The 55,475-nt window shown below is 58.2% G+C and carries 55 protein-coding genes, 1 tRNA gene and 2 pseudogenes (1 of these 58 only partly in view); 33 read left to right on the top strand and 25 right to left on the bottom strand.

Annotated elements, in window-relative coordinates:
- The 4 genes from AC1RAC_RS17815 to AC1RAC_RS17800 form a co-directional block, all read left to right on the top strand.
- A protein-coding gene (locus AC1RAC_RS17815) for a DsbA family protein (RefSeq protein ID WP_170949794.1) crosses the window boundary here: on the top strand, positions 1 to 84 show its end. 519 nt of this gene lie to the left of the window's left edge; 84 of the gene's 603 nt are visible here — the last part of the coding sequence; its start codon lies beyond the left edge, outside the window; the stop codon is at positions 82 to 84.
- Positions 77 to 1,879, top strand: coding sequence for an ABC transporter ATP-binding protein (locus AC1RAC_RS17810; protein WP_492616855.1), 1,803 nt, complete (start codon positions 77 to 79; stop codon positions 1,877 to 1,879). The genes AC1RAC_RS17815 and AC1RAC_RS17810 overlap by 8 nt, the downstream gene beginning before the upstream one ends.
- Before the next feature lie 71 nt (positions 1,880 to 1,950).
- A complete protein-coding gene (locus AC1RAC_RS17805) occupies positions 1,951 to 4,413 on the top strand; it encodes an EAL domain-containing protein (protein WP_034126162.1) in 2,463 nt (820 codons plus the stop codon).
- 78 nt (positions 4,414 to 4,491) lie between these two features.
- The gene (locus tag AC1RAC_RS17800; RefSeq protein WP_153474739.1) at positions 4,492 to 5,265 is read left to right on the top strand and encodes an iron-containing redox enzyme family protein; all 774 of its coding nucleotides are present in this window, start codon (positions 4,492 to 4,494) and stop codon (positions 5,263 to 5,265) included.
- Between the two features lie 134 nt (positions 5,266 to 5,399).
- Here AC1RAC_RS17800 and AC1RAC_RS17795 read toward each other — a convergent pair whose 3' ends face one another.
- Together AC1RAC_RS17795 and lldD are read right to left on the bottom strand one after the other, a co-directional pair.
- Complete coding sequence (locus AC1RAC_RS17795; RefSeq protein WP_014719251.1) at positions 5,400 to 6,326, bottom strand: GGDEF domain-containing protein; 927 nt, start codon at positions 6,324 to 6,326, stop codon at positions 5,400 to 5,402.
- A 412-nt stretch (positions 6,327 to 6,738) separates the two neighbouring features.
- On the bottom strand, positions 6,739 to 7,869 hold the full coding sequence (gene lldD / locus AC1RAC_RS17790; RefSeq protein ID WP_492616854.1) for an FMN-dependent L-lactate dehydrogenase LldD: 1,131 nt from the start codon (positions 7,867 to 7,869) through the stop codon (positions 6,739 to 6,741).
- Positions 7,870 to 7,968: 99 nt separating this feature from the next.
- On the opposite strand from lldD, the gene AC1RAC_RS17785 reads away from it, so the two are divergent.
- From AC1RAC_RS17785 to AC1RAC_RS17775, 3 genes and pseudogenes are all read left to right on the top strand, one after another.
- Complete coding sequence (locus AC1RAC_RS17785; RefSeq protein WP_236455116.1) at positions 7,969 to 8,883, top strand: LysR family transcriptional regulator; 915 nt, start codon at positions 7,969 to 7,971, stop codon at positions 8,881 to 8,883.
- Positions 8,884 to 8,926: 43 nt separating this feature from the next.
- A tRNA-Asn gene (locus AC1RAC_RS17780) sits at positions 8,927 to 9,002 on the top strand.
- Between the two features lie 121 nt (positions 9,003 to 9,123).
- Positions 9,124 to 9,320: pseudogene (locus tag AC1RAC_RS17775) on the top strand (ParA family protein); the annotation flags it as partial.
- A gap of 134 nt (positions 9,321 to 9,454) precedes the next feature.
- On the opposite strand, the gene AC1RAC_RS17770 reads toward AC1RAC_RS17775, so the two are convergent.
- Together AC1RAC_RS17770 and AC1RAC_RS17765 are read right to left on the bottom strand one after the other, a co-directional pair.
- A complete protein-coding gene (locus tag AC1RAC_RS17770) occupies positions 9,455 to 10,129 on the bottom strand; it encodes a MarC family NAAT transporter (RefSeq protein ID WP_259038186.1) in 675 nt (224 codons plus the stop codon).
- Positions 10,130 to 10,222: 93 nt separating this feature from the next.
- On the bottom strand, positions 10,223 to 11,128 hold the full coding sequence (locus tag AC1RAC_RS17765; protein WP_200583718.1) for a LysR family transcriptional regulator: 906 nt from the start codon (positions 11,126 to 11,128) through the stop codon (positions 10,223 to 10,225).
- 92 nt (positions 11,129 to 11,220) lie between these two features.
- Here AC1RAC_RS17765 and AC1RAC_RS17760 point away from each other — a divergent pair, with 92 nt between their 5' ends.
- From AC1RAC_RS17760 to AC1RAC_RS17750, 3 genes are read left to right on the top strand one after another with little or no spacing between them, the layout of a single operon-like run.
- Positions 11,221 to 13,557 (top strand): membrane-bound PQQ-dependent dehydrogenase, glucose/quinate/shikimate family, encoded by a 2,337-nt coding sequence (locus AC1RAC_RS17760; RefSeq protein ID WP_089041985.1) that lies wholly within the window; start codon positions 11,221 to 11,223, stop codon positions 13,555 to 13,557.
- Between the two features lie 39 nt (positions 13,558 to 13,596).
- Complete coding sequence (locus tag AC1RAC_RS17755) at positions 13,597 to 15,234, top strand: hypothetical protein (RefSeq protein WP_054896307.1); 1,638 nt, start codon at positions 13,597 to 13,599, stop codon at positions 15,232 to 15,234.
- The gene (locus tag AC1RAC_RS17750) at positions 15,227 to 16,321 is read left to right on the top strand and encodes an HlyD family secretion protein (protein ID WP_054922572.1); all 1,095 of its coding nucleotides are present in this window, start codon (positions 15,227 to 15,229) and stop codon (positions 16,319 to 16,321) included. Before AC1RAC_RS17755 ends, AC1RAC_RS17750 begins: the two co-directional genes overlap by 8 nt.
- A gap of 295 nt (positions 16,322 to 16,616) precedes the next feature.
- On the opposite strand, the gene AC1RAC_RS17745 is transcribed toward AC1RAC_RS17750, so the two are convergent.
- The 4 genes from AC1RAC_RS17745 to AC1RAC_RS17730 all read right to left on the bottom strand — a co-directional run bounded on the left by AC1RAC_RS17745 (position 16,617) and on the right by AC1RAC_RS17730 (position 18,002).
- Positions 16,617 to 17,186 carry a type 1 glutamine amidotransferase family protein gene (locus tag AC1RAC_RS17745; RefSeq protein ID WP_057977043.1) on the bottom strand — a complete coding sequence of 190 codons (570 nt, stop codon included), beginning with the start codon at positions 17,184 to 17,186 and terminating at the stop codon, positions 16,617 to 16,619.
- 155 nt (positions 17,187 to 17,341) lie between these two features.
- Positions 17,342 to 17,500: a hypothetical protein gene (locus AC1RAC_RS17740; protein WP_172415488.1), complete on the bottom strand. Its 159-nt coding sequence runs from the start codon at positions 17,498 to 17,500 to the stop codon at positions 17,342 to 17,344.
- The gene (locus AC1RAC_RS17735) at positions 17,501 to 17,848 is read right to left on the bottom strand and encodes a hypothetical protein (protein WP_089041989.1); all 348 of its coding nucleotides are present in this window, start codon (positions 17,846 to 17,848) and stop codon (positions 17,501 to 17,503) included. It lies immediately after the preceding gene.
- Positions 17,829 to 18,002 carry a hypothetical protein gene (locus AC1RAC_RS17730; protein ID WP_014719228.1) on the bottom strand — a complete coding sequence of 58 codons (174 nt, stop codon included), beginning with the start codon at positions 18,000 to 18,002 and terminating at the stop codon, positions 17,829 to 17,831. The genes AC1RAC_RS17735 and AC1RAC_RS17730 overlap by 20 nt, the downstream gene beginning before the upstream one ends.
- A 135-nt stretch (positions 18,003 to 18,137) precedes the next feature.
- Between AC1RAC_RS17730 and AC1RAC_RS17725 the strand changes: the two genes are divergently transcribed.
- A complete protein-coding gene (locus tag AC1RAC_RS17725) occupies positions 18,138 to 18,812 on the top strand; it encodes a response regulator transcription factor (RefSeq protein ID WP_034126172.1) in 675 nt (224 codons plus the stop codon).
- A complete protein-coding gene (locus AC1RAC_RS17720; protein WP_057977047.1) occupies positions 18,805 to 20,133 on the top strand; it encodes a sensor histidine kinase in 1,329 nt (442 codons plus the stop codon). The genes AC1RAC_RS17725 and AC1RAC_RS17720 overlap by 8 nt, the downstream gene beginning before the upstream one ends.
- A gap of 10 nt (positions 20,134 to 20,143) precedes the next feature.
- Here AC1RAC_RS17720 and AC1RAC_RS17715 read toward each other — a convergent pair whose 3' ends face one another.
- Positions 20,144 to 20,584, bottom strand: a complete 441-nt coding sequence (locus AC1RAC_RS17715; RefSeq protein WP_003192702.1) for a hotdog fold domain-containing protein — start codon at positions 20,582 to 20,584, stop codon at positions 20,144 to 20,146.
- A 134-nt stretch (positions 20,585 to 20,718) separates the two neighbouring features.
- On the opposite strand from AC1RAC_RS17715, the gene AC1RAC_RS17710 reads away from it, so the two are divergent.
- From AC1RAC_RS17710 to AC1RAC_RS17690, 5 genes are all read left to right on the top strand, one after another.
- A complete protein-coding gene (locus AC1RAC_RS17710) occupies positions 20,719 to 21,336 on the top strand; it encodes a TetR/AcrR family transcriptional regulator (RefSeq protein ID WP_034126174.1) in 618 nt (205 codons plus the stop codon).
- Positions 21,337 to 21,492: 156 nt separating this feature from the next.
- The gene (locus AC1RAC_RS17705) at positions 21,493 to 22,704 is read left to right on the top strand and encodes a YeeE/YedE family protein (protein ID WP_034126175.1); all 1,212 of its coding nucleotides are present in this window, start codon (positions 21,493 to 21,495) and stop codon (positions 22,702 to 22,704) included.
- Complete coding sequence (locus AC1RAC_RS17700) at positions 22,694 to 23,227, top strand: GNAT family N-acetyltransferase (protein ID WP_089041991.1); 534 nt, start codon at positions 22,694 to 22,696, stop codon at positions 23,225 to 23,227. Before AC1RAC_RS17705 ends, AC1RAC_RS17700 begins: the two co-directional genes overlap by 11 nt.
- Positions 23,228 to 23,318: 91 nt before the next feature.
- Positions 23,319 to 23,861, top strand: coding sequence for a cysteine hydrolase family protein (locus AC1RAC_RS17695; RefSeq protein WP_034126177.1), 543 nt, complete (start codon positions 23,319 to 23,321; stop codon positions 23,859 to 23,861).
- A gap of 4 nt (positions 23,862 to 23,865) precedes the next feature.
- The gene (locus tag AC1RAC_RS17690) at positions 23,866 to 24,861 is read left to right on the top strand and encodes a GlxA family transcriptional regulator (RefSeq protein WP_096143255.1); all 996 of its coding nucleotides are present in this window, start codon (positions 23,866 to 23,868) and stop codon (positions 24,859 to 24,861) included.
- Here the strand turns inward: AC1RAC_RS17690 and AC1RAC_RS17685 are convergent.
- The 3 genes from AC1RAC_RS17685 to AC1RAC_RS17675 all read right to left on the bottom strand — a co-directional run bounded on the left by AC1RAC_RS17685 (position 24,833) and on the right by AC1RAC_RS17675 (position 27,151).
- Positions 24,833 to 25,003 carry a DUF2986 domain-containing protein gene (locus tag AC1RAC_RS17685; RefSeq protein WP_069558568.1) on the bottom strand — a complete coding sequence of 57 codons (171 nt, stop codon included), beginning with the start codon at positions 25,001 to 25,003 and terminating at the stop codon, positions 24,833 to 24,835. The genes AC1RAC_RS17690 and AC1RAC_RS17685 overlap by 29 nt on opposite strands.
- Before the next feature lie 197 nt (positions 25,004 to 25,200).
- On the bottom strand, positions 25,201 to 26,226 hold the full coding sequence (locus AC1RAC_RS17680) for an alpha/beta hydrolase family protein (RefSeq protein WP_127881975.1): 1,026 nt from the start codon (positions 26,224 to 26,226) through the stop codon (positions 25,201 to 25,203).
- A gap of 94 nt (positions 26,227 to 26,320) precedes the next feature.
- Complete coding sequence (locus AC1RAC_RS17675; protein ID WP_032896079.1) at positions 26,321 to 27,151, bottom strand: alpha/beta fold hydrolase; 831 nt, start codon at positions 27,149 to 27,151, stop codon at positions 26,321 to 26,323.
- Between the two features lie 177 nt (positions 27,152 to 27,328).
- Between AC1RAC_RS17675 and AC1RAC_RS17670 the strand changes: the two genes are divergently transcribed.
- Positions 27,329 to 27,787: a MerR family transcriptional regulator gene (locus AC1RAC_RS17670; RefSeq protein ID WP_034126375.1), complete on the top strand. Its 459-nt coding sequence runs from the start codon at positions 27,329 to 27,331 to the stop codon at positions 27,785 to 27,787.
- 14 nt (positions 27,788 to 27,801) lie between these two features.
- Here the strand turns inward: AC1RAC_RS17670 and AC1RAC_RS17665 are convergent, their stop codons facing one another.
- The 3 genes from AC1RAC_RS17665 to AC1RAC_RS17655 all read right to left on the bottom strand — a co-directional run bounded on the left by AC1RAC_RS17665 (position 27,802) and on the right by AC1RAC_RS17655 (position 30,100).
- The gene (locus AC1RAC_RS17665; RefSeq protein WP_034126376.1) at positions 27,802 to 28,728 is read right to left on the bottom strand and encodes an acetoacetate decarboxylase family protein; all 927 of its coding nucleotides are present in this window, start codon (positions 28,726 to 28,728) and stop codon (positions 27,802 to 27,804) included.
- 106 nt (positions 28,729 to 28,834) lie between these two features.
- A complete protein-coding gene (locus tag AC1RAC_RS17660; RefSeq protein WP_034126180.1) occupies positions 28,835 to 29,575 on the bottom strand; it encodes a type 1 glutamine amidotransferase domain-containing protein in 741 nt (246 codons plus the stop codon).
- 189 nt (positions 29,576 to 29,764) lie between these two features.
- Positions 29,765 to 30,100, bottom strand: coding sequence for a DUF6124 family protein (locus AC1RAC_RS17655; RefSeq protein ID WP_032902107.1), 336 nt, complete (start codon positions 30,098 to 30,100; stop codon positions 29,765 to 29,767).
- Positions 30,101 to 30,727: 627 nt separating this feature from the next.
- Between AC1RAC_RS17655 and AC1RAC_RS17650 the strand changes: the two genes are divergently transcribed.
- The 4 genes and pseudogenes from AC1RAC_RS17650 to AC1RAC_RS17635 form a co-directional block, all read left to right on the top strand.
- Positions 30,728 to 31,030 (top strand): type II toxin-antitoxin system RelE/ParE family toxin, encoded by a 303-nt coding sequence (locus tag AC1RAC_RS17650; protein ID WP_054896297.1) that lies wholly within the window; start codon positions 30,728 to 30,730, stop codon positions 31,028 to 31,030.
- A 1-nt stretch (position 31,031) separates the two neighbouring features.
- A complete protein-coding gene (locus AC1RAC_RS17645; RefSeq protein ID WP_054896296.1) occupies positions 31,032 to 31,406 on the top strand; it encodes an addiction module antidote protein in 375 nt (124 codons plus the stop codon).
- 319 nt (positions 31,407 to 31,725) lie between these two features.
- Positions 31,726 to 32,361 (top strand): lytic polysaccharide monooxygenase auxiliary activity family 9 protein, encoded by a 636-nt coding sequence (locus AC1RAC_RS17640; RefSeq protein ID WP_054921583.1) that lies wholly within the window; start codon positions 31,726 to 31,728, stop codon positions 32,359 to 32,361.
- A gap of 40 nt (positions 32,362 to 32,401) precedes the next feature.
- Positions 32,402 to 33,403: pseudogene (locus tag AC1RAC_RS17635) on the top strand (chitinase); the annotation flags it as partial.
- Between the two features lie 197 nt (positions 33,404 to 33,600).
- Here AC1RAC_RS17635 and gudD read toward each other — a convergent pair.
- Positions 33,601 to 34,926 carry a glucarate dehydratase gene (gudD, locus tag AC1RAC_RS17630; protein ID WP_072447976.1) on the bottom strand — a complete coding sequence of 442 codons (1,326 nt, stop codon included), beginning with the start codon at positions 34,924 to 34,926 and terminating at the stop codon, positions 33,601 to 33,603.
- A gap of 19 nt (positions 34,927 to 34,945) precedes the next feature.
- On the bottom strand, positions 34,946 to 36,295 hold the full coding sequence (locus AC1RAC_RS17625) for an MFS transporter (RefSeq protein ID WP_492616853.1): 1,350 nt from the start codon (positions 36,293 to 36,295) through the stop codon (positions 34,946 to 34,948).
- 336 nt (positions 36,296 to 36,631) lie between these two features.
- Between AC1RAC_RS17625 and AC1RAC_RS17620 the strand changes: the two genes are divergently transcribed.
- The 7 genes from AC1RAC_RS17620 (at position 36,632) to gbdR (ending at position 44,184) form a co-directional block, all read left to right on the top strand.
- Positions 36,632 to 37,345 carry a FadR/GntR family transcriptional regulator gene (locus AC1RAC_RS17620; RefSeq protein ID WP_034126185.1) on the top strand — a complete coding sequence of 238 codons (714 nt, stop codon included), beginning with the start codon at positions 36,632 to 36,634 and terminating at the stop codon, positions 37,343 to 37,345.
- A gap of 10 nt (positions 37,346 to 37,355) precedes the next feature.
- Positions 37,356 to 38,051: a tRNA (adenine(22)-N(1))-methyltransferase TrmK gene (locus AC1RAC_RS17615; protein WP_259284554.1), complete on the top strand. Its 696-nt coding sequence runs from the start codon at positions 37,356 to 37,358 to the stop codon at positions 38,049 to 38,051.
- Positions 38,052 to 38,118: 67 nt separating this feature from the next.
- A complete protein-coding gene (locus tag AC1RAC_RS17610; RefSeq protein ID WP_034126187.1) occupies positions 38,119 to 38,745 on the top strand; it encodes a glutathione S-transferase family protein in 627 nt (208 codons plus the stop codon).
- A gap of 204 nt (positions 38,746 to 38,949) precedes the next feature.
- Positions 38,950 to 40,680, top strand: a complete 1,731-nt coding sequence (locus AC1RAC_RS17605) for an OPT family oligopeptide transporter (protein ID WP_492616852.1) — start codon at positions 38,950 to 38,952, stop codon at positions 40,678 to 40,680.
- Positions 40,681 to 40,790: 110 nt separating this feature from the next.
- Entirely contained in the window at positions 40,791 to 41,531 is a 741-nt protein-coding gene (locus AC1RAC_RS17600; protein ID WP_200584307.1) for a BPL-N domain-containing protein, read from the top strand.
- A 138-nt stretch (positions 41,532 to 41,669) separates the two neighbouring features.
- Entirely contained in the window at positions 41,670 to 43,076 is a 1,407-nt protein-coding gene (locus AC1RAC_RS17595) for an amino acid permease (protein ID WP_034126190.1), read from the top strand.
- 22 nt (positions 43,077 to 43,098) lie between these two features.
- Positions 43,099 to 44,184 (top strand): choline metabolism transcriptional regulator GbdR, encoded by a 1,086-nt coding sequence (gene gbdR / locus AC1RAC_RS17590; protein ID WP_057977549.1) that lies wholly within the window; start codon positions 43,099 to 43,101, stop codon positions 44,182 to 44,184.
- A 144-nt stretch (positions 44,185 to 44,328) separates the two neighbouring features.
- Here the strand turns inward: gbdR and AC1RAC_RS17585 are convergent, their stop codons facing one another.
- Positions 44,329 to 44,709, bottom strand: coding sequence for a cupin domain-containing protein (locus AC1RAC_RS17585; protein ID WP_313042175.1), 381 nt, complete (start codon positions 44,707 to 44,709; stop codon positions 44,329 to 44,331).
- Between the two features lie 185 nt (positions 44,710 to 44,894).
- Between AC1RAC_RS17585 and AC1RAC_RS17580 the strand changes: the two genes are divergently transcribed.
- Positions 44,895 to 45,611, top strand: coding sequence for a class I SAM-dependent methyltransferase (locus AC1RAC_RS17580; RefSeq protein ID WP_313042178.1), 717 nt, complete (start codon positions 44,895 to 44,897; stop codon positions 45,609 to 45,611).
- A 36-nt stretch (positions 45,612 to 45,647) separates the two neighbouring features.
- On the opposite strand, the gene AC1RAC_RS17575 is transcribed toward AC1RAC_RS17580, so the two are convergent.
- Both AC1RAC_RS17575 and AC1RAC_RS17570 read right to left on the bottom strand, forming a co-directional pair.
- Positions 45,648 to 46,013, bottom strand: a complete 366-nt coding sequence (locus tag AC1RAC_RS17575) for a hypothetical protein (RefSeq protein WP_096143266.1) — start codon at positions 46,011 to 46,013, stop codon at positions 45,648 to 45,650.
- A 314-nt stretch (positions 46,014 to 46,327) separates the two neighbouring features.
- Positions 46,328 to 46,882 carry a cytochrome b gene (locus AC1RAC_RS17570; RefSeq protein WP_057977552.1) on the bottom strand — a complete coding sequence of 185 codons (555 nt, stop codon included), beginning with the start codon at positions 46,880 to 46,882 and terminating at the stop codon, positions 46,328 to 46,330.
- Positions 46,883 to 47,310: 428 nt separating this feature from the next.
- Between AC1RAC_RS17570 and AC1RAC_RS17565 the strand changes: the two genes are divergently transcribed.
- Positions 47,311 to 48,039 (top strand): hypothetical protein, encoded by a 729-nt coding sequence (locus tag AC1RAC_RS17565; RefSeq protein ID WP_492616851.1) that lies wholly within the window; start codon positions 47,311 to 47,313, stop codon positions 48,037 to 48,039.
- 88 nt (positions 48,040 to 48,127) lie between these two features.
- Here the strand turns inward: AC1RAC_RS17565 and AC1RAC_RS17560 are convergent, their stop codons facing one another.
- Complete coding sequence (locus tag AC1RAC_RS17560) at positions 48,128 to 48,670, bottom strand: GNAT family N-acetyltransferase (protein WP_492616850.1); 543 nt, start codon at positions 48,668 to 48,670, stop codon at positions 48,128 to 48,130.
- Positions 48,671 to 48,830: 160 nt separating this feature from the next.
- Between AC1RAC_RS17560 and AC1RAC_RS17555 the strand changes: the two genes are divergently transcribed.
- On the top strand, positions 48,831 to 49,064 hold the full coding sequence (locus tag AC1RAC_RS17555) for a hypothetical protein (RefSeq protein WP_072447955.1): 234 nt from the start codon (positions 48,831 to 48,833) through the stop codon (positions 49,062 to 49,064).
- 6 nt (positions 49,065 to 49,070) lie between these two features.
- Here AC1RAC_RS17555 and AC1RAC_RS17550 read toward each other — a convergent pair whose 3' ends face one another.
- Positions 49,071 to 49,565: a GNAT family N-acetyltransferase gene (locus tag AC1RAC_RS17550; RefSeq protein WP_072447953.1), complete on the bottom strand. Its 495-nt coding sequence runs from the start codon at positions 49,563 to 49,565 to the stop codon at positions 49,071 to 49,073.
- 119 nt (positions 49,566 to 49,684) lie between these two features.
- Between AC1RAC_RS17550 and AC1RAC_RS17545 the strand changes: the two genes are divergently transcribed.
- Positions 49,685 to 50,200 carry a GNAT family N-acetyltransferase gene (locus AC1RAC_RS17545; protein ID WP_492616849.1) on the top strand — a complete coding sequence of 172 codons (516 nt, stop codon included), beginning with the start codon at positions 49,685 to 49,687 and terminating at the stop codon, positions 50,198 to 50,200.
- Positions 50,201 to 50,417: 217 nt separating this feature from the next.
- Here the strand turns inward: AC1RAC_RS17545 and AC1RAC_RS17540 are convergent, their stop codons facing one another.
- The 3 genes from AC1RAC_RS17540 to AC1RAC_RS17530 form a co-directional block, all read right to left on the bottom strand.
- A complete protein-coding gene (locus AC1RAC_RS17540) occupies positions 50,418 to 51,341 on the bottom strand; it encodes a carbon-nitrogen hydrolase family protein (protein WP_057977565.1) in 924 nt (307 codons plus the stop codon).
- 5 nt (positions 51,342 to 51,346) lie between these two features.
- Positions 51,347 to 53,287: an RNA-directed DNA polymerase gene (locus AC1RAC_RS17535; RefSeq protein WP_492616848.1), complete on the bottom strand. Its 1,941-nt coding sequence runs from the start codon at positions 53,285 to 53,287 to the stop codon at positions 51,347 to 51,349.
- 296 nt (positions 53,288 to 53,583) lie between these two features.
- Entirely contained in the window at positions 53,584 to 54,846 is a 1,263-nt protein-coding gene (locus AC1RAC_RS17530) for a reverse transcriptase domain-containing protein (protein WP_057977569.1), read from the bottom strand.
- Positions 54,847 to 55,475: the final 629 nt, after the last annotated feature.

Raw genomic sequence — 55,475 nt, 5'->3', positions numbered from 1 at the left:
GCCTTGCTGACCAATGGTTACCAGCCGCTGTCCGAGCTGTCGCCGTTACTGGGTCGATGGCTGGAGCGAGCTGCCTGTGTATGAACAGCCTCCACGCACCGACCGCCTGACCTGGGCAGAAATCCGCCGCCTGGCCCTGCGCCACAAGAAATCCCTGTGGGTTGCCAACGGCGTCGCCGTGCTCGCCACCCTGTGCAGCGTGCCTATCCCGCTGTTGTTGCCGTTGCTGGTGGACGAAGTGCTGCTGGGCCATGGCGATGCCGCCCTCAAGGTGATGAACCACGCGCTGCCCCTGGGTTGGCAAAAAGCCGCTGGCTATATCGGCCTGATGCTCTTGGTCACCCTGGCCCTGCGCTGCGGCGCGCTGGTGTTCAACGTGGTGCAGGCGCGGCTGTTTGCGCGCTTGGCCAAGGACATGGTGTACCGCATCCGCGTGCGCCTGATCGAGCGTCTCAAGCGTATCTCTCTGGGTGAGTACGAAAGCCTGGGCAGCGGTACGGTCACCACTCATCTGGTGACCGACCTGGACACGCTGGACAAATTCGTGGGTGAAACCCTCAGTCGCTTCCTGGTGGCGATGCTGACCCTGGTCGGCACCTCGGCGATCCTGGTGTGGATGCATTGGCAACTGGCGTTGTTGATCCTGTTGTTCAATCCGTTGGTGATCTACGCCACGGTGCAATTGGGCAAGCGCGTCAAGCACCTCAAGAAGCTGGAAAACGACAGTACTTCACGCTTTACCCAGGCGCTGACTGAAACCCTCGATGCCATCCAGGAAGTACGTGCCGGCAACCGCGAAGGCTTTTTCCTCGGGCGGCTGGGCCAGCGTGCTCAGGAAGTGCGTGACTACGCCATTCATTCCCAGTGGAAAACCGACGCGTCGAGCCGCGCCAGTGGCTTGCTGTTCCAGTTCGGTATCGACATCTTCCGCGCCGCGGCCATGCTCACCGTGCTGTTTTCCGACCTGTCCATCGGCCAGATGCTCGCGGTGTTCAGTTACCTGTGGTTCATGATTGGCCCGGTGGAACAACTGCTGAACCTGCAATACGCCTATTACGCGGCGGGCGGCGCGCTGTCGCGCATCAACGAGCTGCTGGCGCGTGCCGATGAGCCGCAATACCCAGGCGGCGCAGACCCGTTCAGCGGGCGCGAGACGGTCGGCATCGAAGTGCGTGGCCTCGACTTTGGCTACGGCGAAGACTTGGTACTCAACCAGTTGAACCTGGCCATCGCACCGGGTGAAAAGGTGGCAATTGTCGGCGCCAGCGGCGGCGGCAAAAGCACCCTGGTGCAACTGTTGCTGGGGCTCTACACGCCGCAGGCCGGCAGCATTCGCTTTGGCACTGCCACCCAGCAGGAGATCGGCCTGGAGACCATCCGCGAGAACGTCGCGGTGGTGCTGCAACACCCTGCGCTGTTCAACGATACCGTGCGCGCCAACTTGACCATGGGCCGCACCCGCACCGATCAAGCCTGCTGGCAGGCGCTGGAAATCGCCCAACTGGATGCTACTGTCAAGGCATTGCCCTTGGGCCTGGACAGCGTGGTCGGGCGTTCGGGCGTGCGCTTTTCCGGTGGCCAGCGGCAACGCCTGGCGATTGCCCGCATGGTGCTCGCCGAGCCTAAAGTGGTGATTCTGGACGAGGCCACGTCTGCATTGGATGCGGCGACCGAGTACAACCTGCACCAGGCACTGGCGCGGTTTCTCAGCGGGCGTACTACACTGATCATCGCTCACCGGCTGTCTGCGGTGAAGCAGGCTGACCGAGTGTTGGTGTTCGATGGCGGGCACATCGCCGAGGATGGCGACCATCAGCAGTTGATTGCCGATGGTGGGTTGTACGCCAAACTGTACGGACACTTGCAACAAGTACGTTGATTTAGCTTAGGCTGTGCTATCGGGAGCGGATTTTCGCGTGCGTATTAAGCTGTGCATGTGTAAGGGACTTCATGAAGCAAAAGCGGACTCTCGGAACGCCACGCCTGTTGGGTATTGTCTGGCCCTTCATCGCCGTCGTGTTGTTCCAGGCATTGTTAGGCTGCGTCAGTCTCTACGTGCTTTCGGCAGTGCGGGGTTATGTGGCGGGCGAAAGCCTGTGGTCCAAGGGCCAGAAGGATGCCATCTACTACCTGACCCTCTACGCCGATAACCGCAACGACGCCACCTACCTCAAATACCAGCAGGCCATTGCCGTGCCCCAGGGTGGGCATGAATTGCGCATTGCCCTGGACCGTCCCAATCCAGACATGGAGGCCGCGCGCCTGGGTATTCTCAAGGGCGGCAACCATCCGGACGACGTTTCCAGCCTGATCTGGCTGTACCTCAACTTCCGCCATTTCAGCTACCTGGAAAAAGCCATTGAGCTGTGGACGGTGGGCGACGGCTATCTGCTGCAGTTGGATGAGCTGGCCCAGGAGATGCACGGCGCCATTACCTCCGGCTACGTCAGCAGTGACGATGTCCATAGCTGGAAGGCGCGCATCACGGCCATCAATGAAGGGGTGACGCCCGCCGCCAAGGCGTTCAGCGATGCCCTGGGCGAAGGTTCGCGGATGATCCTGCGCCTGTTGTTGATCACCAACCTGGCGACGGCCTTGGGCCTGATCGTGTTGGCGCTGCTGCGCACCCACAAGCTGCTGGCCCAGCGTCATGCCTTTGCCGATGCGCTGCAAGCGGAGAAGGAGCGGGCGCAGATTACATTGGAGTCGATTGGCGACGGGGTGATTACCACCGATGTCGACGGGGCCATTGCCTATATGAACCCTGCCGCTGAAGCCTTGACCCACTGGCGCTCGGAGCAGGCCCAGGGCCTGCCGCTGGCGGCGTTGTTCAAGCTTTTGAATGAAAACGCCGAGCCCGACGGATTCACCCTGATTGAGCACATCGTCAAGGGCCAGTTCAGCGGCGGCAGCGAGCATTCCAAGCTGATCCAGCGCCTGGACGGCAGCACGGTCTCGGTCACCCTGGTGGGCGCGCCGATCCGCAGCGCCGGCAAGATCAGCGGTGCGGTCCTGGTGCTGCACGACATGACCCAGGAACGCCAGTACATCGCCAATCTTTCCTGGCAGGCCACCCATGACGCCTTGACCGGCCTGGCCAACCGTCGCGAGTTCGAGTTCCGCCTTGAACAGGTGCTGCAACAGGTCGCGCGCCAGCAAAGTGGGCGACATGCCTTGATGTTCCTCGACCTCGACCAGTTCAAGCTGGTCAATGACACCTGTGGCCACGCGGCAGGCGATGAATTGTTGCGTCACATCTGCGCGCTATTGCAATCAGACTTGCGCGAAGGCGACACCCTGGCTCGGTTGGGCGGCGACGAGTTTGGCATCCTGCTGGAAAACTGCCCGGCGCCGGTGGCGGAAAAAATCGCCGAGAGCCTGCGCCATACCGTGCAAAGCTTGCACTTCGTGTGGAAGGGGCGGCCCTTCATGACCACTGTCAGCATCGGCCTGGTGCATATCTCGCAAACCCCGACCACCCTGGAAACCTCCCTGCGCGCCGCCGACATGGCGTGCTACATGGCCAAGGAAAAGGGGCGCAACCGGGTGCAGGTCTACCACGTCGACGACTCGGAATTGTCCCTGCGGTTTGGCGAGATGGCCTGGGTACAGCGGCTGCATATCGCCCTTGAGGAAGATCGCTTTTGCCTCTACGCCCAGGAGATCGCGCCGTTGGGCCCTACCGACGCTGGCAATGGGCACATCGAAATTCTCCTGCGCCTGCATGACGAAGCGGGGCGGATCATTTTACCCAACAGTTTTATTCCGGCTGCCGAGCGCTACGGTTTGATGACGTCCCTGGACCGTTGGGTAGTGGAAAACGTATTCAAGATTATCGCCCGCTGCATGCATGAACGTCCGGGCCGACCCATGGCCATGTGTGCGATTAATCTGTCAGGCATCACCATTGGCGATGATGACTTTTTGGGTTTTTTACGTCAGAAATTCGATAGTTACAGCATTCCACCGGAAATGATTTGTTTTGAAATAACTGAAACGAGCGCTATAGCCAATTTGGGCAGTGCGATTCGATTTATTAATGAACTCAAAGCGTTAGGGTGCCATTTTTCCCTGGATGACTTTTGCGCCGGAATGTCCTCATTCGCATATTTGAAACATTTACCTGTAGACTTCCTGAAGATCGATGGAAGTTTCGTAAAGGATATGCTGGACGACCCGATTAACCGCGCCATGGTCGAGGTGATCAACCACATCGGCCACGTCATGGGTAAGCGCACGATTGCCGAGTTTGTTGAAACACCCCAGATCGAACAGGCTTTACTTGAGATAGGTGTGGATTACGCTCAGGGCTACCTGATTGAACGCCCGCAATTGTTTACCTTTGATAGCCTGCAGTGCCGACCTGAGCGGCCGCAGCCTCTGTTATTCAAGGCGCCCGGCACTTTCCGCTGAAACATTTGCTGGTCTGTACAATCACACTTGAAAAGGAGCCCCACAGTGATCGACACATTCAACAGAACCGGCCCGCTTATGGAAGCCTCGAGTTACCCCGCCTGGGCGCAGCAACTGATCCAGGACTGTAGCGAGAGCAAGCGTCGGGTTGTCGAGCACGAACTGTACCAGCGCATGCGCGACAACGCCCTCAGCGCCAAGACCATGCGCCACTACCTGATTGGTGGTTGGCCGGTGGTGGAACAGTTTGCCTTGTACATGGCGCAGAACCTGACCAAGACCAAGTTTGCCCGCCATCCTGGGGAGGATATGGCGCGCCGTTGGCTGATGCGCAACATTCGCGTGGAGCTCAACCATGCCGACTATTGGGTCAATTGGGCGCGGGCTCACGGCGTCAGCCTTGAAGAACTCCAAGCGCAGGAGGTGCCGCCCGAGTTGCACGCCCTGAGTCATTGGTGCTGGCACACCAGCTCGGCGGATGCGTTGATCGTCGCGATTGCCGCCACCAACTACGCGATCGAGGGGGCGACGGGGGAGTGGTCCGCCGTGGTCTGCTCTACCGGTGTGTATGCTGCCGCCTTCCCTGAGGAAGATCGCAAGCGGGCGATGAAGTGGCTGAAGATGCACGCCCAATACGACGATGCCCACCCTTGGGAAGCCCTGGAAATCATCTGCACACTGGCCGGGACCAACCCGAGCAAGGCCTTGCAGGAAGAGTTGCGCCAGGCGGTGTGCAAGAGCTACGACTACATGCACTTGTTCCTGGAAAGCTGCATGCGTCTAGAGAATGCGGAAAAAGACAAGGCGCCAGCCGTTCGCGAGCGCCCTGTGCGCATCGCCAGCGAGGCGTGATGTAACGGTTCGGATGGTATTTGTGGCGAGGGAGCTTGCTCCCGTTGGACTGCGTAGCAGGCTCATTCTTTTTAAATAAAGAACGGTGCCGCTTCGCGCCCCAGCGAGAGCAAGCTCCCTCGCCACAACTGGCCTTATCCCGCCATCGCCAAGCGGTTGCGACCTTCGCGTTTGGCTACATACAACGCATTGTCGGCACGGCGCAGCAGGCTTTCAGCCGACTCGGCCGCCAGCAGCGTAGAACAGCCGAGGCTCACGGTCAGTTCGATTCGCGTGCCCTCCACCCAGTAGTCCTGGGCTTGCGCCGCCTGGCGCAGGCGTTCTCCCACCATTCTCGCGGCATCGCGACCGGTGTTGGAGAGCAGGATCAGAAACTCTTCCCCGCCAAACCGAAACACCATGTCCACGTTGCGCAGCTGGCGTTTGATCGCCCCGGCTACAGCGCGCAGTACGCTGTCGCCCGCAGCATGCCCATGGGTGTCGTTGATTTTCTTGAAGTGGTCGATGTCCAGCATTAACAAAGAGAGCGGGTGCAAATGCCGGCGTGCCATGTCGATTTCTCGCTGCAGCGTCTGGTCCATGGCCACACGGTTGCCGGTTTCGGTCAACGGGTCACGCAGGGCGCTGCGGGTGGCGGCGCGGTAGAGCAGAGCGTTGCGCATCGGATAAAGCAGGGTCACCAGCAGGAGTTCGAGTTGGCTCAGTTCTTCTTCAAGCAACCGCTGGTTGCGACGAAAGACCAGTTCCCCCAGGTGTTCCCCTTCATGGCTCAGGGTGTAGCTGACGGAGTGATGACCCCGGTGGCCAAACTCCAGGCGCAGGTCGCTGGCGGCGTGACGGTATTGCAACGCGTCCAGCGGAACCAGGCGCTGAACCTCACGAAAGAACAGGCCCAGGATGCGCTCCGGCTCCAGGCTGGTCTGCAACTGCTGGTTCAGTTGCTGGCGAAGTTCGGCGAGGGTGGCGGGGCGGCGTGGGCGCAAGGATGGCTGGCCAAATCCCAGGCGTTGCAATTTGGCACTGTCAAAGTCAATTGCGTTGGTCTGGGTGGGGGTTTTCATAAGCGCGTGGCCTCTAAGCACTGGGCTGTCTTACAGGCGGGATGAGGGTGGCGAGTGCCAAGCGTCTTACTGATCCTTCAGTTCCGTAAAACATTGGAAACAGTTTAAACCGCTTTTCATTGGGTTATAACCCCATGGCCCTGCCGCACGTCTTGTCATCGCCGAACCTGCTTGAACAGTACTAGAGCGAGATTCATGCCAAGTGTATCTAGTTGGTAAAAATCCTTATAAATCAATTAACTAATTTTTAAGTAAGAAAAGTCCGTTAAAGCATGGCGCCAGTTATTTGGCTGATTTGGGCCAGCGTTGCCGCCGGCCCGGTTGACGTAACTGTTTCGGTGGGGCGAGTTGCTTGTCGCAAATAAACAACGCTTCGGTTATTCGTGAACAAAGTACACCGCACCCATCACCACTAGACCAGGGTGGTACGGTCGATTTGCGCGATGGAGGTGACCCCGGTCAGGGTCATGGCCACGCGCATTTCCTTGGCGAAGATGTCCAGCAGATTCTCAACCCCTTGCTGGCCCTCGGCGGCCAGCGCGTAGGCGGTGGCGCGCCCCAGCAGGCACGCCTTGGCGCCCAGGGCGAGCATGCGCACCACATCGAGCCCGGAGCGAATGCCGGAGTCCACCAGCACGGTCAAGTCATCGCCCACCGCTTCGGCAATCGGCGGCAACGCCTTGGCCGTGGAGAGCACCCCGTCGAGCTGGCGGCCGCCATGGTTGGAGACCACGATGCCGTCGGCCCCGAAACTCACCGCGTCCTTGGCGTCCTGCGGGTCGAGGATGCCCTTGATGATCATCGGGCCTTTCCAGAACTCGCGGATCCACTCCAGGTCTTTCCAACTGATGGATGGGTCGAAGTTGTTGGCCAGCCAGCCAATGTAGTCCTCCAGGTGGGTGGGTTTGCCCAGGTATTTGGAAATATTGCCCAGGTCGTGAGGGCGGCCCATCAAGCCCACGTCGAAGGCCCACTGCGGCTTGGTCACCGCCTGCAACATGCGTCGCTGCGCTGCGTAGGGGCCAGACATGCCCGAGTGCGCATCGCGGTAGCGTGCGCCGGGTGTGGGCATATCCACCGTGAACACCAGGGTGGTCACGCCAGCTGCCTGCGCCCGCTCCAGAGCGTTGCGCATGAAGCCGCGATCCTTGAGCACATACAGCTGGAACCAGATCGACTGCGGGCTTTGCGAGGCCACTTCCTCAATCGAACACACCGACACTGTCGACAGGCAAAAAGGGATGTTTTTGTTGGCCGCCGCCTTGGCTGCTTGCACTTCACCGCGTCGCGCATACATGCCGGTCAGCCCGACCGGGCTGAGGATCACCGGCATCGCCAGTTCGGTGCCGAACAGCTGGGTGGTGAGGCTCAGGTCGTCGACATTGCGCAGGATGCGTTGGCGCAGGCTGATCTCGGCCAGGTCCGAACTGTTGGCGCGCAGTGTGTGCTCGGCGTAGGCACCGCCGTCGATGTAATCGAACAGAAAGCGCGGCAACTTGCGCTTGGCCGCAGCGCGGTAATCGGAAGCGGACGAGATGATCATCAACAGTGTCTCCCTGGGCAAAGTGCTACACCCTAAGCAAAGTTATGCCATGATGAAAACAACTTTTATCACTGTCATCCAGTCACTAAAGGAATACTGATGAACCTGCGAACCTTGCGTGCGTTTGTCGAAGTGGTGCGCCAGGGCGGGTTCTCCCAGGCGGCGGAAGTGGTTGCCCTGACCCAGTCCACCGTGAGCAAAGCGGTCAAGACCCTTGAGGACGAACTGGGCATGCCGTTGCTCAATCGTCTCGGCCACAGGAATGAACTCACCGCCGCTGGCGAAATTGCCTACCGCCGCGCCTTGGTGATGCTCGCCGAACGCACCGACTTGATGGCTGAAATCAACGACCTGCGCGGCCTCCAGCGCGGCGTGCTGCGCATCGGCCTGCCGCCGGTAGGGTGCGGCGTGTTGTTTGCGGCGATGTTCGCCACTTACCGCAGCCGTTACCCGGGCATCGACATCGAACTGACCGAGTACGGCAGTAAAAGGCTGCGCGAATGCCTGGAAGCAGGGGAGGTGGACCTCGCCGCCTTGCTGCTGCCGGTTGATGAAGGTTTTGACTACCAACCGGTGCGCAACGAGCCATTGATCGCCGTATTGCCCATGGGTCACCCACTGGCCCAGCGCGAGCGCATCGACTTCACCGACCTGGCCGACTCACCCTTCATCCTGTTCGAGGCCGGCTTTGCCCTCAATGCCAAGATCCTCAGCGCCTGTGAACGCAAAGGCGTGACCCCCAAAGTCACCGCCCGCAGCGGGCAAATAGACTTTATCGTCGACCTGGTCACCGCAGGGCTGGGCGTTGCCTTCCTGCCTAGGATGCTGGCGCACAAACACCAACATCCCGGCATCGCCTTGATCCCTCTGGACGAGCCTCATACCGATTGGCACATCGCCCTGGCCTGGCGCGCGAGCGCCCACTTGCCGCCAGCGGCAAGGGCCTGGCTGGATTTGGCCAAGGAACCGCCGTATTCAAGCGAGCAGGGGGACGATTTTGCGGAAAATTTCTGAGGACGCTTGACTTCTTCTTTTTAATCAGTAACATACGGCGCATTCCGCGATAGCTCAGTTGGTAGAGCAAATGACTGTTAATCATTGGGTCCCTGGTTCGAGTCCAGGTCGTGGAGCCAGATAGAGAAAAGCCTGTAGAGATACAGGCTTTTTTTTGCTTGGGATTTGACCCAGCAATCCAAACGCTTAGCGCGGTTCCCATGATGCCATCTCTAATCCTTCGATTCAGAGGTAAGGCCAATGAAAGTCGCTGCAGTCGTTTCAACCAAAGGCGGGCCGGGGAAAACCGCGGTTGGCGCCAATCTAGGCGCGTTCTGCGCCGACGCGTGTCATTGGACCTTACTGATCGATCTCGATCCCAGCCGTCACTGTCCTTGTTCTATACGCTAATGCGTGAGGCGCCGGGCGGGACCTACCAACTGATCGTTAATAATGAAATGCCTCCGCGGAGCGCTTTCTTCTGTCGGTAATGAGGTGAAGCGCCGAGCCAGGCATTTGATAAAATTGCTAGCGAATGTGGCCGCGGAAGTATCAACGGCCTTTAATAATTCACTATTATGAAAAACTATGATCAGTGCATAGGTGTAGACGCTAACTCAAAACCACCATTGATAACGAACTGAACGCCCATGCAAACCAGTAGAAAACCAACGACTCGGGAAATTGCATCGATTCCTGACTCACCAAGCACTTTCATGATTCGCCCCGAACATCGTAAAGCTATCCAGAAAATAAGCGCAGTAATGATGAATACGGTTGCGGCTGCAAGGTGAATGACGAGTGGCAGGGTCTGGTAGGTCGACTGCAGGGTAGAGGCGGAGCTGATAAGCAACGCTATCGTGCCGGGGCCTGCTGCACCAGGAAGAGCTAAAGGTACGAATGACAGATCGCGGAAATGTGGGGTTGCTTTCTCTTTCTCTGAAAGGAAATCTTTCTGAACCTCCGTTTCGTCAGGTGTCGTTGCTGGAAAAAGCATGGCGAAACCGATGTAGGTAACGATCAGGCCTCCGGCTATTCTCAAACCGGGTACAGATATTCCGAATACCTGCATTACCAGGCTGCCCCCGTAGAAGCTGACAAACATAATCAGAGCTACATACAAGCTTGCCTTCAGGATTTGCCGGTTACGCTCTATTGTAGGCAGCTTTCCTCCAAGACCTAGTAAAAGGGAGATGCTAGTTAGAGGATTGGCCATAGGAAGCAGGGCTAATAGTCCAATAAGAACATGATGAAAGTAATTACCCATAGTGTTTTTACTCGGTTATGCAACGAATAGGAGGCTATAAGATTATTAAGGTCGTACGTCATCTGCCCTAACGAGCCGATATCAAGTCAGGGCTCAATCGGGAAAGTATTTTTTTGCCTCTTCCGTGGTATAGCGCAGAAAGATCTGCACCGCCTGCGGAATCAAGCGCCGTGACAGTAGAAAAGCATACAGCGACATGTTCTGGAGGGTATAGCCAGGTAAAACACGTACCAGTTTGCCGCTCTCTACGGCCTCATTGGCGCTGGGCAAATTGAACTGCGCGATGCCAAGTCCGCGCAGAGTAAGGTCCATGCGCGCATCGTTCGGTGTGGCAAGCAGGATAGCTTGCACCGGCGTCAGGTGTTTATGTCCTTGGGGGTCGATCAGCTCCCACTCGGGTTCTCCCTGACGCCCAAGGCAGGGCCATTGCAGGAGATCGTCCGGTACACGCGGAGGTTTCCTGCCGGCCAGTAACAGGGGAGAAGCGAATAACCCTTGTGGCATTGAACAGATTGGCCGAGCAACCAGCGACTTGTTAATCACTTCGGCGCGGCGATGACTGAAGTAGACATCCACTGGCTCTTCAATGGGGTTTGGCACGCGTGTGCTGGCCTCCACTTCAAAATGAATTTCGTGCTGTTCTTCCAGCATTCGAGCGATAGCCGGGTTGATAAACCAGTGCACAACCTCGGGCGATCCGACGACCCGGATGCGTCCTCTAATTTTTCCATCATCCGACTTGATCGCGCTTTCGACCTCTTGAAGGCCTTCGAACAAGGGCGCGATTTCGCTATAGAGCCGCTCGCCCGGGTCCGTCAATCGCATAGAGGGCATCCGATTGAACAAGCGCAGACCCAGGTGCTCCTCCAGCCGGGTCACGGCGCGACTGATGCTTGAAGTGTTCTGCCCAAGCCGTTCAGCCGCACGGCTGAAGTTCAATGTTTGCGCGGCAACGAGGAAGGTGTGGTATTCGCTCCACATGGCGTTGCTTTTATGCAATGTATAGTTGCTCCATATGGCATGGCTAAAATTAATAGACTAACACTATCATCACCAAGTCTGAGAGCCATTTAGCGTATAGGAGTTCAACTGTGACCTCGATAAATCGTATTTTTGCCAGCCTAGTTGCCTTGATGGGGCTGGGGCTATTGTTAGGTGGAGCTTACCTCTTAACCCTTGGCGGATCGTTTTATTACGTGCTGGCCGGATGGGCCTATCTGAGCGCTGGCGTCATGCTTTGGCGTAGGCAAGTTTGTGGAGTATGGCTGCTGGTAGCGGTTGCCGTGCTGAGTGTTCCATGGGCGCTCTGGGAGTCAGGCACGTTCTATTGGGCGCTGTTTCCACGCCTGCTCGTACCGGCAGCGTTGGCGAGCATCGGCTTGCTCCTGTTATCCACTTGGTCGCCTGCGGACTCCCGGCGTCGGATACGCGGCCTGGGTGTACTAGCGTTATTAGGGACGGCTGTGTTCTTTGGGTTTGCCTTTACTCCACATGGTGTCGTCTCGCCTGTCTCGGGCACACCTTTTACTGCAGCAGCCACAAACACCACGCCTTCAAATTGGTCCGCATATGGCCGAACCACTGCGGGTACGCGCTACGCGCCCTTTACGCAGATCAACCGTGACAACGTTCAGGACCTGAAAGTGGCCTGGACCTATCGTACCGGCGCGAAGATCCAGTTGGACAAGGGCGCCGTGGATTCGAACACCCCATTGCAAATTGAAGATACGTTGTTCACTTGCACACCCGATGATCGCATTGCTGCCATCGATGCAGATACGGGGGTAGAACGTTGGAAATTCGATACCCATAGTGCATCTCCTATCTGGAACCGTTGCCGCGGCCTGGGTTACTACAAGCTCAAGGAGGCGCCGGCTGATGGCGTCTGTGCGGAACGAATCGTCAATTCCACCATCGATGCGCGCCTGATCGAACTAGATTCCAAGACCGGCAAGCAGTGCCCAGGTTTTGGCAGCGACGGCGTCGTCGACCTGAAGCAGGGCATGGGCGACGTTAAGCCTGGGTTCTACTTTCAGACCTCCGCGCCGCTGGTGGCGCGCGACTACATTATTATCAGTGGCTGGGTAGTTGATAACTACAGTCGCGGTGAGCCGTCAGGCGTGATCCGCGCCTTTGATGCCCGCACCGGCGCACTGGCATGGGCGTGGGACCTGGGCAACCCGGACATAACCGGCTTGCCACCGGCGGGGCAGACCTACACGCCCGGCACGCCCAACATGTGGACCGCCGCTGCCTATGACGACCAGTTGGGTCTTATCTATGCGCCGCTGGGAAATGCCACGCCGGACTTTTTCGGCATGGAGCGACCACCGCACTCGGATGAATACAACTCTTCCCTTGTCGCCCTCGATATCATGACGGGCCGCCCGAAATGGAAATTCCAGACCGTCCATCACGACATCTGGGACTACGACTTGCCTTCTCAACCCGCGCTGGTCGATTTGCCTGACGGCCAAGGCGGAACCATCCCTGGGGTATTGCAAACCACCAAGCGTGGCCAGCTTTTCCTGCTAAATCGCGCTACCGGGGAGCCGATTGCGGACGTCGTCGAAAAGCCCGTGCCTACGGCCGGTGCGGTACCTGAAGAAAAGCTTTCGCCTACACAGCCTTATTCGGTAGGGATGCCGACTATCGGTGCCGAACACCTCACCGAGAAGAAGATGTGGGGTGCAACCATGTTCGACCAACTCATGTGCCGCATCATGTTCAAACAACTGCGCTACGAGGGGGACTTCACGCCGATCGGTCTGACCAAGGCGCTGGATCAGCCCGGCAATATCGGAGGATTCAACTGGGGTAGCGTCTCCTACGACCCCGTTAATCATCTGGCTTACATGAACGATATCCGGGTGCCAAACATCTTTTGGTTGATGCCTCGTGATGAATTCAATACTTGGACAAAATCCCACCAGATCGAGGTGAGTGGACATGGGCCGTCACCGCAGTTGAAAACACCTTACGGTCAAGCCATTTATATCTGGATGTCATCCCTAGGGGTTCCGTGCAACCAGCCACCCTATGGGACCGTCACGGCGGTCGATCTGAATACGCACAAGGTGGCCTGGCAAGTGCCCGCTGGCACCACAGAGCAATTGGGGCCACTGGGTATCGCATCACACCTGCCTATGCCCATGGGCATGCCAACCTATGCAGGAACGATGACCACAGCAGGCGGCCTCGTATTCTTTGCGGGTTATCAGGACTACTACATCCGGGCATACGACGGGCAAAGTGGCAAACTCGTCTGGGAGCATGAATTACCGGTCGGCGCCAGCGCCACGCCGATTTCCTACGTCTCGCCGACGACGGGCAAACAGTACGTTGTCATTTCCGTAGGCGGGGCAGCGCATTCTCCCGACACCGGTGACTATGTAATGGCCTTCAGCCTTCCGACATCCCAACCGTGAAGCGTCTGCAGCGACAGCAAAAGAAGGCGTTACCTGCACATGGCCAGCGCTGAATACGTGTTCAAAGCTGACGAGAAACCGGCGATGGCGGGCAGTCCTTATAAGCCCAAGCTGTCGCCGGCCAGGCGTGCCATCTATTTTGTCGTAGGCTTATTCCTCGGAACCTGCACGACGCTGTGCAACGGCCTGGTGGCGAGCAATCTAGGCGTAATCTCTGGCTCTATTGGCGAGTACACGGCTCAGGTCTCATGGTTGGTGGCAGTTTTTTTGGCGATCAATGCCAGCGCCAACCTGACCTTGGTCAAGGCCCGGATGCAGTTCGGAATCCCTTTGGTTACGGCAAGCATTGTCGGTACCTACATCGCTGCCTGCGTGCTGCAGTTACTGTGGCCCACTCTGACAACTGCGGTCATTGCCACGGCGATCAACGGCTTGATGTGCGCGACGTTGATCGCCTTGAGTACCTATTATCTGATGCAGGCCCTAGCCCCATCGGCCCAGCCGATGGCCCTGATTATCAGCGTAGGGCTTACCCAGATAGGATCGCCGGTGGCGCGCATGATTCCCGTGGAATTTCTCGCCTCGGAACATTGGCTGGGGCTGCACTTGTTGAATCTGGGCATTGGTATGGCGGTGTTGGGTGTGACGTTGGCGGTGCCTTTGCCACGCAGTGATAGGGCCAGCGTGTTTTCTGCCTCGGACGCAGTGGTGATTGTATTGCTGGTTTCATCCTTCCTGCTGTTTGCCGGTGTGCTTGGCCTCGGCCGGAGCTATTGGTGGACCGACGCGCCCTTTCTCGGCTGGATGCTGGTGGCGGCTATCTCGTTGCTGGTGACGGTGGTGTTCATTGAACGACGTCGGCGTCAGCCGCTGTTGCAATTGGAATGGCTGGGCAGTTTCGACTTGATGCGTTTTGTTGCGATTGCGCTGCTGGTTCGGCTATCGCTGGCCGAGCAGACTTTCGGCTCGGTAGGTTTGCTATCAATGGGCGGGCTCAATAACGATCAGTTGCGTGTCCTGTTTGCGTGCGTACTGGTGTCGATGCTGATGGGGATCGTCGTCGCTTGCCTGACGTTGTCGCCCAAACGTATCCCCTGGCAGGTCATGGTCGCGGCGTTGTTTATCGCAACGGGAGCGTATCTGGACTCGCAATCCACCAGCCTCACGCGTGCGCCGCAACTGTACCTGAGCCAGTGTTTGATTGGGTTCGGTGCGACGCTGTTCATCGGGCCTGCCTTGATCTTTGGCTTTCTCAAACTGTTCGCGAAGGGACCTCAGTACATGATCACGCTCGTGGTCCTGTACGGGGCGAGCCAGAGTATCGGCAGCCTGGCAGGGTCGGCTGTAATGGGCAGCTACGAGTTCATCAGAACCCAGTCCCATATCGCTAGCCTGGCGGACAGTACGCCGATCACCAATCCTCTTGTCGTAGCGCGCCTCGGCATTGGCGAGGCGTTGCTTTCGAGTCATATAGCCGACCCGGAACAGCGTCAGAAACAGGGCAGCAAGCTGCTAGGACAAGCGTTGCAGCAACAGGCTAGCGTACTGGCATTCAATGACGTCTTTCGCATCGTGTCAGTGCTGGCTTTTGGCACCGCGATGTATGTGTTTTATCTGCAGATGTCGGCTTTTTTCCTCTCGCGCATCCGTCGCGAGCCTGAGAACGTAAATGACTGATTCCATGACTGCTCCATCGGATGTTGAACACACTGCTTCTCATTGGTCGCCCCCGCCCCGTGGCCGTTTGCAAGGCATCATCATGGTGCTGGCTGCGATTGGCGTTATTACGATCGTCCTGTACATCTGGAAGTTGCCGCCTTTTGACGCAGGTCTGCAACAGACAGATAACGCCTATGTGAGGGGGAGAACCACGGTGATTGCCCCTCAGGTCAGCGGCTATATCGTCCAGGTGGCCGGGCAAGATTTCGCGCAGGTCAAGCGAGGCGAGGTCCTTGTGCGTATTGACGATGAGGTCTATCAGGCGCAGGTAGATGAGGCGACGGCCAATCTTGGCGTCGCCAATGCCGACCTCTCCAACAACCAGCAGGCGCACGCTGCTCGCATGGCGGGCATCGAGAGTCAAGTTGCAGCTATGGCCAGTGCGCAGGCGCGCTTATTGCGTGCCCGCGCTGACATGCAGCGCGCAAACGCGTTGGTCATGGATGGCGCCATTTCTACGCGCGAGCGCGACCAGGCACGAGCCGATTTCAGTCAAGCCCAGGCCGAGGTACAGCAGGCGGGTGCGCAAGAGTCGATTGCTCGGGAGGAGTTGCGTACCGTGGATGTCGGCCGTGAAGGTCTGGAAGCCCAGGTGCGGGTGGCACAGGCAAAACTGCGTGCGGCTCAGATTGATCTTAATCACACGGTCATCCAGGCGCCGGAGGATGGCGTGCTCGGAGAAGTGGGCGTGCGGTTGGGCCAATTCGTGACCCACGGTACACAATTGATGTCGGTAGTGCCCGCTGATCACTGGATAGTCGCGAACTACAAGGAGGCGCAGACTAAGGCTATTGCGCCCGGGCAGATCGCGACGCTCAGGATTGATGCGTTAGGAGGGGCGACGCTAAAGGGGCATGTCGAGCGGCTCTCACCAGCGACGGGCTCGGAATTCGCGGTGCTCAAGCCGGACAATGCAACGGGCAATTTCGTCAAGGTACCGCAGCGTATCGGGGTGCGCATATCTGTTGATCCGGACCAGCCTTTCGAGTCTTCGCTGCGCCCGGGCATGTCGGTTGAGGTCGATGTCGATACGCTTCATCGGTGAGGAGGCGGCTATCAGCATTCAGTTGCTGTTGAGAGTCCCAGGACCCCTCCGTGAATTTCCCTGACTTCTTACGAGCTGAAAGCATCAGCGCTTTTTGAGCATCATTGAGTTCGCGGAACCGGGCGATTTTGTTGACCTCGTCAGGCGGTATGTTCATACATATCCACCACTCAATCATGTTCAGCATCGGTTCTGCCGCTTTGAGTATTGGAGGGGCGGTTCAACGGTGAAGCGCGCTACGGCCCGGTAACAGGCCGCAGCGCCGAGGTGAGGGGGAGAGACAGAGGGAAGGGGTTCAGCCGTGAATATGTTCAGCCGCATGCATGGCCAGGTAGGCATCCAGCTTCTTGTCTTTCAAACCCAAGGTGTCGAGAATTTGGGCCATGAAACTGACCGGCGCGCTGCCAGGAGCCGTGACCACTCCCTGGTCGGCAACGGCGTACGGTACGTCTTGGTAATAATCTGCTCCGCGATAATGCACCTGCTTGAGGTTGTCAGCGGAGTTGGAGGTGTGCTGCAAGTGATCCAGCACTCCAGCCTTGGCCAGTACGCGGGTACCGTCACAGATTCCCGCCACGACGATGTTCCTGGCGTGAGCCTCACGGACCAGCGCCTCGATGGCGGGGGCGTTGTCTGTTCTCCAGATCGGGCCTCCCGGCACAATCAGCAAGTCGACATCGTCCAGCCGAATGGCCTCGATGGCCAGGTCGGGAATGATGGTCATGCCACCGGATGATGTCACTTGCTTGCCACCGGGAGCGGCAAAAAAAGTCTCGAAGCCATAGTAGGCACGGCCCGTGGAATTGATCAGCGCGGGCTCCCAGTCAGAAAAATTCTCGGTGAGGATAGTAACGGCACGTACCATTTGAGTGTCCTTCTCAAGTTTCCATGATAATCAGCAGCAACCTGCCCAGCAGGGTTGTCCTGGTGGGCATTGCTGTCGAGTGTACTCGCCAGCGGGGCTGATGAATGGTGTGGTGGAGTATTGGCAGTATGTGTTTCAACTGGCAATGACAGTGATCAACGCGGCGGCATGTTCAGGCGTGAAACGTTGAGAGGGTGTTCTGGTGCGCTGCGCAGCTCGCCGTTGGCGACCTGGCCTGGCAGCAAGTCTGCCTCCAGCGCAGCGGCTTTAGAGCGGCCCGGCGCCTGCACTGGGTAAGCATAAGGGCTGTGCATCTAAAACGTGCGCGGTGATTGAACCGCTGGCGGGATGGAGTCGAACCGTTGCGCAAGGCTCCAGCCTGATAGCCGCTGCAGCTCATCGACATCCATCGACTCATCTTCCTGCGCGGTGTAGCACTCGTCACCACTGCGCCTGTCATCGGGATAGACCATAAAACCACCACGGCCGTCAGGGCAGTCGGGCAGATACACCGAGGTCAGGTTGCGTTGCTCATCGAGGTGCGCATTCAAGCGCGCGATATAGATACCCATCGAAACCGCCACACCAATAACCAGCACCACGCAGGCGACCAACTGGCTGGCATAGTTGGCGCCCAGCTCATCACGACGCACGGGCGACATGACACGACCCTGTCTGCTCAACATTCTGGCCAATCAGAAACCAGCCACTGCCTCCCATGCGTACCAACTGAGTTTGCTGTGGAAGGATGCCCACCATCAGCGCGAGGAAAATCACGGCTAACAGCACCCCTTTGATCATCGAATACAGGTTCATGACGGTGACGAGCTCTGGATAAGAAGAGCCTTAGCCTAAGCAGCACGGGGTTAACACCAGGTAAACATCGCAGGAAACAGCCCGACTTCCGCTATCCTTCACACCGCTGAGCACCATCTGCCCGAGGGTTTTTCCGTGCATATTCATCTGCTGCTGGTCGAGGACAACCTGGACCTGGCCACCACTGTCATCGAGTACCTGGAGATCAGCGGAATCGTCTGCGATCACGCCAGCAATGGCCAGGCCGGGCTCAACCTGGCGCTCAACCAGCATTACGACGTCATTCTGCTGGACATCATGCTGCCGCGACTGAACGGCCAGCAGTTGTGCGCAGGGTTACGCCAGCAAGGCATCCAGACCCCCATCCTGATGCTGACCTCGCTGGATGCGTTGCCCGACAAGCTCGCCAGTTTTGCTGCGGGAGCCGACGACTATCTGGTCAAGCCGTTCGAGCTTGCCGAGCTGGTGGCGCGGATTCGCGCCTTGAGCCTGCGGCGCAGCGGCCAGACCAGCCGCCTGCAAGTAGACGACTTGGTCATGGAGCTGACCACCCGCAAAGTCAGCCGGGCAGGGCAGGAGCTGCATCTGTCACCCATTTGCTGGGCCTTGCTGGAGCACTTGATGCGGGCCAGTCCCGAGCCTGTTCCCAGGGAGCGGTTGGAAAGCAAAATCTGGGGCGATGAGCCGCCCGACAGTAATACGCTCAAAGTGCATATGCATCGGCTGCGCAAGACGGTAGACAAACCTTTTGGCCGGCCATTGATCCATACCCTGGCGGGTGTCGGCATCCAGGTAAAGGCCCATGCGTAGCGGCCTGAGCCTGAAGTGGGTAATCAGCGGCAGTTTCCTGTGTCTGATTGCGGTGGTGCTGGTGATCTATAGCAGGCTGCTGCCTGAATTCACCGTGCGCGGCCTGTTCTACACCGCCAGCGCGATGATGGAGGAGGAAGCCCTGTATTTTCTCCGGCACTACAAACAGGACCCGACCACGCCGACGCCGCACAATTACTACTACACCAGCGTCATCGGCAAGGAGGCGTTGCCGCAGGACGTGCGCGAGTTGCTGAATGCACCGCCGAGCCTGTCCTTTGGTGCGGTGAATATCTTCGGCGATCTCTATTCCGATGACGACGAGGCGCCGTTCCATATCGTTCTCGAACAACCTCTGGGCGACGGCAAAACCCTCTACATGTATGACATCGACCACGATAAGGAAGTAGGGGGAGAGGTGGAGACGCCATTGTCCGACGCCTACTTTGACCAGGTACTGGAAAGCGTCCAGCTCATCAGCCTGGCCGTATTCGTGCCGGCGCTGATTATCATCGCGCTGTTGGTGTGGTGGTTGGTGCGTCCGCTGGGACGTCTGATCCAATGGTCCAGCACCCTGAACAATCCTGACGCCCTGGCCAGCGAGCGGCCGGGTTTCAACTTCAAGGAGTTCAATATGTTGGCCGATGCCCTGGCCAAAAGTGTTGAACAAGTGCAGGCCGCCAGCCAGCGAGAAGGCCGTCTGTTGCGCTACACCAGCCATGAACTGCGCACGCCGCTGGCGGTGCTCAAGGCCAATATCGAATTGTTGGCCCTGCAATCGGGTGGTGTGCTACCACCCTCGTTGCAGCGCGTAGAACGCTCGGTGCTCAATATGCAGCTCATCGCCGAGACATTGCTGTGGATGAGCCGCGAACGTCCAGAGTCGTTGCCCGAGGAAGACGTTAATCTGAGCGAAGTAGTTGGCGAACTGATTGAAAGGCACCGCTACCTGATCGGTCACCGGGATATTGAGCTAAGCATCGACATCCACAACGAACCTTGCCGGCTGCCCCCTACGGCGTGCCGTATCGTGATCGGCAACTTCCTGCGCAATGCGCTGCAATACGCGGAAGAGGGCACGGTGGATATCAGTTTCAAATACCCCCGGCTGGTGATTGCCAATTACATCAGTGAGGTCAAGCCGCGGCAGGAGTCCGATGATTTTGGATATGGGCTTGGGTTGCAGTTGATGCGGCAGTTGTGCGCAAAGCTGGGCTGGCAGATTGAGGTGATCCGCGAGCAGCAACGGTTTACGGTCATTCTTGATTTTACGAATGTACGGGACACGCCGCCGGCAGACGGCGCACCTGTAGTCTGTTGAACGATTGTGTCTAAGCGAGCTTCACATTCATGGTGATGTGGGCGGTGAAGACCTTGACGCCGCCCGCATCGAAGATCTCCACCGGCACGATCTTGTCTCCGGCGGTTTGCCAATCGATAGCGCTGCCATCGGCAACAGCGCGGATATCGGTTTTCGCCTTGGCCAGATATTCCACAGTCATGCCTTTGGGAATCCAGCGTGCGCCTGCGGGGATCGACGCGTCGGTCATCATGCCGCCGGCCAGTTCGGCGGCGTTGCACAGTGCGATGGCATGCACCGAGGCCAGGTGATTGGTGATTTCCTTGCGAAACGGCACGGTGACCACCGCATGGTTGGGTTTGAGCTCCGCGATCTCGGGAGTGATGGTGCTGAAGTAGGGTGCCATTTGGCACGCCAGGTTGCTGAATGCGGCGGGGCCTACGCTATTGAACATGCTCAGGGCTTGGCTCATCGGAATATCCTCAAGGGTCATTTACAGAATAATATTCTGTAACGGAACAATATTCTGTTGATTCCACGACTGTCAACCTGAGCTTTCTCTGCCGGTCGTTCAGCCTATAAACTGTTTTGATTTGGCGTTCCTCCATGCACTCCATCGATCTCATCGAGCGCACCTTCCCCGGCAGGCGCAGCGACCTCAAGCGCATCATCCTGCGCGAAGCACTGGCGTGTTTTAACGAGGTGGGCATCGAGGCGACCTCTATCGAAACCATTCGCGCGCGCTGCGACACCAGCGTGGGCGCTATCTATCACCACTTCGGCAATAAAGAAGGGTTGGTCGCTGCGCTGTTCTTTGCGGCGCTGGAGGACCAGGCCAGTCTGCGTGACCACTATCTGCAAGCAGCGGACACCGCCCACGCAGGCGTCGTCGGGCTGGTGTACAGCTACGTTGAATGGGTGACCGCACAGCCGGACTGGGCGCGGTTCGTGTTCCAAAGCCGTTTTGCCGTCTCCAGCGGCCCGTTCAAGGACGAGCTGCTTGCACGCAATAAACAGCGCAACCAACAGTTGAAGGAGTGGATGAGCGGGGAAGGGCGCAAGGAGCATTTCAGTCATTTGCCTGCCGAGCTGATCCCTTCGCTGATCATTGGCGCGGCGGAAAGTTACTCGCGTGCGTGGTTGTCGGCGAAGGTCAAAAAGAGTCCATTTGAATACCGCGAACTGCTGGCTGAAGCAGCGTGGCAGTCGATCAGCCTGGGTTAGTCAGTCCACATACACAGCCGATCCCCTGTGGGAGCTGTCGAGCTTTAGCGAGGCTGCGAAAGCGGTGGTTCAAACGATGATCCTTTCGGTAATGCCCCACCTGATCAAATTCCTTCTGAGGCTATACTTGCCTCCTTCCAACCAATCGAGAACCCCATGAGCACGTCTCTTTCCCTGACGCCCGTGCGCAAGCCCGTCGCGCCACTGATTGCCTTTATCATCCTGGTGGCGGGCGCGCTGTTCCTGCAGAACATGGTTGGCGCACGCCAGGTGTTGCTGCTGGTGGTCGGCGCCGCGCTGGGCCTGACGCTGTATCACGCAGCCTTCGGTTTCACCTCGGCCTGGCGCGTGTTTATCAATGATCGGCGTGGCGCTGGCTTGCGTGCGCAGATGGTGATGCTGGCGGTAGCGGTGGTGCTGTTTTTCCCGGCGCTGGGCGCGGGCACCTTGTTCGGCCAACCGGTGGCCGGGTTGGTGGCGCCGGCGGGTGTGTCGGTGGTGTTCGGGGCGTTTATCTTCGGGATCGGCATGCAACTGGGCGGCGGCTGTGCGTCGGGCACCTTGTTCACCGTCGGCGGCGGTAATGCGCGGATGTTGGTGACACTGCTGTTCTTTATCTGCGGCTCGTTGATCGCCACCCATCACGTCGACTGGTGGTTTGCACTGCCATCGTTCCCGGCGGTTTCCATTGTCAAAAGTTTCGGTGTGCTGCCGGCGCTGGTCCTGAGCCTGGCGGTGTTCGCGCTGATTGCTATGGTGACCGTGCGCCTGGAAAAACGTCGCTATGGTCAACTTGAACAAGGCGTGCAAAGCGAGCACCAAGGGCTACGCCGCTTTCTGCGTGGGCCATGGCCGTTAGTGTGGGGCGCGATTGGCCTGGCGCTGCTCAACTACGCCACCCTGGCCTTGGCTGGGCGGCCGTGGGGCATTACCTCGGCGTTCGCGCTGTGGGGCGCCAAGGTGGCGAGCGGGCTGGGCGTGGACGTTGCCAGCTGGGCATTCTGGGAGATGCCGGGCAATGCCAAGGCCCTGGCTGCACCGGTGTGGGAAGATATCACCAGCGTCATGGACATCGGCATTGTCCTCGGCGCGCTGCTGGCCTCTGGCCTGGCCGGGCGTTTTGCGCCCAGCCTGAATATTCCAGCGCGCTCGTTGATCGCGGCTGTGATCGGCGGCCTGATGCTTGGCTACGGTTCGCGCCTAGCCTATGGCTGCAACATCGGCGCGTACTTCAGTGGCATCGCCTCGGGCAGCCTGCATGGCTGGGTGTGGCTGGTGGCGGCCTTTATCGGCAACGGCGTGGGCGTACGTTTGCGGCCCTTCTTCTTTGCGGGCGAACGGCCCCAGGTGGCCTTGAGTGGCTGCTGAGCAGTCCACCCACATTCGCCTGGCGCGCGCGCAAGATGCCGGTTTGTTGCCCGCCATCGAGCAGAGCGCAGCCCAGGCATTTCGCGCAATCGAAGGGCTGGCTTGGCTGGCGGATGCCGCGCCGATCGGCGTCGAGTGCCATCGGCAGTGGATCGCGTTATCGACCTGTTGGGTGGTGGTTGATGACCACGATCGCCCTCAAGGCTTCCTCAGCGCAGAACGCTTTGGCGACGACCTGCATATCCATGAAGTGTCGGTGGCTCAGCCGCTCCAAGGCCAGGGCTGGGGGTGCAGATTGGTGGAAACGGCGATAGATCATGCCCGCGCTCAACACCTGCGTGCTGTGACGCTGACCACCTTCGAGCATGTACCCTGGAATGCTCCGTTCTACCGGCGCCTGGGCTTTGCGCCTCACGTTGATTCGCGTCTGGAAACGATCCTGGCGGATGAGTACGCCCATGGCTTCGAACCCGGCAGCCGTTGTGCCATGGCGTGCCCGGTGACATGTCCGAATCCGTCCTGAAGTAGTCTGCCTTGCGTCTGTCGCGCACTGTGGGTGGTCCTTACCATGGCGTGCATCGTTTACCCACTGATGCAAGCCACAAGGACTGTCCATGACCCATAAAGCCCTGATCGTGATCGACGCCCAACATTCCTTCCGCCATTCAACCTACTGGTCCGAAAACGACCTGCCCGACTATCTGGAAAAACAGCAGGCCCTCATCGATGGTTGTGTTCAGCGCGGCATCCCGGTGGTACAAGTCTTCCATGTTGAAGACCAAGGGCATTTCTCCATGCAATCGGGCAACGTCAGGGCATTGAGCGAGCTGTCGATCAAGCCGCAACTGGTGATCCATAAGCGCTACCACAGTGCTTTGGCCGGTACGCCACTGGCCGCTCGGTTGGTGGAAATGGGCGTCACCACGCTGATCATCAGCGGCATCCGCACTGAGCAATGCTGCGAGACCACAACGCGGCAGGCTGCGGACAGCGGCTTCAAGGTGGATTTTGTCAGCGAGGCGACGTTGACCTTCCCGATGACCCACGTGCGTAGCGGCCGGGTCTATACGCCGGCTGAGATTCGCGAACGCACGGAGTTGGTCCTCGATGACCGCTTCGCCCGCATCGTAACGGTCGCCCAGGCACTGGCGGAGTGAAGCGGTGAGCGTACCGGTGCTGTTCGTGCTATTGCCAAACGTGCTGATGCTCGACCTGGCCGGGCCTGCCGAAGTACTGCGCCTGGCCGCGCAGGTCGACGACCCGGCGGCGGTGGATTTCGACTTGCAATACGTCAGCCCGGTGGCAACGCTGCACACCTCCATCGGCTTGCCGCTGATGGGGCTGGCGCCGCTGCCGCCGACCCTGGTCCCCGGTACGCTGGTGGTGTTGGTGGGCTCCACGATGAACGTGTCGAAAACCCACCAAAAGGCCTTCGAATCGGCCAGCCATCAGCTCACCCAGTGGCTGCAAAACGTCTTCGCGCCCTCGGCCGAGCGTCTGGTGTGCGTGTGCGCCGGCGCATTGAGTGCCGCCAGGGCCGGGCTGCTCGATGGGCGCCAATGCACCACGCACCATTCGCTGTGCGCCACCTTGCAAGCCCTCGCACCCAAGGCCCGGGTCCTGGAAAACCGGCTGTACGTCACCGACGGCCCGGTCAGTTGCAGCGCCGGTATCACGGCGGGTATCGACCTGATGCTGCACCTGGTTGCCGAACTGGCCGGGCCACGCTTGGCCTGCGCCGTGGCGCGGGACATGGTGGTGTACCTGCGCCGCAGCGGCAGCGACCCGCAGCTATCGCCTTGGGTGACCGGGCGCAATCACCTGCACCCGGCGGTCCATCGCGTGCAAGACGCCATCGCCGCCGCCCCCTGCGAGGCCTGGACGCTCACCCGCATGGCAAGCCTGGCCTGCACCAGCAGCCGGCACCTGGCGCGCCTGTTCCAAGAGCATGTCGGCATCCGCCCGTTGGATTACCTGCATCGCCTGCGCCTGGCCGTGGCCCGTGAACTGCTGGCCGAGTCGGCCCTGGACATAGAAGCCATCGCCGAGCGCGCAGGCTTTGGCTCGGCGCGGCATCTGCGGCGTATCTGGGGCAAATATGAAGCGGCCACCCCTTCAGCCATGCGCCTTACTCAGCAGGCGTCTCGACAGCCGTGACCGGCTCTTGGCCGGCCTCGGTCGCCAGCTTCAAACGGTCCGCCTTGCTGATGTATTTGTCTTTGCTTTTAGGTGCCAGCTTGGCGCTGGCCTTTTTCGCTTTGGCTTTGAAGAGCTGCTGAAGTTTTTTCTGGCGGTTCATGTTTCGTTGCCTGAAGGGGAAAGGCGCGGATGATACCAGTTTCAACAAATGTGACCGGGCCCTGGGTTAATGCCAGTCAGTTAAGGCAGAGCCGGTAACTGTGGCGAGGAAGCTTGCTCCCGCTGGGCTGCGTAGCGGCCCCAAAAAAGCTGGGAGCGCTGCGCACTCCAGCGGGAACAAGCTCCCTCGCCACGGGCTCAGCGCGCCAGGAACTGGGTGATCAGCGTGGTTATCTGCTGCTGGATCACGGGCCGTGGCCGCGCGCCTTCGCCGTCCTGGCAAATGATGCTGTCACCGGGCACATCAGCGTCAAGCACCGCTGCCGCCCCCGGTTTGCACTGGGACATAAAACTGAAGTGGTTGGCGTCCTGGATCTCCACGTACTGTGTCGACGTTTTTGGCAGCCGCTTGGCCATGTCGGCGGATTCCATCTGCGCCGGCAAATCCGCTGACGGCACACCGGCGGCGATCACCAGAGCCGGCACCGGCAATGCCGCCAGGCTCGCATTGGTAAAGCCGCGCGACAGGCCCAGGTCCAGAGACACCACAGCGGTCACGCGCTTGTCACGCAAGTCCGCGGCCACTTGAGCCTTCCCGCTCGGCGTACCTTCAGGGTTCATCTCACGGTAGGCCTTGCACGCCACCAATGTCGGATGGGTCTCGCAGTCCCGGGCAAACAACGCCGGGTCAAAACGCGCCCCCGCGCTCTCCATGACCGTCCAGCCACCCAGGGAATGGCCTATCACCGCGATCCGCCCGCTATCCACCGCACCGAATGGCTCGGGCTGCGCCAACAGCGCATCGATGGCCCGGCTTAAATCCCTGGGCCGTTGCCACAACTGCGCAGCGGCTTGCGCGCTGCGATCCTGGCTGGTGGTGCCAGGGTGATTCACTGCCGCCACGATATACCCCTGCCGGGCCAGCGCACTGGCCAACCACGCCTGCTTGCCCCAATTGCCACCGTAGCCGTGGGAGAGCACCACCACCGGATGTTTACCGGGCGTCGGTGCGGCATCAGGCACCGCAAGCACACCGATGAACACCAGGTTGTCAGCGATCAGCTTGGGTTGGGCGGTGCTGGTGGAGGGGTACCACACGGCCATTTCCAGTGGGCGAATGTTGTGAGTGTCAGGGATGGTGGTGGTTTGGAAACCGATGGGGTCGTTGGCGAGTGCAGGCCCAGTCAGGCTGATCAGGAGCAGGGCGGCGAGGGGGGCTTTCATTGTTTTTATCGTCCTTGAAATGAAGGACGCAGCATGACCTGAAACGAGCGGTTCAGGTAGAGGGGAGGCGGTCACCCGCCCCCCCAATAATCAATCAGCTCCTTATAAACGCCAGCAAATCCGCATTAATCGTATCGGCATGGGTAGTAGGCATGCCATGCGGGAAGCCCGGGTAGATTTTCAGCGTGCTGTTTTTCAACAATTTGGCGGACAGCACCCCGGCATTTTCATGGGGGACGATCTGATCATCGTCGCCATGCATGACCAATACGGGAATCTGGATGCTCTTCAGGTCTTCGGTGAAATCGGTCTGGGAAAACGCCACGATCCCGTCATAGTGCGCCTTGGCACAGCCCATCATGCCTTGCCGCCACCAGTTCAGGATGATGCCCTCGGACGGCTTGGCGCCTGGGCGGTTATAGCCGTAGAAAGGTCCGGCGGGAACGTCCTGATAGAACTGTGCGCGGTTGGCTTTCAGCTGCGCCTGCAAGTCGTCGAACACTGACTTGGGCAGGCCACCAGGATTGCTCGGGGTCTGGACCATCAAAGGAGGGACGGCACTAATGATGGCGGCCTTCGAGACGCGCTCTTCACCGTGGCGGGCGATGTAATGAACCACTTCACCGCCGCCGGTGGAGTGACCGACATGCACCGCAGTTTGTATACCCAGGTGCTCGACCACCGCCGCAACGTCGTCGGCATAGTGGTCCATATCGTGCCCGTCCCAGACCTGGCTGGAACGCCCGTGGCCACGCCGGTCGTGGGCAACGACCCGGTAACCTTCGCCCAGGAAAAACAGCATTTGCGCGTCCCAATCATCTGCGCTCAGTGGCCAGCCATGATGGAAGAAAATGACCTGGGCATCGCGTGGGCCCCAGTCCTTGTAGAAAATTTCAACACCGTCTCGCGTGGTGACGTAGCCCATGTTCGCCTCTCCCAAATGAAATGATGGCCTGATCGAATCGCGATCATGGCGCTGGATTGACCCACTGCGGCCCATGCGTGTCTGGCAAGCGCGCCGCCTACCAATTGCCGCCTTGGCCGCCCAATGACTTTAGGTTTAAAGTCAACTTTAAGGTCAATGGTTTTTTGTGGGTGGTACATGAGAATAGGCGAGTTGGCAAAAATCAGCGGGTTGGCGGCCTCACGCATCCGCTTCTACGAGGCGAGCGGTCTGATCCAATCGGTTGAGCGTAAATCCAACGGCTATCGGGACTATACGCCCGGCACCGAGGCGGTGTTGGAGATCATCAAGGGTGCCCAGGCAGCCGGTTTCTCTCTGGAAGAAATCCGGCAGTTAATGCCCCGCAGTGCCGGTGGTTGGCAGCATGACGAGCTGCTCAGCGGGCTCAAGCACAAGGTCGAGGAAATCGAGGTTCTGCAACAACGGCTGGCCCAGAACAAGGCGCAGTTGCTGAACGTCATCAAGGGCATCGAAGGCAAGCCCGAGGGCATGGCCTGTGCCGAGAATGCGCAGATGCTGATAAACCGTCTGCGCGAGGAAGGGGGCGCTCCAGCCTCATCCACAAAAAAAAGCGCCCGCCGGGCCCCGAGGGCCTGACCGGCGCACGAGGTTCAGCGTTCGCCAATCAGGTTGACGAGCGGCTCTGGCGCATAGAGTGCGCTCTGGAACTCGGGTACGTATTCGTACTTCACCATTTTCCCCAGCTTGAGGTCGCGCAGGTAATCGGACAGGCTGCCATCGCCTAGCGTGAGGGTGGCTGAGTCTGCGTCACGGCTGGAGCCATGGCTGAGCTGGCGGGAAACCGCATACCCATAGGCCAGTTGGCCGTGGTGATCGAGATTGGTGAAACTGCTGGTGACCAGGTCCATATCACGGGACAGCTTCTCAAGCTTTTTAGCCTTGAACGACACGTCCAGTTTGCCGGTCTTGCTATCGGTAATGTCATACACCACCGAGTGCCCATCCTCTTTGCGATCAATGCCGGTCAGCCATTTCGGCAGGTTGTAACCGACCACCCCGCGCACCCGCGCCAGCTCGGTATTCACCGGCAGCTTGAGCACATAGCCCCAAAAGTCCTGCGACATCGACTGGCCCACCAGCGTAAAGGGGCCCAGGTTGGCTTTGCCAGGTTTGTTCGTGATGATCGACACGGCGACTTCGTTATAGGCGTCGTTATCGCAATGCTCATAGGTATACGCAGTAAACGCGATCAGCCCGCGACCCGGCCAGACTTGCAAGGGCTGCACGGCGGCCAGTACCTGCGGTGGCATCAACGCCCGAAGCTTATCGATGTCGGCTGTATAGACTGCTGTTACCCGACTGTTCTGGTAGTAAAAATTGGGCGAGTAGGATTCAAAACCGATGTCGACCTTGTGCTTTTGCAACCCTTTGAACCAGCTTAAATCAACCCCGGGTAATTCTGCTGCAACCACCGACAACGGCGGGTTGGAGCGAAAGCGGTCGTACAAGCCACCCTTGACGACGGGCACCTGCTGGCCGGCGATATCGATGTGGGTTGTGTCGTTGGGGCTGGGCATCTCGGGCGTTCCGGCCAACGCAAGGTTGGCAAAAGGGGTGAGCAGCAATCCGGTTAAAATGGCGCTTGGAATGTTCAATCGGTTTTCTCCAGAGAGGGGCTAGGCGCTATCGTTCGTGGGACAGCTCGGTTATTACGGCGAGTGCGACGGCCTTGGGCGATTGCGGGTTCTGGCCCGTGATCAGGCGGCCATCGGTGATGACAAATGAGGTGAACGGCACCCAGCCCTTGCGGTAACGCGCCCCTTGGCTCAGCAGCCGGTCTTCAAGCAAGAACGGCACCTCACGCTTCATGCCCGATAGCAGTTCTTCGCGATTGGAGAAGCCGGTGATGTTTTTGCCCTTGATGATCGCGTTGCCCTGTTCATCCTTCAGATCCAGCAGGCCCGCCACACCGTGGCACACGGCCGAGACGATGCCGCCCTGGTTGTAAATGGTTTGGGCGACACGTTGCAGGTCGAGGTTGCCAGGGAAGTCCCACATGACACCGTGGCCGCCGGTGAAGTAGATCGCGCGAAATTGCGACGGATCGACATTGGCGATGGGCAGCGTGTTTTGCAGCCGGGCGCGAAAGGCCGGGGACTGCAACTGTTCACGCGCCGCCTTATCCATGTACAGCCAACCGAGGCTGCGCTCGTCCAGAGGCACAGCACCTCCTTTGGGGCTGGCAAATACCGTCGTGTAGCCAGCCGCTTCCACGACCTCGGTGAAATGCGTCAGCTCTGTCAGCCACAGGCCCGTGGTATCGGGCCTTGAGGGGTAGCTGGCGTGGTTGGTCATGATCACCAGGATCTGGCGATTGTTTGCAGCGGCCGTGGAAGGGCCGGGTTCAGCCTGTGCAAATGTCATAAGCGCGCCACCTATCGCTACCAACGCAAAAGAAATAAGGGTTTTGAGCATGATCCAGGGGCCAGTAATCCTGTCGGTTGGTGCATGCTCACCTTAAACCTCGCTTTAAGGTCAACCCCTGCTTTGGCAAAAAAAAACCGAGTCGTCTTGGGGCGCGACGGCTCGGCTTTTTTTGGGCGTGTTGAACGTTTAGCCAGCTGCTACAGCCGCCTCGCGCTCCATCAACTTATCGACCAACAACATTCCCAGCTCACTTAACTGATGAATCGCCAACGCGACGTCGCGCTGTTTACCGGTCAGTTCATCCGACAGGTCGAGCAGCAGGGCGGTTACTGAGGAAAAGGTTTCATAGCTATTGGCGACGAGCATTTCATTGCTGGCATCGTCGGCAACGCTGAACAGCGGTGTCGAGGGTGGAGGAGAGGGTTCGGCGTTGGGGTTGAGGGCGTGATCGATCGCACGACGGGCTGCCTGATCAAGCTTCAGGTTTGGATCGTTTGGAGGGTTTGGGGTGACTTTGTACATATGCGTAATTCCTGAATGGGGCCGACACCGTTTCGCTACTAAACGAAAGGGTGGCAGCTGTACGCAGGTTAGTAGACCGGGGAATTACACAAAGCCGGCGCGCCCGAAGGCGCCCTACGCACAGCCACCATCAGGCACAGACAGGAACGTCTGATAGATGAAGCTCATGCACTAAATGTAATTGACCCTCGGGCTACTAAACCCGATCACTGAGTTGTCAGCGACCGAGCCACCTTAGAGACGCCCATCCAAGCGCACAAGCCGGCGGATTCTGACGCAACTGTAGGCAATGGAGCAAGGTGGTGCAGCTTGCTGTAGGACGGGTCTACATCAACGCCGGCCCACTCACTCACTCCCTGTAGGAGCGAGCTTGCTCGCGAAAAACCATAGGCGCCGCGTTCATTCTGGATGAACACATTATCTTTACGTTCTTCGCGAGCAAGCTCGCTCCTACAGAGAGGATGCCTCAGTCGCGACGCAACGTTTCGGTCTTGAGGACACAAGCGCTAATAGTATTGCTCGGCTGCCTGCGCGGCGGCTGGACTAGGATTTTTTCTGGCGGTGCACACCGACATTAAAAATTCACTGGCATCTACAAGGAGTAGCCAGTAGGCTACATTTGAATCTGTGACCAATACGATCGGCAGGACGCCCGAGTTCGATACATGGCTCGACGGTATGAAGGATGTGTGGGGTAAGACGGCTGTACTGATCCGCCTGGATCGAGCCGAAGAAAACAATTTTGGCGATTGCCAGCCTGTAGGCGATGGCATGAGTGAAATGCGTGTGTTTGTCGGGCCCGGCTACAGGATTTACTTTGTGCGCACGGGCATCACCGCTTACCTGATGCTGTGGGGAGGCGATAAAACCGACCAGAAACGAGGAATCAAGCGGGCAAAAGAGATTCTCGATGCCCTGAGAGGTCAATGACATGAGTAAGTCGACATTCAAACCAGAGGACATGCCGATCCTCGAGCTGGATACATCCGGCACCAGCGCCTATGAGGCTTCACGTTTCCTTGATAGCCCGCAAACCATCAGTGCCTATCTTGCGCAAAGCATGGCGTGCCATGACCCGCAAGTCCTTATGAAGGCGCTGGCCGAGGTTGCCAAGGCCCAGGGAGTGAACAAGGTTGCCGAAGCGGCGGGGGTGAATCGGGAGAGTCTGTATAAAACCCTGAAAGGCGGCTCAAAGACGCGTTATGAGACGGTCCAGAAGCTGATGCTGGCATTGGGGGTGGAACTGACGGTGCGACCGATTACCGCGACTACCGCTAAAAAAACGGCTGTCATCGGCAAAACCTGATGGACCAAACAGAGGACGGTTTTGATGAAAATAGATACGTCCCTTTTTTTCGACAGAGCGCCCATCCCTTACGAAGGGGATAAAGCCATTTACGAGAGAAGCGTGTTGATATGCGCCTGGTCTTGTAGGAAATCGACCTCTAGTAGCGTAAGGCTTCCTCTATAACACTGGTTGTATATCCAGTATTTGCGGGTCTGCGCGCTCACGAAACGAAAATGAGTGAAAAATGGGCCTGTGGCAAAAAAAAGCAACTCCGTTAGGTTGAGGTCCTCTCCTTCAAGAAAGGGAGAGTTCTTAATCAAGTGAATGGAGTCACAACATGAACAAACCACAAACCCAGACACCTCTTCGCCATGGTCGCGTCACATCCCCTTCCAGCCGTGGCGCAGTCGCCGTGGATCTTGGCCTGCTGGAAACCTGGCAGGTCAATGAAATGGAAGGCGGCAAGAACTTCCCGGCACTGACGGCCGGTCCGTTCCCGGCGCCTTACCAAACCGACAGTGACAGCGTCACCCCGCCAGCCGACGGCTTCATCCTCAGCGGTGGCAAGACCGATGCCCGTGACTGCATCAACTTCACCCACGAGGAAATGGCCAAGAAACTCGGCCGCGCCTTCACCTGGCCGTTGCTCAATGTCGAGCCGGGTCAGACCTTCAAGGTCACCTGGGCATACACCGCGCCGCACACCACCCGTGGTTATCGCTGGCTGATCACCAAGGATGGCTGGGACCCGAAACAGCGCATCACCCGCGCACAACTGGAAACCCAGCCGTTCGCTGAAGACTTCTATGCCCAGGTGCCGTACTACAGCCATGCAGGCGAACTGAAGGCCAAGGTCAATCATGAAGTGAAACTGCCGGCCAACAAGAAGGGCCAGCATGTGATTGTGTTGATGTGGATCGTCGCCAACACCGGCAACGCCTTCTATCAAGCCTTCGACGTGGACTTCAAATAAGCCCGCGCCGTTAAACCCACACGTTCTGAAGGATTAGAACATGTCAAAGATTGACTTTACCTCACTGCAATTGCCGCTCAACGATGCCGCTTCGCCGATGCCGAGCATTGCCGGCAAAAAGATCCTCATGGGCTTCTGGCACAACTGGCCTGCCGGCCCGAGCGATGGCTACCAGCGTGGCCAGTTCGCCAATATGAGCCTGGTGGATGTGCCAAAGGATTACAACGTGGTGGCCGTGGCCTTCATGAAGGGCAACGGTATCCCAACCTTCACCCCGTACAAGCTGTCCGACGCCGAGTTCCGTCGCCAGGTGGGTGTGCTGAACAGCCAGGGCAGGGCGGTGCTGATTTCCCTTGGCGGCGCCGATGCACACATTGAACTGCATAAAGGCAACGAACAGCTACTGGCCAGCGAAATTATCCGCCTGGTGGAAACCTATGGCTTTGATGGCCTGGATATCGATCTTGAACAGAGCGCGATTGATTTCGCCGACAACAAGACTGTCCTGCCCGCCGCCTTGAAACTGGTCAAGGACCACTACGCAGGTCAAGGCAAACACTTCATCATCAGCATGGCACCGGAGTTTCCGTACCTCACCACCGCCGGCAAATACGTCGGTTACATCCAGGCGCTGGAAGGCTATTACGACTTCATCGCCCCGCAGTATTACAACCAGGGGGGCGACGGCATCTGGGTGCAGGAGGTCAACAATGGCAACGGCGCCTGGATTGCCCAGAACAACGACGCGATGAAGGAGGATTTCCTGTTTTACCTCACCGAAAGTCTGGTGAGCGGAACGCGCGGGTTTACCAAGATCCCGGCAGACAAGTTCGTCATTGGCCTGCCCGCCAACGTCGATGCGGCTGCCACCGGTTATGTAGTCAACCCGACAGCCGTGACCAATACATTCAAGCGTTTGCACGACAAAGGATTGTCGATCAAGGGCCTGATGACCTGGTCGGTGAATTGGGACAACGGGATCAACAAAGACCATGTGCCCTACAACTGGGAGTTCAGCCGCCGTTATGGGCCGATGATCAATGGCACTGATCTCGCTGGCCTGGAGCAGGAAGAGGCGGATCTGGAGATCGCCAATCGGCAGTAGCGCAAAAGGGGCCTCTGGCAGACGTGCCAGAGGTCAAACAGCTAAGCTTCTGATCTGACTAAAATCCGATGCCTGTTTGGGCATCGGATTATTTGCGTCACGCTCAAATTGCGCTGAGCATTCCTAAAGCCGATTTACCGCACCAGACAAGGCCGCTTGTTATCAAAGCCCCAACCCGGGATCAGAAACTGCATCGCCACACTGTCATCCCGGGCTCCAAGGCCCATGCCTTTGTACAGTTCATGAGCCTTGGCCACCGCGTCCATATCGATATCCACACCCAGGCCAGGCTTGGCCGGCACCTTTACGTAACCCCCTTCAATCTTCAATGGTTCGCGCGTCAAGCGCTGGCCGTCCTGCCAGATCCAGTGGGTGTCGATGGCGGTGATCTCGCCCGGTGCGGCCGCCGCCACCTGGGTGAACATTGCCAGGGAAATATCAAAGTGGTTGTTGGAATGCGAGCCCCAGGTCAGGCCCCACTCGTTGCACATTTGCGCGACGCGCACCGAGCCCTGCATGGTCCAGAAGTGCGGGTCGGCGAGGGGAATGTCCACTGATTGCAGCTGGATGGCGTGGCCCATTTCACGCCAGTCCGTGGCGATCATGTTGGTGGCGGTTTTCAGGCCCGTGGCGCGGCGGAATTCGGCCATGACTTCACGGCCTGAATAACCGTTTTCTGCGCCGCAGGGGTCTTCGGCGTAGGCCAGCACATGATGCTGGTCGCGGCACAGGCGGATGGCTTCTTTCAGCGACCATGCGCCGTTGGGGTCAAGGGTGATGCGCGCATCGGGAAAACGCTCAGCCAGCGCGGTGACGGCTTCGATTTCCGCGTCGCCGCTCAATACGCCACCCTTGAGCTTGAAATCGTTGAAGCCATATTTGGCCTTGGCCGCTTCGGCCAGGCGCACTACCGCGTCGGCGGTCAGGGCTGTTTCATGACGCAGGCGGAACCACTCATCGTCGGCATCGGCCTCGTTGCGGTAGGCCAGGTCGGTGGCGTTGCGATCCCCCACATAGAACAGGTAGCCGAGCATCTTCACTGCGTCGCGTTGCTGGCCTTCGCCAAGCAAGGCGGCCACCGGCACTTCGAGAAACTGGCCCAGCAGGTCGAGCAGCGCGGCCTCCATGGCGGTGACGGCGTGGATGGTGATGCGCAGGTCGAAGGTCTGCAGGCCGCGGCCCGCGCTGTCTCGAGACGCAAAGGTACTGCGCATCTGGTTGAGAACGCGCTGGTACTGGCCAATCGGCTGGCCGATCACCAGGCTGCGGGCGTCTTCCAGGGTTTGGCGAATGCGCTCGCCGCCGGGCACTTCGCCCACGCCAGTGTTGCCGCTGCTGTCCTTGAGGATCACGATATTGCGCGTGAAGTAGGGGCCGTGGGCGCCGCTGAGGTTCAGCAACATGCTGTCGTGGCCGGCGACGGGGATGACTTGGAAATGAGTAACGACAGGGGTATTCATGGCGCGTTCCTGGCTGAGTTCAAAGAGGTTTGCTGATGGCGGAGCGGCTGGGCACGGCCGGTACGGCACAGGGTGAGGTCTTGGCAAAGAACACCAGGATGGCCGCGAGCACCGAGGTGCAGGCCAGGCCATACAGCCCGCCCTGTATCGAGCCGGTGGTTTGTTCGAGAAAGCCGAAGGTAGTCGGCGCCACAAAACCGCCCAGGTTGCCAATGGAGTTGATCAGCGCGATCACCGCGGCGGCGATGCGCACATCCAGGTAGCCCTGGGGGATCGGCCAGAACAGCGACGACGCAGACTTGAACCCGATGGCCGCAAAACAGATCGCCACGAAAGCGAAGATCGGCCCGCCGGTGGTGGACATGAACATGCCGGCCGCCGCGATCAGCAGGGCCGCCGCGACCCAGGCCTGCTGGAACTTGAACTTGCCCGACAGCGACGCAAAGGCGTACATGGCAATGATCGAGATCAGCCAGGGGATCGAGTTGAAGAAACCGACCTGCACATCACTCAAGTCACCCATCTTCTTGATGATGCTCGGCAGCCAGAAGGTGGCGGCGTAGATCGTCAGTTGAATGCAGAAGTACAGAGCGCAGAACAGCAGGATCTGGCGGTCTTTGAGTAGCTTGCCGAGGGTGGGTTTCACCGTGGTCAGGGCTTCGCGATCACGCTGTTCCTGATCGATAGCGCCCACCAGCGCATCCTGCTCTTCGCGGCTCAGCCACTTGGCGTCATGGGGTTTGGAGTCGAGCCAGAACCACACGAAGAAGCCCAGCGCCACCGAGGCCAGGCCTTCGATGCCGAACATCCATTGCCAGCCATGCAAACCAAAGCCTTCGATCTGCAACAACGCACCCGACAACGGCCCGGAGATCAACGACGCCACCGCCGAGCCACTGAGAAAGATCGCGATGGCCTTGCCACGCTCCACACCGGGCAACCAGCGGGTGAAGTAATAGATCACGCCGGGGAAGAATCCTGCTTCCGCCACACCCAGCAGGAAACGCAGGATGTAGAAGTGGGTTTCGTTCTGGATAAACGCCATCAGCGTGGCGACGATGCCCCAGGTGAACATGATGCGGGTCAGCCAGATGCGGGCGCCGACTTTTTGCAGCAGCATATTGGAGGGCACTTCGAACAGTGCATAGCCAATGAAGAACAGCCCGGCGCCGAAGCCGTAGGCCGCTGCGCCGATTCCCAGGTCATGCTCCATGTGCGTGCGCACGAAGCCGATATTGACCCGGTCGATGTAGTTGAGGATGAACATGACCACGAACAGTGGGAGCACATGGCCCTTCACTTTGCTCACGGCGCGGGCGAGCGCTGAATCACTTTCGGGTACGGCAGATGCTGGGCTTGAATGCTTCACGAATGAAAACTCCCCCTGATTATTTTTATGCGGGTTTGGTGTTTTGTTGACAGACATCATACAAGTTGTTTTTTAAAGGCCGCAATCCTGTCAGGGCTGTTTTTGTTCTTATAAGCCGGTATTGAGGTTGGTTATTTTGGTTATTTGCCAGATTTTATTGGGTTTTGCCCCGCTAGTGACGGCTCGGGGTGTGCGCTTCTCTCGAAGCGAAGACAGGGTCGGGTGAGGTGGGATGAGTATGTTGTCATACAAGTTGGGTGTTTTTCGCCGCCACCCGTCGCCCCGTGCGTTCAGGGTGATAAGCTCCCCCCAGCCCAACCCCGTGGACCCGTCTCGATGCCGATTAAAAGCACACCGCCTGTGCGCAAACGTTCCGCCAACCTGGCCCAAGGTGTGGTCGAGGCACTGACCCAGCGCATCCAGTTGGGGCAACTCAAGCCGGGTGAAAAACTGCCGTCCGAATCCACCATCGTGCTTGAGCATGGGGTGAGCCGTACCGTGGTGCGTGAAGCCTTGTCCAAGCTGCAGGCGTCGGGGCTGGTGGAGACGCGTCACGGCATCGGCACCTTTGTGCTGGAGCAGCACACGCAGCCGGGCCTGCGCCTGCATGTGGACACGGTCGCCAGCGTGCGCAACATGCTCGAATTGCGCCTGGGCCTGGAAGTGCAAGCGGTGGCCCTGGCCGCGCTGCGCAGAAGTGACGCGCAATTGGCCCACATGCGCCAGGCACTGGACGACTACCAAGCCTCCCTGGCCAACAACGACAGCTGTGTGGAGGAGGACAAGCGCTTTCACCAACTGATCGCCGAAGCCACCGGCAATACGTTTTTCACCGACATCATGCAGCACCTGGGCACGGCGATGATTCCGCGCACCCAGGTGAATGCCGTCGAGCGCGGCGGCGCGGACTTTGCCCAACTGGGGCAGTTGGCGAACCTGGAACACGAGGCCATCTACAACGCTATCAAGCGCCAGGACCCGGACGCCGCACGGGCGGCCATGGTGCTGCACTTGACCAACAGCCGGGATCGATTTTCCGGGCACTCTTAAGGAACCACCGTTGAACGAACACACCTTGTCCCAGCGCCTGGAGCGCGTGGCCGCGCACATACCGGCGGGTGCCCGCCTGGCCGATATCGGCTCGGACCACGCCTACCTGCCGGTGGCGTTGATGCGCCGTGGCGCTATTGCGGCGGCCGTGGCGGGGGAAGTGGCCGCTACGCCGTTTCAGGCGGCCAACCGTACCGTGGCCGACAATGGCCTGACGCAGCACATCACCGTGCGTCTGGCCGATGGTTTGGCGGCGATTGAAGCGGGCGATGACATTACCGCTGTCAGCCTGTGCGGCATGGGTGGCGAGACGATCCGCGACATTCTCGACAGCGGCAAGGCGCGGTTGAACGGGCGGGAACGCCTGATCCTGCAACCCAACGGCGGTGAGCAGCGGCTGCGTCAATGGTTGATGGACAACGGCTATCGGATCCTGCACGAGGAGCTGTTGCTGGAAAACCGCTTCTACTACGAAATCATCGTTGCCGAACGTGCTGGAGCGGTGGCCTACACCGAAGAGCAACTGTACTTCGGCCCGCTGCAAATGCAGGCACGCGGCCCGGCATTTGTGGCGAAGTGGCAACGGATGTTGCGCCAGAAGCGCAAGACATTGGCCAGCCTCGAACAGGCGCAGCAGGCGGTGCCCGAGCAGAAAGTGCAGGAGATCGTGCAGCAGGTGAAGTGGATCGAGCAATTGCTCGCCTGAACCACATTCGCGGCACTTCACCGCTACGCTGTAGTCTTCTCTTAAATCCCCCCAAGGTGTTGCCTCGATGATCACTGTTCACCACCTCAACAACTCCCGCTCGCAACGTATCCTGTGGGCGCTTGAAGAACTGGGCCTGCCCTACGACATCAAGCGCTACCAGCGCGACGCCAAGACCAACCTGGCGCCGCCTGAACTCAAGGCTATCCACCCGCTGGGCAAATCCCCGGTGATCGAAGACGGCTCGCGTGTGCTGATCGAGTCCGCCGCGATCATCGACTACCTCATCCGCCGCCACGGTAACGGCCAACTGCAACCCGACCCGGCCACCGATGCCTACGACAGCTATGTGCAATGGCTGCATTTTGCTGAAGGCTCGGCGATGTTGCCGTTGATGCTCAACCTTTATGTGGGACGACTGGGTGAAGCAGGCGCACCGCTGCATCCGCGGATTGAGTCGGAGCTGGCCAACTACCTGGGGTACCTGAATGACGTGCTGGGCCACACGCCGTACCTGGTGGGCGACGCACTCAGCGGCGCGGATATCCAGATGAGCTTTATCGGCGAAGTCGCCCAGGCCCAGGGCAAATTGCAGGCCTACCCGAACTTGGCCGCGTGGCTGCAAAAGCTCCAGGCGCGCCCGGCATACCGCAAGGCGGTGGAGCGGGGCGGAGAATACGCGTTCGCCAAATAGCGGGCCCACCGACACCGCCTCCTGTAGGAGCGAGCTTGCTCGCGAAAAACGTAAACAATAACGCGTGTTTCCTGGATAAACGCGGCGCCTTTGGGTTTTTCGCGAGCAAGCTCGCTCCTACAGAACCCGTTTCGGCAGGTGAACCTTCGAGTCTCCCAGCGCTCACTTAAAAGGTGGCACTGGCTTTTCTCGAAAGGAATCTGCATGCACTCCACCTCGTCAATCGCGCCCGTAGAGCGCGAACTGAGCCTGCGGGCAGTTATCACCGGGATCGTGCTGGGCATCCTGCTGACCCCTTCCAATGTCTACGCAGGCTTGAAGATCGGCTGGTCGTTCAATATGTCGATCATCGCCTTGCTGATCGGTTATGGCCTCTGGCAAGGCCTGGCCCGGCGTTCCGCTGAACACCTGCCGTGGACCCTGCACGAGAGCAATATCAACCAGACCGTGGCCTCTGCCGCGGCGTCGATCATTTCCGGCGGGCTGGTCGCGCCCATCCCGGCTTATACCTTGCTCACCGGCAACCAACTGGCGGCGCTGCCGATGATCGCCTGGGTGTTCTCGGTGAGTTTCCTGGGGATCTGGATCGCGTGGTACCTGCGGCCTTCATTGCTCAATGACAAGGCACTGAAGTTTCCTGAAGGCATGGCCACCCTGGAGACCCTGCTGCACATCTACAACCATGGTCGCGAAGCCGCCACGCGCTTGAAAGTGCTGCTCGGCGCAGCGTTGTTGTCCGGGTTGGTCAAGTGGGTGGATACCTTTATGTGGGCCTTCCCGCGCTGGTCGCCGAACGCCCAGTTGGAGCGCCTGACCTTCACCGCCGACCCCTCTCTCCTGTTGCTGGGGTTCGGCGGCATCATCGGCATCCGCGTGGGCCTGACCCTGCTGCTCGGCGCCTTGCTGGCATGGGGCGGGCTGGGGCCGTGGCTGTTGGCCAACGGCCTGGTGAGCCTGCCCGCCGACAGCAGCGGCCCACAGTTTGCCGCGCTGGTGGAATGGCTGCTGTGGCCTGGGGTGAGCCTGATGGTGTGTTCCACCCTGGCGTCCCTGGCGATTCGCCTGTGGGCGTTGCATCGCTCAACCCGAGCGGCTGGCGGCACGCCTTGGGCGGTTCCCAAGCCTGGGCCTGCCGTGGGGTTTGCCTTGGCGATTGCGTTGGTGGTGAGCCTGCAAGCGCTGTTGTTCGGTATCAACCTTGGGATGGCGCTGCTGACCATTCCCCTGGCGATCTGCCTGGCCGCCGTGGCGGCGCGGGTGGTGGGGGCGACCGGTATTCCGCCGATTGGCGCCATCGGGCAACTGTCTCAACTGAGTTTTGGCATCGTTGCGCCGGGCCAGGTGCCGATCAACCTGATGAGCGCCAACACCGCCGGCGGTTCGGCGGGGCAGTGCACAGACCTGATGAATGACTTCAAGGTGGGCAAAGCGATTGGCGCGACGCCGCACAAACAGGTTATCGCCCAGATTCTCGGGATTTTTGTCGGCAGCGTCGTCGGCGTATTCGCGTACCTGGCGTTGATCCCCGACCCTCAAACCATGCTGCTCACCGAACAGTGGCCAGCCCCGGCCGTCGCCACCTGGAAAGCCGTGGCTCAAACCCTGACCCACGGTTTGGATTCACTGTCCCCCAGCATCCGCTGGGCCATTGCTATTGCAAGCCTGTGCGGCGTACTGCTGGGCATACTCGACAGCACATTACCCACCCATCGCGCCCGCTACTTGCCCAGTGCGGCAGCCTTGGGACTGGCGTTTGTCTTGCCTGCGTCGGTGTCGCTGATGATGGCCCTTGGCGCGATCATGACCTGGGCCGTGAGCTGTCGCTGGCCAAGTGTGACGCAGCGCTTTGCGATCACAGCAGCGGCGGGGCTGATCGCCGGTGAGAGCATTACTGGCGTGGGCGCGTCGTTGTGGCAGATGCTGGGAAGTGGATAAATGGCCGACCTGGATTTACAACTCTTCACGAATTCAAAAGGCTCGCCGTTATAGGCTTGGCGCTGCCACGTCTGGATCAAACCCATTCAACTGACCGTTGAGCCGAGCCCATGAAACTGCCTGCCCTCGCTGCCACGTTTCTCGCCGTTGCTACGCTGCATCCTTTACCCGTACACGGCGCAGGCCCCATCACCCATGTCGCCATCTACCGTGGCCCGGCAGGTTGCCCTGATTGCTCGGAAAACGTGAAAACCGCCCTGCAGCGCCTGGACCCCAATTACCAGATCGACTTCGTCGGTGCCGACGAACCCATCGACATCACCCCGCAAACCCTGGCGCGCTACGATCTCTACGTGCAACCCGGCGGTGGCCAGGACATCCCGGCCGCCCTCGACAGCCTGGGCGATGAGCGTGCCGAAGCCATCCGCGATTACGTCGCCAAAGGCGGCCGCTACCTGGGCCTGTGCATGGGCGCCTACCTGGCCGACGACAACAACCTCGGCCTGATCCCCCAGGCCCTCGACACCGAAGCGGGCCGCCCCGGTTTTGAAGTGGCCGGCATTGACGACGCCGCCGTGCAGGTGACGTGGGACGGGCAGCCTGACTCTGTGTTCTATCAGGACGGCCCGTATTTTCCCAAAGCCAGCGCCGCTGCGCCCTACAAGGTCATCGCCACCTACCACAATGGTGACGTGGCGGCGGCGCGCTATACCTACGAACGTGGCGTGGTGGTGCTGAGCGGGCCGCATCCGGAAGCCGGGCGGGAATGGTTTGAAAATGCCGATATCGAGCTGAGCAAGATGCCGCGTGGCGAGCTGTTCGGGTCGTTGATACGTAGCGCGCAAGAGTAGGGCGCGCCGCCCGTTACTTCAGGATGCCACTATTCCCCATGTCGATATCAGGCACGATGGTGGCGTAACCAGGCTACTTGTGCCTGGCCTCGGGCACTTAAGGTGAAGGTCATTGGCCGCCCGAGAACAACAAAAACAATGACTAGCCTCAACTGCAACGATTCCAACGGTCAGCTTGCGCAGGGCTTCAAGCCGCGCCATGTGACCATGTTGTCCATCGCCGGCATCATCGGCGCGGGGTTGTTTGTCGGCTCCGGACACGCGATCGCCGCCGCCGGGCCAGCGGTGTTGCTGGCTTATCTGTTTTCCGGCCTGTTGGTGGTGCTGGTCATGCGCATGCTGGGGGAAATGGCGGTGGCGCGCCCCGACACCGGCTCGTTTTCCACCTACGCCGACCAGGCCATCGGCCCTTGGGCGGGGTTCACCATCGGCTGGTTGTATTGGTGGTTCTGGGTGCTGGTCATTCCCATCGAAGCCTTGGCCGCCGGGCACGTGCTCAACCAGTGGTTCCCTCAGGTTGATGCGTGGCTGTTTGCGTTGATCTCAATCGTTTTGCTGGTGATCACCAATCTGTTCAGCGTGGCCAAATACGGCGAATTCGAATTCTGGTTCGCCATGGCCAAGGTGATTGCCATCGTCGGCTTTATCGGCCTGGGCTTCAGCGTGCTCATGGGCTGGATCCCGGATCGCGAAGCCAGCGGCTTGAGCCGCTTGATGGAGGAACACGGCGGGTTTGCTCCCAACGGCCTGTCGGCGGTGGTGGGCGCGTTTATCACCATCATGTTCAGCTTCATCGGCACTGAGGCGGTGACCATCGCTGCAGCAGAATCGAGCAACCCGGCGCAGAACATCGCCAAGGCCACGCGCTCGGTGATCTGGCGCATTGGCGTGTTCTACCTGTTGTCGATCTCCGTCGTGATTTCCGTGGTGCCCTGGAACGATCCGCTGTTGGCCTCCGTGGGTTCCTATCAGCGCGCACTGGAAATTATGAACATCCCCAACGCCAAATTCATGGTCGATGTGGTGGTGTTGATCGCGGTAGCCAGTTGCATGAACTCCTCGATCTACATTTCTTCGCGCATGCTGTTTTCCCTGGGCAAACGCGGCGATGCGCCGCCGGCGCTTAAAATCACCTCGAAGGCGGGCGTGCCCAGGGCGGCGGTGATCGCCAGCACCATCATCGGTGCGGGCGTTACGTTGCTGAGCTACTTCATGCCGGCCGGTCTGTTCCAGTTCCTGCTCGCCAGCTCCGGGGCCATCGCGTTGTTGGTGTACCTGGTCATCGCTATCTCGCAACTGCGTATGCGTCGCTTGCTGCTTCGGCAGAACGTCGAACTGACCTTTCGCATGTGGCTGTTTCCCTGGCTGACTTACCTGGTGATCGTATTCATCTGCCTGGCCCTGGGGGTGATGATGGTGACGCCGGAACACCGCACCGAAGTGTCCTCGACCATTGGCCTGGCGTTGGTGATTTCCTTCATCGGCCTGGTCACGTCGCGCCAGCACAACCGGGCACCCAAGCCGGTGGCGCTGGAACATTCCTGATCACGCCTATGGGGTAGCGGTGATGGAAACCGAGGCATCTGTTTGCCAGACCATCGGCTTTTTGCTGCTGGACCAATTCACGCTGATATCGCTGTCGTGTGCGGTCGAGCCGCTGCGCATGGCCAACCAATTGGCGGGCGAAGAACTCTACCGTTGGCAAACCCTGAGCCTGGACGGCCAGCCGGTGTGGGCCAGCGATGGCGTGTCGGTGACCCCGGATGCTTGCGCGCAGGACCAGCGCGGCTTCGATGCGGTGATCGTGTGCGGCGGCGTGGGCATTCAACAGGCTATCAGCCCTGCGCTCATCGCCTGGTTGCGCAGCCAGGCGCGCCTGTACTGCAAACGTCTCGGCGCGGTGTGCACCGGCAGTTGGGCACTGGCCCAGGCGGGGTTGCTCGATGGCTTCCAGTGCAGCGTGCATTGGGAGCTGATGGCGTCGATGCAGGAGGCGTTTACCCGCGTCAAAGTCAGCTCCAGCGTATTCACGCTCGATGGCAACCGCTTTACCAGCTCTGGCGGCACTGCGCCGCTGGACATGATGCTGCACCTGATCGGCCGCGATCACGGGCACACGCTGTCGGCGGCGATTTCCCAGATGTTCGTGTACGAGCGCATTCGCAACGAGCGCGACCACCAACGCGTGCCGCTCAAACACCTGCTCGGCACGCAACAGCCCAAGCTGCAAGAAGTGGTCGCCCTGATGGAATCCAACCTGGAAGAACCCATCGACCTCGACGAACTGGCCGCCTACGTGCACGTGTCCCGCCGCCAGTTGGAGCGCATGTTCCAGAAGCACCTGTACTGCACGCCATCGCGCTATTACCTCAAGCTGCGCCTGACCCGTGCGCGCCAGTTGCTGATGCAGACGCCCATTTCGATTGTCGAGCTGGCGGTGATTTGCGGCTTTGTGTCCACGCCGCATTTTTCCAAGTGCTACCGGGATTTCTTCGGCGTTGCGCCCAGCGATGAGCGCTCGGACATGCGCCTGCATCCGCCGCCTGCGTTAAGGCCAGAGGGGCAATCCCGGGCCCCGCAACAGCCCAGGAATACACTGGAGCAGGCGCGCGACGAGCCGACGTTTGCTACGGTGCAGATTCAAAGGCGATAGGGCTTGGGGTTTTCCCGAATGCCAGTAGGAGCGAGCTCGCTCGCGAAAAACTCACAGGCGCCGCGCTCATTCAGGAAGCACGCGTTATCGTTGGCGTTTTTCGCGAGCAAGCTCGCTCCTACAGAAGGCAATAAGCCTCGGCGCTCAAATCCACTGGTCATTCAACGCGGTACGCTCACCGCCTTCATGCCCGGTATTCAGAATGCCCCTAGGCTCGATCATCATCAGCCTGGCTTCACCTTCGGCCGCCGTCCTGTGCTCAATGCCACGCGGCACCACATACAACTCACCCGGCTTCACATACACCGGGCCCTCCGGCAGGTCGATACGCAGCGTGCCTTCAAACACCAGGAACGCTTCATCGGTTTCGGGGTGCGAATGCCAAATGAATTCACCCTCGATACGCACCACCTTGAACTGGTAGTCGTTCATTTCGGCAACCACTCTTGGGCTCCATTGTTGGTCGATGAGCGAGGCTTTTTGCGCGAGGTTTATCGGTTGGGCGGGTTGCTGTAGGTGAGTCATGCTGAGCCTTCCTGTCGGTGAGAAGGCCAGACTATCCGGGCCGACAGGTCATAGGCTTGTACGATCCTGCAACGCTTCCACTCCTACACCCCCGCATTCCCCACGGGAATGCAGCACATAAAATTAATGCATTTTTCTTACTGCCACGGTTAACGTAATTTCCTTCAAGGCCACGGAGAACCGCCTTGAACTCATCCTCATCCAACCCTGCTGACAAATTCGATACCTCAAGAGCCAACGAGTACGCGCGACAAAGCCGTATCGCGTTGGCGGGCTATGACGCGTGCCAGGATCTGGCAGCCTGCATGCTCGCGGCGAGCCTTGGCGATGCCCCTTCGGCCAAGATACTGGTGGTCGGCGCCGGCGGTACGGCGCAGGAGATCATCGCCATGGCCAACCTTGAACCGGGCTGGCGCTTCATGGCGGTTGATCCCTCGCAGCCGATGCTGGACGCGGCAAGGCAGCAGTTGGAAGCCAACCACCTGCTTGATAGAACAACCCTGCATCTCGGGACGCTTGAAGACCTGGCAGCAGACGCGTCATACGACGCCGCCACCTTGATCGGTGTGCTCCACCATCTGGAGGGGGATGACGCCAAGGACCGGATGCTGCGGTCGATTCGGGCGCACCTGAAACCGGGGGCACCGCTGATCGTCGCGGGCAATTATTACGCGTATGCCAGCCAGCCGTTGCTGCTGGCGGCATGGGGCCAACGCTGGCGTCAGCATGGCGCCACCCCGGACGAAGTGAAGGCCAAGCTCGGCAAAATCCTTCAAGGCGCTGACCCGCCCCATTCCGAGGCCGCGGTTCAGAAGCTGTTGCATGACGCTGGCTTCGGCGACGCGACGCGTTTCTTCAGCAGCCTTTTCTGGGGGGCTTGGTTGACGTGCAAGGTGGGGTAGCGAGGTCTCCCGTTGCTCAGTGAGCCGTGGCGCGATTCAGTTCGCCCGGAGAGTAGCCAGCCGCCGACGCCAATCGCCGCCATGCCGAAGGTGGCATTCCTCTTCGGAGTCGAAACTGACGCAGCGGGCGATGTTCGGGACGTGCACGTCAGCGTCATCCAGCGCGGCGGTAGTCAGCTCGCGCATACGGGCGTCCGCGCCGGTCGCAAGGGCGCGAGCCTTGCTCGCAACGCTGTCGAACACCCAGATCACCCGCAGGCTTTGGGGAAAGGCGCGGTAGTCGACGGTGTGGGTCAACCATTCAAAGCCTGGCATTTCGGTCTTTGCAATCTCGCAGGCGTCGGTCAGGGCCGCGATGAGACGGCGTTCGATACGGGCGTGGTCGCGTGAGGCAGGCGGCATAAAGGAAATCCGTGAATCCTGGGAGTGGGTTGGGGCATCAGGCGATAGGCTGATCAGAGCGGGCGTTATTGAAGCGCGGGGCGCAAGCGTTGCCACTCATTCAAGCAATCCTCGGCAACGATATCCGGGTATCCCCGTTTGTGTTCCATCGCTAACGCGGTGGAGAAGGGTACCGCAATGCAAGTGGCTTGGTCATTGCAGCGAAGTGTCATCGACCATCGGCCTGGTCACGGCGCGCCAGCATGGGCGGGCGATCAAGCCGGTGGTGTGGGAGCAATCCTGACAGCGCGGCCCTACCTGTGGGCCGCGTCACTTCAGTGCTGGCGCACCCCTCTTGTCATACGCCGCAGTACCTGCTTATCGCCCTGCCTATAGTGCATGACCACCGCCCCGACATGCCCGAGGATAAGCACCAGCATTGTCCAACCCAGCAAGCTATGAAAGTTGCTGCCCAGATCAACCATCCACTGGATTTTTTCCCCCTCGAACCCCTCCATGACCTGCACGCCAAACGCAGAAAAAGCCCGGCCGGAGCCGTACTGGCGGATCATCCCGATCAGCGGGATCAGGAACATCAGTGCATACAGCATGCCGTGCCCGGCGGCGGCGAAACGGCTGATGCTGAGTGGGCGCCGGTGTTGGTTCAGCAGACTCCAGCTGGCACGTAGGATCAGCAACACCAGTAATAACAACCCTACGGGTTTGTGAAAGGGCCACAGCCATTTATCCAGCGCTGAGTCTGACGCCAGGTAATGGGTTATGGCTGAGCAATAGATCCACGCAAACAACAGGAACATCAGCCAATGCACTGCTCGGCTTACCGAGTCGTAGTGTTCACGTGACCCAGCAGGGGGTGCGCAAGTCGTCATTGTCGTATCCTTCTGGCGAGTCGCCTTGCGTTCTTTTTCAAGCGCATTGAGGCGACAGATGATAAGCGGCCAGAATGAATCTGGCGGTGACCAGATCATATACAAGGAGACACAGGCAGCGGTCGTGTCGAAACATCAAGAAAACATGCATCCCTCAGGGTGTGATCTGGATGCCTAACGGCATGGGCGTAGCCTGTTCAAATCCACCGAGCATTTTCAGCCGTACGCTCCCCACCTTCATGCCCGGTATTCAAAATGCCCCGTGGCGAGCCTTCGAGCATCAGGAATGCTTCGGGCGCGTGTTCGTTCTTGCGCAGGGCGTGGAACGATCAAAAGCTGTGGCGAGGGAGCTTGCTCCCGTGACGGTCTAAAGCTGACGCGTTTATGGTCGATAACCCGTATGAACCCGCTAATCAAGGACCGATTAAATGGCACTTTCCGTTAGCCCTGCCTATATTCCACCGGCCAATCTCAACCTCACGCCTTCTGAGCAGAAGCTCGTACCCCAGGCGTCGACGGACCCCGCCAAGCAAGCCCTGGCAAACGCCGGCCCCGCGGCCATTTACCATCCCAGTGAAGCCGCGACAACCACGGCACAACCCCCGGAGGCCGTTGATACCTGGGTCGGTCGCTCCGAATCGCCGCACTTTCCTCGTTTCGTCGACCTGTTCAATGGCGCGCAAAGTGCGCTGAAAGCTTCCTTCCAGACATTCGAAGCGAACCTGGCGGCCACTGCGCCCGACCTGGCCAGCACCGGGTACGGTTTTACCGTTGAGGCTGACGGCCGGCTGAAAGTGCTCGATACGGCTGGCCAGCTCAGCCGTGAGGCGACCGAGAGGCTGACGGTTCTGCTCAATCAATCCGTTGAGCTGAAAGCCACAGCCGTGGCTTACCGCAACGCCGCCATCGACATGGTAGACGCAGGTTCACCCTGGTCGGGAAGCACCCTGGGCTACTACAGCCTGACCAATGAAAACTTCGCCAGCACTATTGATCTGGCGCCCTTGTTCAGAACGCATGACCCGTCGGATATTAAAGCGGGCAGGAACCAGTTTTTCATAAACCAATTGTCTTCCAACGGTGAGCGCGCGACGCAAGAGACTGAGCGGGCGATGTTGGAGCGGCGTGCTGCCCAGGGGTTCAGCACCCAGGCTTGATTGGCGCAACCAGCGGTTGTCGCCGAGGACCGGTCGGCGGCAGTCAGCTCGCGCATGCGTGCATCTGCCTCGGTGGCAGGGGGCGCGCTTATTGTTCAGGGGTGATCAACGATCTCAACGTATGGTCCTCCCAAACGCCAGCAATCTTCAGATAGGCTCGCGCATGTCCTTCTTTTTCAAACCCCAGCGACTCCAGAAGGCGTTCACTTCGCACATTGCGGGGTAAATGATTGGCCATGATCCGGTGAAGACCCAACTGCTCAAAACAGTGTTGGTTAGTGACCTGAAGTGTTTTTTTCATCAGGCCGCGACCCTGGGCAGATTCCGCCAGCGAGAAGCCGAGATGACAGGCCTGAAAAACGCCTCTCACAATGTTCGTGTAGTTACACCGCGCTAGAACTTCTCCGCTCTCGGGTTCAAGCAAGAGGAAACACAGAGCGTTGCCAGCGTGCATATTGTTGACCTGCTGCTCCACCCTGGCCTTGGCGTTGCCAGTGGTGAAGTATTCCTCGTCCCGGAGCGGCTCCCAGGGTTGCAGGTGCCTGCGATTGACGCGTTCGTAACGGCTGATCCTCTCGAAATCGTCGCACGACAATGGCCGAAGGCAGTAGCCCTCAACGCAATACTCCATAAACCCCTCCAGATTTACCAATGCGCCAATCTGACTGCGTAGCCGCAAAGAATAGCGCCGCTGCGCGTAAAGCGACCCCTTTCATGGCAAACAGGTCTACCATGCCAGCCCCGGCAGTGGTTCCACTCGCTCCCGAACTCAATTTTTCAAGGTAGCGATAATGTCCATCGACCAGATCTCCCTCCCCAAAGGCGTCGGCCCCCACGCCGCCAAGCTGCTTGACGCTATTACTGGCGCCTCCACCCATGAAGAACTCAACCGTGCTGGCGGTAAAGCCGAGGGTTTTGTGCTGGGGCTGGAGGCCACCAAGGCGATCAAAAGCCAAATTGCAGAGTCGCTGTATGTGGCGTATGACGACGCGGCGAGCAATCGAGCTGGTGAACTGAAGAGCTAGTCCACGTCAGCCCATGGTTCCGGAATGAGCGCCAATCGCCGGAATAGGCTGACGAACATAATAATTGTCGAACTCACTGCTTTCGATGAACTGGAAGCCATGGCGGGTATAAAAGCGATTCGAAGCGCTTTCTTTGAGAGCCCCTACTTTAATAGGAAGCGCAGCCGCATCCGACTCTTTGAAAATCTGCATGAGAACAGCAGACCCCACCCCTGACCCTTGCGCGCTCGGCCTTACATACAAGTGATCGAGCAAAAGTTCATTGGGGTGATGTTTCACCACTACGAAACCCACCCTCTCTCCAGACGCCTCGATATAGCGTGTGTCGCGAGCTTCAAAGCCGCCAAGAAACCGCTCCCGCGCACGCACTGGGTCAAATCGCCCAACACGCTCCAGACTTTCGCGCATGGCCTCGATTCGAATGGCTACCAGATTATCCAAGTCGCTTTGTTGAACCGGGACCAAAATGACGGGGGAATTTTGATTGGGTGCGACGGGCATATTGTGTGCTCCAACTACCATCCTGAGGGCTCAGTATAGAGAGCCTGATACTGATGAAGCGACCCGCATGGTTTGTTCACGGCATACATGGAGTAACGGACCCCAGGAACGAAATGGCCATGCCAGTGGACACCCACGCAATCCGCATTCTCTCGCAACGCCTGAGCATTGAGCCCTTCTGCGAGCAGGACGCTGTTGAGTCTTTCTCTTGTATCTCACCGACTCTGACTCGCTACATGTCCTGGGAACCGCCTGCCTCACTGGAAGAGTACGCGCAAGTCTGGGGGCGGTGGCTGCCTGCGATAGCGGATGGCAGCGACATCGTGTTCACGGTCAGGGAGCGGGTAGGTGCTCGTTTTACCGGCTTGGTCGGGCTGCACCATACCGGCAGTGAAACACCGGAGTTGGGTATCTGGATCCGTGAAGATAAACATGGGTTGGGGTTTGGTGGTGAAGCGGTGCGGGCGGTTGTTCAATGGGCTAGCCAGTGGGTGGTGGCGAAGAACTTTATCTATCCTGTTGCGACGCAGAATGGTGCGAGTCGGCGTATTGCTGAAGCTTTGGGGGGAGTGGTCATCGAAAGGCGGATGGCGGAGAAATATGATTCGGTTGTGTACCGGATACCGGGGGGTTAACTCTGGGTATCGGGTTTGCGATTGCTGGCCTGCACGAACGGCAGAAATCGGCCAAAGGCTGACGCTGGTAAACGGCATTTATCAACCATTCGCGGACACGTGTGTCTGGCCTCAAACCGGATGCATTGGGTGATTTTCCTCATCACCATCTGAAAACTGCTCCGGCTTTCCGCCTCAGGCATTGATAGTCACAGACTGCGTATCTGGCTGCTATTATCTATTTGCCAAGGTTAATGCGTGCATGGACCTCATTAATAGGAAAACCAGGGGGCGTGGGCTTGAACCCCTTTGAGGCCTTCTGCAAACCGTAACCTTTGCGCTGATGCGTCCTCAATGCGGTCAAGTCCAAGCTCATTGTAAGAAAAGTCAGGTTGTCTCCTCCTTTGATCCTCAACGGGTTCATCATTTCGGAACTTGAGGGGCTAACCACTCTGGAATCACCGAAGCTTGAATCGTTAACCTGTACAACATAGCAATGTAGATCTCGAGCCGCCGACTCAATAACATTTGAGAAGTAGTTGACGTCGCGATTGAACTCTGACGCAACAATGAAGTCAACTTTGCCTTTGAATAAAGACCTGTCCTCGATTGATGCTAGCTCAAAGCAGTTATATATCGTAAAGCTTGCGCCTCGCCATCTGAAGAGATGATATGGCTCTTTACTGACAGGGATTTTTAGTCCTTCGTTGAGTAGGATGAATTCTTCTTCCGGCGAGTAAAATCGTTTCAACCTGCGGATAGGTATACAAGCCCAGTGTCCTGACACCGTCTGATAAGGCAGCGCTGCCAGAACTTGATTTAACGCTTTTCCCCTTTTATCGACTTGGTGCTCAAGCCCGCATACGACCCCTATCCGGTGCTTGCGAGCCCATGCCACCAACATGGATTCCCAAGCATACGGAACGCTTACTTCTGGAAAAACCACGAGATCAATTTGACGGTCGCCTTTACCTCGGTAGCGTGATAAATCATTAAGGAGCTTATTAAGTGATTTCAGCCTTTCGCGGCTAAGGTTTGGATGGCCTAGGAAACTGGACTCAATATTCGTATTGAAGACTGGAATATTTGCTAGCGCAACTTGGATGGTGCTGTGTAAATCAGCGGTTTCTGCCCCAATGGCGATCGCTTCAAAATTTGCCATATTGATTATTCCTCATTGCTCATAGGTGCGGTCCAAATCACGCCAGCAACAGGGTGCCTATTAATGGCTTCAAAAATTTTAGATGCTTGCTCAAAAACTGTATTTGTTCCGCGAGGGAGAACACCGCTGTAAACTAACAGCATGCATTCGTCGAAATTGACGAACCTAGGAGAGTACTTGGTTTTACGTGGGTCTACTTTTACTGAAAGTTTTTTCGCTCTGTCGCTCAGCGGACCTTTGTAGGTTGTAAAGTTTAATAGAGGTCTGCGAACAAAATGGTGCCGCAGTAGGTTTGCATTACGCAGCGACTCTGAGTGGACTTCGTCAACAAGCTCAGAAAGGCCGACATCTTCTGCACTGACTGCGTCGGCCATGGCTATTGAAAGCTCAAGATGCATGTTGAGGTCAGCTATCAGGTGTTTAGTAACTATTGCGTCGCCGCCGCGTACTCGCGAAATTTCTGTCTTCAGTTGCTTGCTGAAAGCATTGAAAGTGATTCTGTCATTTGCAATGCCTAGCAGTGTGAGAACACGTTCCCATAAATCAAAAAACTCGATTGCGCTGCGACCTTTAAAAAATTTCTGAAGGCCTAGGCTAACCTTTCTGTCGGGTGGGTCATCCGTCATTAAATAAAGGATGGCCTGTTTTGCCAAGTGCTTAGCAAGTTCATACCGGTTCTCAGATACACTTTTAATGCTTCGGAACTTATTAGTTGAACCTTCATAAAGTAGTTCGTAGGCAACATCCTCCATGGAGTTATCCGTCTCGTCGACTGGAAGTAGTAAAAAGTCGCTTCCGTTATGTTCAAGCTTTTTTTGAAATTTTTCTAAGCCAGCAATTGAATGGCGGGCGTCAAAATATTGCAAGATACATTTAGATTGTTGCAATAGGAGGCCTGGACGCACGCAAATCTCATATGCGCCTTTTTCTGACTCGCGAAGAATACTTGTATTAACAAGCAAGGTCTCAATGAAGGCAGCGACCGGGTTTTCGCTGTTATCAGATGGGTCAGAGGGAAGAGGGACAACGAGCAGAATGTCATCAACATATCGACCATAATAGGCTGGGCGTACCTCTCTCATTATCGCAGAGTCAAAACCTTGTAAATACCAGTTGGCAAGAATTAGGGACGAACAAAGCCCGATTGGAAGTCCTACTACGCTGCCAGCAATGTCTGGATGCGTTAGGCTCAATACAGGCGAAATGCAATCACGATAGGATTCACCAATAGTTTTAATGCATGAAAGAAGTGGGCTGGATTTATTTTTATTTTTTGATGGTTTGCTCCTCGCGGTTTCAATGGAAGAGCTAACCTCGTCAAAGTCGATATTAACCCTGTAGTAATACTCCTGCACATCAAGGCCCAAAATTGCGACGTTACGCCGCTCTTCCACTAGCAGTTTCTTGGCTTTACGAATACCAGTGTCGCGCCACCGTGAATATTGCTCGTGGTATTTGGTGAACAGCGCTAGAGAATCGTCTTCCTCGTTACTAAGGTGACTCGACAACCGTGATCCGCAGCAATCATCATCGAGCGCCTCATCTAGAAGCCGCCCTTCGAGCATGATCCAAAGGACCGCGATGAGATGGAGTTCAATTGGCCCGTCAAAGAAAAAATTAACTTTATCAACGTCGATGGTCGGGGCGGTCGTCACGTTAGTGATAAATCGCCCTTTGTGAATTTGTGCATTGGGTAGGTCTTGTGGACTCAGCTTGAGCTTTTTTGGTACTAATCGGTACCCGACGTCTTTCAGCCACCTTTGAAACTTGGGGGAAGAGGATGGTTGGGCCGCGCTTACTACCTCATGCACGGCAGCGAGTTTTTTGTGGAAGTCTTTGCCGCATTCAAAGGCTGCAAGCCTGGCACGTAGCCTGAGGTCAGTTTTGTCAAAATAGACGAGGCTTTTCAGCTTCCGATAGGCAAGCTGGACTTGTTCTTCAGTCACACGCATTTCATTGAGTCTCACTCAAAGCAGGGGCTGATATGTTCGCTGGGTAAAAATTGCAAGTTTTAGCCGATTTTCGACGGAGCTATGCAGTTTCCATCGGCAAAAGATCTAATGGACGGCCCGCTCAGTTTTCATTAGTCGGCACAAGATACTACAGTGGAAAAGGGGACAGATTTATTTAGGAAAAAATAAATCTGTCCCCTTTTCGGTCCTTGTAATTTAGGTTTGGGAAAAACGTGCGGAGTGGGATAGTCATATGCTGCTCAAAGGTATACGGCTCTGCATTAGGCCCTTCAAATGCCCTGCGCTGGCTCAGGGTGCTCCGAGTGGACTGCTGCAAGCAGCCTTACCCCCAACATCCTACGCTGAGCTGTGCCATTTGTTTTTTGAAAGAGATTCGCTTTCTCTATTTCATACTGCGCCAATGTACTCGTGATGTAGTCATCCAAGCTCTTTATCCACTGGCCATTGCTGCAGAAGGAAAAAGCCTTTCCCCAACCCAGAATTACTCGGTCGAGATTCTGTAGCACACCAGAGTAGGTCCCCTTTGGGGATATATCGCCAGCGTCACCACTGAATTTCATCATGCGTATTGATGCGTCTAAATCGGATTTGATCCGTTTCTTGAATCGCTCCCTCGTGCCTGTAGATGGCTGGACCAATCCTGCCGAAACGAAGCAGCCCAGGAAATCAAATCCTTTAGCTGTAGGGCCCCTTGAAGCCTTGTCGCTCGCAACTGAGGGCCGGTATGCTTCGAGTGAGAGCTTTTTAAGCTCAGTCTGTGCTTTGCTAAAAGCACGGTCCACACAGCCCATGTCCTTGCCGAGGATCAGGAAGTCATCGATGTATCGAAGACATGTGACCTCCCCATCATTGATGGTTTTGTCGAAATCATGGAGGTACAAATTGGCTATGAGTGGCGACAGGGGAGACCCCTGGGCTACACCCTCTACCCCAATGGGAAAAATCTCATCGAGACCCTGTCGTCGAAGCACGTCAATGTTTGCAAGTTCTGTGGTTATAGCAGCTTGAAATAAAGCAACTGTGTCTGGGCATTTGATGTGAGGGGCCACTAGTTTCATCACGCGGGCCTTATCAATCCTAGTGAAGAACTCGGCAATATCTGACCTGATATGGAAGGCGGCTCCTTGGGCAATGGCACCTTTGGCGTCGGCTATCGCCATCGAGACCCGTTTGTTTTTTATGCCCCCATAGCTCGTAGGCGTAGCCAGCGTTTCTTTCACGAACTTAATACGGGACAAGGCGTCGAGTAGAGCCCGCTGGACGATTCGGTTCGGTATAGGTGAAAGCACAATCGGGCGAGAATTACCGTTGGCTTTGGTTTTTGCCACACCGGTCTGCTTTTGGAAGTTAAAGGTCTTCTTGGATAGCGCGCGCTGGATGTCGGAAAGCGACTTGGGGAGCTGGCTCTCGAAATCCTTGGCTTCGTTACGGATAGTTTCGGACGATGAAGAAAAGGCGCTTTCTTTGACCTTCCTCCAAGCCGAATACAGCGAATCGCCGCTGTAGATCCTACGGTAAAGCGACGAAGCCATAAAAACTCCTGTTTGTTGGGAGACACCAGTGAACTCTCACCCAACTGCTACAGAGGACCTCCAACCTTCGGGAGACCGCGAAGCCTTAACGGCGATCTTGGTCGCGACCCGGACAGCAACCTCCGAAGAGAGATGGCTGGCGTCTGTCAAACTTGGTTCAGTGCTGTGAGGCGGCTGCACCAGCAAGCAGGCGAGGCTGCTCGCAGTCACGAAACTCCGTGACGCGAGGAGCACCAAACTGGCACGTTTTTGCATGAACGCATGATCACCCCCAAAGACTCCATCAAAATACGATAAATCGCAGCTTTTTGGCGCTCGGGGTTAAGCTCGCGCTATGCGCCAGGTTGGCACGTTTTTGCACGACCGCATATTGTCCTCCGAAGGTCCCGCCAAAGTGCGAATCGTACCTTTTTGGGTTTCGCGGTCAAGCGCGCGCCGTGCGGCTGAACATCGAACAACGCGCTGAAAATAAAGCTGCTAACCGTCTGGTGACTCCAACGTACAGACAGAGTTACGGTTATTGACGCAGCAGTCGAGCGGTGCTCTTTACCTTCGGGAGACCGCGAAGCCTTAACGGCGATCTTGGTCGCGACCCGGACAGCAACCTCCGAAGAGAGATGGCTGGCGTA

The organism is Pseudomonas sp. GW823-FHT02F05, from assembly GCF_058797315.1.
Note: the sequence above shows the minus strand (reverse complement) of the source record. Positions and strands in the feature narration are given on the sequence as shown.

Excerpts from the sequence above, each read along its gene's own strand:
- AC1RAC_RS17805 (WP_034126162.1), top strand. The coding sequence starts at position 1,951 with ATGAAGCAAAAGCGGACTCTCGGAACGCCACGCCTGTTGGGTATTGTC.
- AC1RAC_RS17800 (WP_153474739.1), top strand. The coding sequence starts at position 4,492 with ATGGAAGCCTCGAGTTACCCCGCCTGGGCGCAGCAACTGATCCAGGAC.
- AC1RAC_RS17795 (WP_014719251.1), bottom strand. The coding sequence starts at position 6,326 with ATGAAAACCCCCACCCAGACCAACGCAATTGACTTTGACAGTGCCAAA.
- lldD (WP_492616854.1), bottom strand. The coding sequence starts at position 7,869 with ATGATCATCTCGTCCGCTTCCGATTACCGCGCTGCGGCCAAGCGCAAG.
- AC1RAC_RS17785 (WP_236455116.1), top strand. The coding sequence starts at position 7,969 with ATGAACCTGCGAACCTTGCGTGCGTTTGTCGAAGTGGTGCGCCAGGGC.
- AC1RAC_RS17770 (WP_259038186.1), bottom strand. The coding sequence starts at position 10,129 with ATGGGTAATTACTTTCATCATGTTCTTATTGGACTATTAGCCCTGCTT.
- AC1RAC_RS17755 (WP_054896307.1), top strand. The coding sequence starts at position 13,597 with ATGGCCAGCGCTGAATACGTGTTCAAAGCTGACGAGAAACCGGCGATG.
- AC1RAC_RS17750 (WP_054922572.1), top strand. The coding sequence starts at position 15,227 with ATGACTGATTCCATGACTGCTCCATCGGATGTTGAACACACTGCTTCT.
- AC1RAC_RS17745 (WP_057977043.1), bottom strand. The coding sequence starts at position 17,186 with ATGGTACGTGCCGTTACTATCCTCACCGAGAATTTTTCTGACTGGGAG.
- AC1RAC_RS17740 (WP_172415488.1), bottom strand. The coding sequence starts at position 17,500 with ATGCACAGCCCTTATGCTTACCCAGTGCAGGCGCCGGGCCGCTCTAAA.
- AC1RAC_RS17735 (WP_089041989.1), bottom strand. The coding sequence starts at position 17,848 with ATGTCGCCCGTGCGTCGTGATGAGCTGGGCGCCAACTATGCCAGCCAG.
- AC1RAC_RS17730 (WP_014719228.1), bottom strand. The coding sequence starts at position 18,002 with ATGAACCTGTATTCGATGATCAAAGGGGTGCTGTTAGCCGTGATTTTC.
- AC1RAC_RS17720 (WP_057977047.1), top strand. The coding sequence starts at position 18,805 with ATGCGTAGCGGCCTGAGCCTGAAGTGGGTAATCAGCGGCAGTTTCCTG.
- AC1RAC_RS17715 (WP_003192702.1), bottom strand. The coding sequence starts at position 20,584 with ATGAGCCAAGCCCTGAGCATGTTCAATAGCGTAGGCCCCGCCGCATTC.
- AC1RAC_RS17710 (WP_034126174.1), top strand. The coding sequence starts at position 20,719 with ATGCACTCCATCGATCTCATCGAGCGCACCTTCCCCGGCAGGCGCAGC.
- AC1RAC_RS17705 (WP_034126175.1), top strand. The coding sequence starts at position 21,493 with ATGAGCACGTCTCTTTCCCTGACGCCCGTGCGCAAGCCCGTCGCGCCA.
- AC1RAC_RS17695 (WP_034126177.1), top strand. The coding sequence starts at position 23,319 with ATGACCCATAAAGCCCTGATCGTGATCGACGCCCAACATTCCTTCCGC.
- AC1RAC_RS17685 (WP_069558568.1), bottom strand. The coding sequence starts at position 25,003 with ATGAACCGCCAGAAAAAACTTCAGCAGCTCTTCAAAGCCAAAGCGAAA.
- AC1RAC_RS17680 (WP_127881975.1), bottom strand. The coding sequence starts at position 26,226 with ATGAAAGCCCCCCTCGCCGCCCTGCTCCTGATCAGCCTGACTGGGCCT.
- AC1RAC_RS17675 (WP_032896079.1), bottom strand. The coding sequence starts at position 27,151 with ATGGGCTACGTCACCACGCGAGACGGTGTTGAAATTTTCTACAAGGAC.
- AC1RAC_RS17670 (WP_034126375.1), top strand. The coding sequence starts at position 27,329 with ATGAGAATAGGCGAGTTGGCAAAAATCAGCGGGTTGGCGGCCTCACGC.
- AC1RAC_RS17665 (WP_034126376.1), bottom strand. The coding sequence starts at position 28,728 with ATGCCCAGCCCCAACGACACAACCCACATCGATATCGCCGGCCAGCAG.
- AC1RAC_RS17660 (WP_034126180.1), bottom strand. The coding sequence starts at position 29,575 with ATGACATTTGCACAGGCTGAACCCGGCCCTTCCACGGCCGCTGCAAAC.
- AC1RAC_RS17655 (WP_032902107.1), bottom strand. The coding sequence starts at position 30,100 with ATGTACAAAGTCACCCCAAACCCTCCAAACGATCCAAACCTGAAGCTT.
- AC1RAC_RS17645 (WP_054896296.1), top strand. The coding sequence starts at position 31,032 with ATGAGTAAGTCGACATTCAAACCAGAGGACATGCCGATCCTCGAGCTG.
- AC1RAC_RS17640 (WP_054921583.1), top strand. The coding sequence starts at position 31,726 with ATGAACAAACCACAAACCCAGACACCTCTTCGCCATGGTCGCGTCACA.
- gudD (WP_072447976.1), bottom strand. The coding sequence starts at position 34,926 with ATGAATACCCCTGTCGTTACTCATTTCCAAGTCATCCCCGTCGCCGGC.
- AC1RAC_RS17620 (WP_034126185.1), top strand. The coding sequence starts at position 36,632 with ATGCCGATTAAAAGCACACCGCCTGTGCGCAAACGTTCCGCCAACCTG.
- AC1RAC_RS17610 (WP_034126187.1), top strand. The coding sequence starts at position 38,119 with ATGATCACTGTTCACCACCTCAACAACTCCCGCTCGCAACGTATCCTG.
- AC1RAC_RS17605 (WP_492616852.1), top strand. The coding sequence starts at position 38,950 with ATGCACTCCACCTCGTCAATCGCGCCCGTAGAGCGCGAACTGAGCCTG.
- AC1RAC_RS17600 (WP_200584307.1), top strand. The coding sequence starts at position 40,791 with ATGAAACTGCCTGCCCTCGCTGCCACGTTTCTCGCCGTTGCTACGCTG.
- AC1RAC_RS17595 (WP_034126190.1), top strand. The coding sequence starts at position 41,670 with ATGACTAGCCTCAACTGCAACGATTCCAACGGTCAGCTTGCGCAGGGC.
- gbdR (WP_057977549.1), top strand. The coding sequence starts at position 43,099 with ATGGAAACCGAGGCATCTGTTTGCCAGACCATCGGCTTTTTGCTGCTG.
- AC1RAC_RS17585 (WP_313042175.1), bottom strand. The coding sequence starts at position 44,709 with ATGACTCACCTACAGCAACCCGCCCAACCGATAAACCTCGCGCAAAAA.
- AC1RAC_RS17575 (WP_096143266.1), bottom strand. The coding sequence starts at position 46,013 with ATGCCGCCTGCCTCACGCGACCACGCCCGTATCGAACGCCGTCTCATC.
- AC1RAC_RS17570 (WP_057977552.1), bottom strand. The coding sequence starts at position 46,882 with ATGACGACTTGCGCACCCCCTGCTGGGTCACGTGAACACTACGACTCG.
- AC1RAC_RS17565 (WP_492616851.1), top strand. The coding sequence starts at position 47,311 with ATGGCACTTTCCGTTAGCCCTGCCTATATTCCACCGGCCAATCTCAAC.
- AC1RAC_RS17560 (WP_492616850.1), bottom strand. The coding sequence starts at position 48,670 with ATGGAGTATTGCGTTGAGGGCTACTGCCTTCGGCCATTGTCGTGCGAC.
- AC1RAC_RS17555 (WP_072447955.1), top strand. The coding sequence starts at position 48,831 with ATGTCCATCGACCAGATCTCCCTCCCCAAAGGCGTCGGCCCCCACGCC.
- AC1RAC_RS17550 (WP_072447953.1), bottom strand. The coding sequence starts at position 49,565 with ATGCCCGTCGCACCCAATCAAAATTCCCCCGTCATTTTGGTCCCGGTT.
- AC1RAC_RS17545 (WP_492616849.1), top strand. The coding sequence starts at position 49,685 with ATGCCAGTGGACACCCACGCAATCCGCATTCTCTCGCAACGCCTGAGC.
- AC1RAC_RS17540 (WP_057977565.1), bottom strand. The coding sequence starts at position 51,341 with ATGGCAAATTTTGAAGCGATCGCCATTGGGGCAGAAACCGCTGATTTA.
- AC1RAC_RS17530 (WP_057977569.1), bottom strand. The coding sequence starts at position 54,846 with ATGGCTTCGTCGCTTTACCGTAGGATCTACAGCGGCGATTCGCTGTAT.